Annotated in this window: 49 protein-coding genes and 1 CRISPR repeat array (1 of these 50 running past the window's edge); of the genes, 25 read left to right on the top strand and 24 right to left on the bottom strand. The window is 71.3% G+C overall.

Annotation, left to right across the window (positions count from 1 at the left end; all coding sequences use genetic code 11):
• Window positions 1-360, top strand: the end of a protein-coding gene (locus ACGFNN_RS34160) for an MFS transporter (RefSeq protein WP_393561825.1). It extends 1257 nt beyond the left edge of the window; the window shows 360 of its 1617 coding nt (coding positions 1258-1617); the start codon falls outside the window, past its left edge; the stop codon is at window positions 358-360.
• 145 nt (window positions 361-505) lie between these two features.
• On the opposite strand, the gene ACGFNN_RS34155 is transcribed toward ACGFNN_RS34160, so the two are convergent.
• Together ACGFNN_RS34155 and ACGFNN_RS34150 are read right to left on the bottom strand one after the other, a co-directional pair.
• Complete coding sequence (locus tag ACGFNN_RS34155; RefSeq protein WP_393561824.1) at window positions 506-1774, bottom strand: hypothetical protein; 1269 nt, start codon at window positions 1772-1774, stop codon at window positions 506-508.
• Window positions 1775-1804: 30 nt separating this feature from the next.
• The gene (locus ACGFNN_RS34150; protein WP_393561823.1) at window positions 1805-3067 is read right to left on the bottom strand and encodes a hypothetical protein; all 1263 of its coding nucleotides are present in this window, start codon (window positions 3065-3067) and stop codon (window positions 1805-1807) included.
• A 231-nt stretch (window positions 3068-3298) separates the two neighbouring features.
• Here ACGFNN_RS34150 and ACGFNN_RS34145 point away from each other — a divergent pair, with 231 nt between their 5' ends.
• Together ACGFNN_RS34145 and ACGFNN_RS34140 are read left to right on the top strand one after the other, a co-directional pair.
• Window positions 3299-4099: a peptidoglycan DD-metalloendopeptidase family protein gene (locus tag ACGFNN_RS34145; RefSeq protein WP_393561822.1), complete on the top strand. Its 801-nt coding sequence runs from the start codon at window positions 3299-3301 to the stop codon at window positions 4097-4099.
• 189 nt (window positions 4100-4288) lie between these two features.
• Window positions 4289-5320, top strand: coding sequence for an ArsR/SmtB family transcription factor (locus ACGFNN_RS34140; RefSeq protein ID WP_393561821.1), 1032 nt, complete (start codon window positions 4289-4291; stop codon window positions 5318-5320).
• On the opposite strand, the gene ACGFNN_RS34135 is transcribed toward ACGFNN_RS34140, so the two are convergent.
• Window positions 5317-5844, bottom strand: a complete 528-nt coding sequence (locus tag ACGFNN_RS34135) for an NUDIX hydrolase family protein (RefSeq protein ID WP_362675201.1) — start codon at window positions 5842-5844, stop codon at window positions 5317-5319. The genes ACGFNN_RS34140 and ACGFNN_RS34135 overlap by 4 nt on opposite strands.
• A gap of 34 nt (window positions 5845-5878) precedes the next feature.
• A complete protein-coding gene (locus ACGFNN_RS34130) occupies window positions 5879-7261 on the bottom strand; it encodes a M48 family metallopeptidase (protein ID WP_393561820.1) in 1383 nt (460 codons plus the stop codon).
• Between the two features lie 282 nt (window positions 7262-7543).
• Between ACGFNN_RS34130 and ACGFNN_RS34125 the strand changes: the two genes are divergently transcribed.
• The 3 genes from ACGFNN_RS34125 to ACGFNN_RS34115 all read left to right on the top strand — a co-directional run bounded on the left by ACGFNN_RS34125 (window position 7544) and on the right by ACGFNN_RS34115 (window position 9055).
• Window positions 7544-7747 carry a cold-shock protein gene (locus ACGFNN_RS34125; RefSeq protein ID WP_018552900.1) on the top strand — a complete coding sequence of 68 codons (204 nt, stop codon included), beginning with the start codon at window positions 7544-7546 and terminating at the stop codon, window positions 7745-7747.
• Between the two features lie 108 nt (window positions 7748-7855).
• Window positions 7856-8515, top strand: coding sequence for a dihydrofolate reductase family protein (locus ACGFNN_RS34120; RefSeq protein WP_393561819.1), 660 nt, complete (start codon window positions 7856-7858; stop codon window positions 8513-8515).
• Between the two features lie 72 nt (window positions 8516-8587).
• Window positions 8588-9055 carry an ATP-binding protein gene (locus tag ACGFNN_RS34115; RefSeq protein ID WP_393561836.1) on the top strand — a complete coding sequence of 156 codons (468 nt, stop codon included), beginning with the start codon at window positions 8588-8590 and terminating at the stop codon, window positions 9053-9055.
• Window positions 9056-9154: 99 nt separating this feature from the next.
• Here the strand turns inward: ACGFNN_RS34115 and ACGFNN_RS34110 are convergent, their stop codons facing one another.
• Entirely contained in the window at window positions 9155-9715 is a 561-nt protein-coding gene (locus ACGFNN_RS34110) for an SUKH-4 family immunity protein (protein WP_393561818.1), read from the bottom strand.
• Window positions 9716-10365: 650 nt separating this feature from the next.
• Between ACGFNN_RS34110 and ACGFNN_RS34105 the strand changes: the two genes are divergently transcribed.
• Window positions 10366-11112: an SAM-dependent methyltransferase gene (locus ACGFNN_RS34105; RefSeq protein ID WP_393561817.1), complete on the top strand. Its 747-nt coding sequence runs from the start codon at window positions 10366-10368 to the stop codon at window positions 11110-11112.
• A gap of 75 nt (window positions 11113-11187) precedes the next feature.
• On the opposite strand, the gene ACGFNN_RS34100 is transcribed toward ACGFNN_RS34105, so the two are convergent.
• Both ACGFNN_RS34100 and ACGFNN_RS34095 read right to left on the bottom strand, forming a co-directional pair.
• Entirely contained in the window at window positions 11188-12378 is a 1191-nt protein-coding gene (locus ACGFNN_RS34100) for an MFS transporter (protein WP_393561816.1), read from the bottom strand.
• Complete coding sequence (locus ACGFNN_RS34095) at window positions 12375-12965, bottom strand: helix-turn-helix domain-containing protein (protein WP_393561815.1); 591 nt, start codon at window positions 12963-12965, stop codon at window positions 12375-12377. Before ACGFNN_RS34095 ends, ACGFNN_RS34100 begins: the two co-directional genes overlap by 4 nt.
• Here ACGFNN_RS34095 and ACGFNN_RS34090 point away from each other — a divergent pair.
• On the top strand, window positions 12964-13485 hold the full coding sequence (locus ACGFNN_RS34090; RefSeq protein WP_365098454.1) for an N-acetyltransferase family protein: 522 nt from the start codon (window positions 12964-12966) through the stop codon (window positions 13483-13485). The two genes, ACGFNN_RS34095 and ACGFNN_RS34090, sit on opposite strands and share 2 nt — an antisense overlap.
• A gap of 132 nt (window positions 13486-13617) precedes the next feature.
• Here the strand turns inward: ACGFNN_RS34090 and ACGFNN_RS34085 are convergent, their stop codons facing one another.
• The 5 genes from ACGFNN_RS34085 to ACGFNN_RS34065 all read right to left on the bottom strand — a co-directional run bounded on the left by ACGFNN_RS34085 (window position 13618) and on the right by ACGFNN_RS34065 (window position 19647).
• Window positions 13618-14475, bottom strand: coding sequence for a geranyl diphosphate 2-C-methyltransferase (locus ACGFNN_RS34085; protein WP_362674117.1), 858 nt, complete (start codon window positions 14473-14475; stop codon window positions 13618-13620).
• Between the two features lie 40 nt (window positions 14476-14515).
• Complete coding sequence (locus ACGFNN_RS34080) at window positions 14516-15589, bottom strand: family 2 encapsulin nanocompartment cargo protein terpene cyclase (protein ID WP_393561814.1); 1074 nt, start codon at window positions 15587-15589, stop codon at window positions 14516-14518.
• A gap of 329 nt (window positions 15590-15918) precedes the next feature.
• Window positions 15919-17331: a family 2B encapsulin nanocompartment shell protein gene (locus ACGFNN_RS34075; protein ID WP_393561813.1), complete on the bottom strand. Its 1413-nt coding sequence runs from the start codon at window positions 17329-17331 to the stop codon at window positions 15919-15921.
• 220 nt (window positions 17332-17551) lie between these two features.
• The gene (locus ACGFNN_RS34070; RefSeq protein ID WP_393561812.1) at window positions 17552-18202 is read right to left on the bottom strand and encodes a lysophospholipid acyltransferase family protein; all 651 of its coding nucleotides are present in this window, start codon (window positions 18200-18202) and stop codon (window positions 17552-17554) included.
• A 164-nt stretch (window positions 18203-18366) separates the two neighbouring features.
• Window positions 18367-19647, bottom strand: coding sequence for a ricin-type beta-trefoil lectin domain protein (locus ACGFNN_RS34065; protein WP_393561811.1), 1281 nt, complete (start codon window positions 19645-19647; stop codon window positions 18367-18369).
• A 338-nt stretch (window positions 19648-19985) separates the two neighbouring features.
• Here ACGFNN_RS34065 and ACGFNN_RS34060 point away from each other — a divergent pair, with 338 nt between their 5' ends.
• The 3 genes from ACGFNN_RS34060 (at window position 19986) to ACGFNN_RS34050 (ending at window position 22867) form a co-directional block, all read left to right on the top strand.
• Window positions 19986-20393: a VOC family protein gene (locus ACGFNN_RS34060; RefSeq protein ID WP_393561810.1), complete on the top strand. Its 408-nt coding sequence runs from the start codon at window positions 19986-19988 to the stop codon at window positions 20391-20393.
• Between the two features lie 547 nt (window positions 20394-20940).
• Window positions 20941-22233 carry a YeeE/YedE family protein gene (locus ACGFNN_RS34055; protein WP_393561809.1) on the top strand — a complete coding sequence of 431 codons (1293 nt, stop codon included), beginning with the start codon at window positions 20941-20943 and terminating at the stop codon, window positions 22231-22233.
• A gap of 223 nt (window positions 22234-22456) precedes the next feature.
• Window positions 22457-22867 carry a hypothetical protein gene (locus tag ACGFNN_RS34050; protein WP_393561808.1) on the top strand — a complete coding sequence of 137 codons (411 nt, stop codon included), beginning with the start codon at window positions 22457-22459 and terminating at the stop codon, window positions 22865-22867.
• A 161-nt stretch (window positions 22868-23028) separates the two neighbouring features.
• Here ACGFNN_RS34050 and ACGFNN_RS34045 read toward each other — a convergent pair whose 3' ends face one another.
• Window positions 23029-24252 (bottom strand): PP2C family protein-serine/threonine phosphatase, encoded by a 1224-nt coding sequence (locus ACGFNN_RS34045; protein ID WP_393561807.1) that lies wholly within the window; start codon window positions 24250-24252, stop codon window positions 23029-23031.
• A gap of 143 nt (window positions 24253-24395) precedes the next feature.
• Here ACGFNN_RS34045 and ACGFNN_RS34040 point away from each other — a divergent pair, with 143 nt between their 5' ends.
• From ACGFNN_RS34040 to ACGFNN_RS34010, 7 genes are all read left to right on the top strand, one after another.
• A complete protein-coding gene (locus ACGFNN_RS34040) occupies window positions 24396-26744 on the top strand; it encodes a GH92 family glycosyl hydrolase (protein ID WP_393561806.1) in 2349 nt (782 codons plus the stop codon).
• 284 nt (window positions 26745-27028) lie between these two features.
• Window positions 27029-28567: a glycoside hydrolase family 43 protein gene (locus ACGFNN_RS34035; RefSeq protein WP_393561805.1), complete on the top strand. Its 1539-nt coding sequence runs from the start codon at window positions 27029-27031 to the stop codon at window positions 28565-28567.
• A gap of 197 nt (window positions 28568-28764) precedes the next feature.
• Window positions 28765-31779 (top strand): hypothetical protein, encoded by a 3015-nt coding sequence (locus tag ACGFNN_RS34030; RefSeq protein ID WP_393561835.1) that lies wholly within the window; start codon window positions 28765-28767, stop codon window positions 31777-31779.
• A gap of 240 nt (window positions 31780-32019) precedes the next feature.
• Window positions 32020-33174: a polyprenyl synthetase family protein gene (locus ACGFNN_RS34025; protein ID WP_393561804.1), complete on the top strand. Its 1155-nt coding sequence runs from the start codon at window positions 32020-32022 to the stop codon at window positions 33172-33174.
• Entirely contained in the window at window positions 33171-34703 is a 1533-nt protein-coding gene (crtI, locus tag ACGFNN_RS34020) for a phytoene desaturase family protein (protein ID WP_393561803.1), read from the top strand. Before ACGFNN_RS34025 ends, crtI begins: the two co-directional genes overlap by 4 nt.
• Complete coding sequence (locus ACGFNN_RS34015; RefSeq protein WP_393561802.1) at window positions 34700-35686, top strand: phytoene/squalene synthase family protein; 987 nt, start codon at window positions 34700-34702, stop codon at window positions 35684-35686. The genes crtI and ACGFNN_RS34015 overlap by 4 nt, the downstream gene beginning before the upstream one ends.
• Window positions 35683-36684, top strand: coding sequence for a DUF5914 domain-containing protein (locus ACGFNN_RS34010; RefSeq protein ID WP_365098487.1), 1002 nt, complete (start codon window positions 35683-35685; stop codon window positions 36682-36684). The genes ACGFNN_RS34015 and ACGFNN_RS34010 overlap by 4 nt, the downstream gene beginning before the upstream one ends.
• Before the next feature lie 2 nt (window positions 36685-36686).
• Here the strand turns inward: ACGFNN_RS34010 and ACGFNN_RS34005 are convergent, their stop codons facing one another.
• The 6 genes from ACGFNN_RS34005 to ACGFNN_RS33980 form a co-directional block, all read right to left on the bottom strand.
• Complete coding sequence (locus ACGFNN_RS34005) at window positions 36687-38237, bottom strand: FAD-dependent oxidoreductase (RefSeq protein ID WP_393561801.1); 1551 nt, start codon at window positions 38235-38237, stop codon at window positions 36687-36689.
• Window positions 38234-38968 carry a class I SAM-dependent methyltransferase gene (locus ACGFNN_RS34000; RefSeq protein WP_365098491.1) on the bottom strand — a complete coding sequence of 245 codons (735 nt, stop codon included), beginning with the start codon at window positions 38966-38968 and terminating at the stop codon, window positions 38234-38236. Before ACGFNN_RS34000 ends, ACGFNN_RS34005 begins: the two co-directional genes overlap by 4 nt.
• Window positions 38968-40173 (bottom strand): lycopene cyclase family protein, encoded by a 1206-nt coding sequence (locus ACGFNN_RS33995; RefSeq protein WP_393561800.1) that lies wholly within the window; start codon window positions 40171-40173, stop codon window positions 38968-38970. The genes ACGFNN_RS34000 and ACGFNN_RS33995 overlap by 1 nt, the downstream gene beginning before the upstream one ends.
• Complete coding sequence (locus tag ACGFNN_RS33990; RefSeq protein WP_393561799.1) at window positions 40170-41435, bottom strand: NAD(P)/FAD-dependent oxidoreductase; 1266 nt, start codon at window positions 41433-41435, stop codon at window positions 40170-40172. The genes ACGFNN_RS33995 and ACGFNN_RS33990 overlap by 4 nt, the downstream gene beginning before the upstream one ends.
• A gap of 169 nt (window positions 41436-41604) precedes the next feature.
• Window positions 41605-41835: a DUF2945 domain-containing protein gene (locus ACGFNN_RS33985; RefSeq protein ID WP_393561798.1), complete on the bottom strand. Its 231-nt coding sequence runs from the start codon at window positions 41833-41835 to the stop codon at window positions 41605-41607.
• A gap of 98 nt (window positions 41836-41933) precedes the next feature.
• Window positions 41934-43454, bottom strand: a complete 1521-nt coding sequence (locus ACGFNN_RS33980) for an alpha/beta hydrolase (protein WP_393561797.1) — start codon at window positions 43452-43454, stop codon at window positions 41934-41936.
• Between the two features lie 95 nt (window positions 43455-43549).
• Here ACGFNN_RS33980 and ACGFNN_RS33975 point away from each other — a divergent pair, with 95 nt between their 5' ends.
• On the top strand, window positions 43550-44503 hold the full coding sequence (locus tag ACGFNN_RS33975; RefSeq protein ID WP_393561834.1) for a MerR family transcriptional regulator: 954 nt from the start codon (window positions 43550-43552) through the stop codon (window positions 44501-44503).
• Between the two features lie 75 nt (window positions 44504-44578).
• On the opposite strand, the gene ACGFNN_RS33970 is transcribed toward ACGFNN_RS33975, so the two are convergent.
• Both ACGFNN_RS33970 and ACGFNN_RS33965 read right to left on the bottom strand, forming a co-directional pair.
• Window positions 44579-45010: a hypothetical protein gene (locus ACGFNN_RS33970; protein WP_362672839.1), complete on the bottom strand. Its 432-nt coding sequence runs from the start codon at window positions 45008-45010 to the stop codon at window positions 44579-44581.
• 125 nt (window positions 45011-45135) lie between these two features.
• Window positions 45136-46347, bottom strand: coding sequence for a phosphatidylserine/phosphatidylglycerophosphate/cardiolipin synthase family protein (locus tag ACGFNN_RS33965; RefSeq protein ID WP_393561796.1), 1212 nt, complete (start codon window positions 46345-46347; stop codon window positions 45136-45138).
• Window positions 46348-46773: 426 nt separating this feature from the next.
• On the opposite strand from ACGFNN_RS33965, the gene ACGFNN_RS33960 reads away from it, so the two are divergent.
• The 3 genes from ACGFNN_RS33960 (at window position 46774) to ACGFNN_RS33950 (ending at window position 49969) form a co-directional block, all read left to right on the top strand.
• The gene (locus ACGFNN_RS33960) at window positions 46774-48207 is read left to right on the top strand and encodes a PepSY-associated TM helix domain-containing protein (protein WP_393561795.1); all 1434 of its coding nucleotides are present in this window, start codon (window positions 46774-46776) and stop codon (window positions 48205-48207) included.
• Window positions 48208-48409: 202 nt separating this feature from the next.
• Entirely contained in the window at window positions 48410-49144 is a 735-nt protein-coding gene (locus ACGFNN_RS33955) for a hypothetical protein (RefSeq protein WP_393561794.1), read from the top strand.
• Between the two features lie 153 nt (window positions 49145-49297).
• Window positions 49298-49969 carry a sigma-70 family RNA polymerase sigma factor gene (locus ACGFNN_RS33950; RefSeq protein WP_393561793.1) on the top strand — a complete coding sequence of 224 codons (672 nt, stop codon included), beginning with the start codon at window positions 49298-49300 and terminating at the stop codon, window positions 49967-49969.
• Between the two features lie 170 nt (window positions 49970-50139).
• On the opposite strand, the gene ACGFNN_RS33945 is transcribed toward ACGFNN_RS33950, so the two are convergent.
• Together ACGFNN_RS33945 and ACGFNN_RS33940 are read right to left on the bottom strand one after the other, a co-directional pair.
• The gene (locus ACGFNN_RS33945) at window positions 50140-50385 is read right to left on the bottom strand and encodes a hypothetical protein (RefSeq protein ID WP_393561792.1); all 246 of its coding nucleotides are present in this window, start codon (window positions 50383-50385) and stop codon (window positions 50140-50142) included.
• A gap of 330 nt (window positions 50386-50715) precedes the next feature.
• Window positions 50716-51087, bottom strand: coding sequence for a VOC family protein (locus ACGFNN_RS33940; protein ID WP_393561791.1), 372 nt, complete (start codon window positions 51085-51087; stop codon window positions 50716-50718).
• 180 nt (window positions 51088-51267) lie between these two features.
• On the opposite strand from ACGFNN_RS33940, the gene ACGFNN_RS33935 reads away from it, so the two are divergent.
• Together ACGFNN_RS33935 and ACGFNN_RS33930 are read left to right on the top strand one after the other, a co-directional pair.
• Window positions 51268-52131 (top strand): metallophosphoesterase family protein, encoded by an 864-nt coding sequence (locus tag ACGFNN_RS33935; RefSeq protein ID WP_393561790.1) that lies wholly within the window; start codon window positions 51268-51270, stop codon window positions 52129-52131.
• Window positions 52128-52805, top strand: coding sequence for a 4'-phosphopantetheinyl transferase (locus ACGFNN_RS33930; protein WP_393561789.1), 678 nt, complete (start codon window positions 52128-52130; stop codon window positions 52803-52805). Before ACGFNN_RS33935 ends, ACGFNN_RS33930 begins: the two co-directional genes overlap by 4 nt.
• Window positions 52806-53147: 342 nt before the next feature.
• Here ACGFNN_RS33930 and ACGFNN_RS33925 read toward each other — a convergent pair whose 3' ends face one another.
• Window positions 53148-53525: a tetratricopeptide repeat protein gene (locus ACGFNN_RS33925; protein ID WP_393561788.1), complete on the bottom strand. Its 378-nt coding sequence runs from the start codon at window positions 53523-53525 to the stop codon at window positions 53148-53150.
• A 121-nt stretch (window positions 53526-53646) separates the two neighbouring features.
• Here ACGFNN_RS33925 and ACGFNN_RS33920 point away from each other — a divergent pair, with 121 nt between their 5' ends.
• Complete coding sequence (locus ACGFNN_RS33920; protein ID WP_393561787.1) at window positions 53647-54612, top strand: pirin family protein; 966 nt, start codon at window positions 53647-53649, stop codon at window positions 54610-54612.
• Between the two features lie 487 nt (window positions 54613-55099).
• Window positions 55100-55980: a CRISPR direct-repeat array (repeat unit 29 nt; unit sequence CGGAACACCCCCGCGTCGGCGGGGAAGAC).
• Window positions 55981-56078: the final 98 nt, after the last annotated feature.

Genomic DNA, 56078 nt, shown 5'->3' with positions numbered 1-56078 from the left:
CTGGGAACCGCCCTGGGTGTCGCGATGCTCGGCGCGCTCGTCGCCAACGGCTACCGCGGTGCCATCGACGGCAGGCTCGACGGTGTTCCCGCCGGAGCCGCGGACACCGCGCGTGAAGGCGTCGCCAACGCCCTCGAGGCCGCGCCCCGCGCAGGTGTCCATGCCCAGGACGTGATCCACGCGGCCCAGCAGTCCTTCGTCGACGGCTGGCAGCAGGCCATGTGGGTCGGTGCCGGGGTCATGGCCGTCCTGCTCGTCCACGTCGCCCTGCGCGGGCCGCAGCGGACCGACCCCGCCGTCGTCGACGCCGAGGCAACTGAGCCGCAGGAGGGCACGGCCGGGAACGTGGCGGCCCGCTGACCGGACGGAATTGCCGGGGTGGACGGCGGACGACGGCCGTCCACCCGACGGGAGGGGACAGAGGGCCCGCACCCGTGCTCCTGGCACGCCCTTCGGCGGGAGGTTGGCACCTCCCGCCGAAGGGCGCCGCTGCGACCCGCGAGGATCAGCAGTTCGGCACGCCGGGCAACCAGCTGTCGGCCACGTCGATGAAGATGTTCGAGATGTAGCCGCCGTAGTCCGGAAGGTAGGACCAGGCGTCGTTGCTGTGGCCGTCGGCCTCGACGAGCTGGCCGTGCACCTGGCACTGCACACGCACCGTCGTGGGACCGGGGAGCTGCGCGACGCGGGTGGACGCGCTGGTGGGCTGCTGGCGTATGTTCACCGCGGTTCCCCAGGTCGGGAACGACGTCGTCGGTGCTCCCGTACCGGTCCACAGATAGGTGACGGTCACCCAGCCGTTGTTGTTCAGGCCGACGTTGTAGAACGTACCGTCGGCCAGGTCTATGCCCGCCGGGTTGAGCACGCGGCGGCCGGAGCCGTCCAGCCCGCCGTTGTAGCCGTTCTGGTAGGCGGCCTGTGCCTCGGGCCTGCCCTGGGGGAGATCCTTGAACGTCTCGCGCACCGAGGAAGGGTTCCAGTAGTCGTCACGGGTGTTCCACGGGCCGACGTCCCACACCGGGGCCGTCTCGCAGCGCGCAGGGCCGCAGACGCGTACCGAGTACTGACCGCTGCCCTTCGGGGACAGTCCACGGCGGGAGGGCAGGGCGACGAAGTGGTCGTTCGGGACGATCACATGCCCGTTCGCGGTGGTCCCGCCGACCAGACCCTCCCGAGTCGCGTACACACTCGCCGTCAGTGCTTCGGCGGCGAGCGACTTCTCCGGATCGGCTTCCAGCACGGCGCTCAGACGCAGGCTGCCGACAGCGGGCGCGGCGTCGGCGGTCCCCGAGACCAGCGTGATCCGTGTCTGCACCAGGGTGACGGCACGGGGCAGCAGGGCGGGGGAGTCCTTGCGCGCCTCGCGCCACTCCGTCCACCGGCCCAGCCCGTCCCGGCCGCGTACGTCCACCACGACCTGGGCGCCGGTGGGGACGGTGGCGTCGAGATCGGGGGTGATCACGTCGACCGCCCGGTCGAGGGCGTGCGGAGGCAGCAGAACCGTGGCCTGGCCTCGCCCGGAGCGGGAGGACGCAGGCGCAAGCCCGGAGTTCTGGAGGCGTATCCCCGACCCGGTGCGGCTGACATCGCCTGCCTCCGTCGCGGACGCCGAGAGGTCCGCCTCCCAGCTGATGCCATCGAGCCGGGTGTCGTCGCGGGCCGCGGCAGGTCCGGAGGCAAGCGTGAGGGCGACGAGAGCGGAAAGCGAGACGGCGGCAGCCTGTCCTCTGCGGACACGCGTGACAGGGGAGTCGGGTCTCCGTGTGCGGCGCACGATGCGCCTCCTTCGCGGTGGGGGGAAGGTTCAGGAACAACCCGGCACACCCGGGAGGGTGTTGTCCGGGGAGGTGACGTAGATATTGGTGATCCATCCGTCGTACTGCGGCAGATGGGCCCACCAGTCGTTGACGTAGGGCGGCACGGACACCCGCTCGCCCCGTTCCTGGCAGTCGACGAGCACGTCCACCCCGGCCGGGAGGATGGTGAGCGCCGTGGAAGCGGTCGAGGCGCCCGAGCGGACGCGGACGCCGCTGCCCCACGTGGTGAAGCGGATACCGGCGGGGCGGTCCGCCCCAGGGGCGTTCAGGGCGGCGACGAGGGCGGTGACCTTGTTGTAGGCCCTTCCGTACGGTGTGCCGTCGGGGTGCAGGGTGAGTACGGCGATGATCGTGCGGTCGTCCGGGCCCACCGTGCCGGTGGTGTGCAGCGCGTCGGACGTCAGATCCAGCGCGGGCGCCGAGGCGCGGCCGGGAGGCGGTTCGCCGGCGCCCCCCGCAGCGGGTTTCGGCCCGGGCCCGGGCGACTCGTCCGCCGGTGCGGAGAGGTCCGCAGCCGCCTCGTCGGGGGAACTTCCCCGGCTCCGGGCGGTCACGCCGCAGCCACCTGAACTGAAGCCCGACCAGCCCTGTTTGACGGCCACGGGCCCGTCGAAGGCGGACGGCAGTCCGAAACCCTGGTCGAAGCCGTCCGTGGCGCAGCGAGTGGACCGGTGCAGCGCTCCCATGACGAAGTCCCTCACGGGGGCAGGTGCTTCGTCGAGGAGATAACGGTAGACGCGTACGGTGTCCGCTGCGGTGGTGGCCGTGTAACCCCAGAAGCCGGGGTAGCCGGACGGTGGCGGGGCCGTCCCGGTGAGTCCCAGGCGGGCCACCATCCGGGAGATCACCGCACTCCCGCCGCCGGCGGCCCAGTAGTGACTCGCGGCGGCGTCGTCGCTGCTGCTCAGCATCGCGCCGATCCGGTCCCGGTCCGCCTGCGGGAGGTCGTGGACGGGGTCACGGGTCCACAGATGGTCCAGAGCGAGCAGCAGCTTGACCACCGACGCGGAACGGAAGGCCAGGTCCGCCTGGAAGGACTCGGTGAAACGGCCGGTGAGCCGGTCGAAGACCGCCACACCCGCGGTGACGTCCGGGGGTATGTCCACGACGGTTCGGCTCCCGCTTCCAGGCGCCGGCCTCCCGGCGGCGGACGCGGCCGAGGCCGGACCGGTCGACGCCAACAGCATGACGAAGGCCGCGAGAGGGGCCAGGAGCGACCATCGCGGGCGGGCGGTGCGGAGCGAAGGCATGAGGATGAGCGCTCCTTCGGGGCACGGACACGCCCGGCCGCAGCCCGGGGGCCGCTGTGGCGCGTTGGCGTCACGGTGGCGGTGAGCCGGGCGGAGGCGCAAGGAATTCGTTCCTGGTCGAAGAGGCCTGCGCGTGCTTGTCAGCTCCGAGCGCCACCGCTACGTTCTCGACGGTCTCACCGTGCACCGGCCCCGCCACGCCGGGTCCGCATCCCCCACCTAGGAGCATCCGTGAGGTTCCTCAGACGTCTTCCCGCCCTTTTCGTCGCCGCCCTGATGGCCGTGGCGGGACTGAGCGCCCTTCCCGCGCAGGCACATGAGGCAGGTGCGGCGGCCGCCCCGGTCTTCAAGGCCCCCTATCCCTGCGGCCAGCGCTGGACGTACAGCCACCACTCGGCCGAGGTGCGCCGGGCGCTCGACTTCGTGCGCTCCGACGGCGGCGCCACGGCGGGCACCCCGGTGCTCGCCTCCGCAGCCGGCACGGCCACCCGGTACTCGCAGCCCAGCGGAGCCGGCAACTACATCGCGATCGATCACGGCGGTGGCTGGACGACCTACTACTTCCACCTCTCGGCCTACTCCGTGGCCAGCGGTGCCTACGTCGCGCAGGGGCAGCAGATCGGTGTCACCGGCAGCACGGGCAACTCCTCGGGTGCGCACATCCACTACGAGCAGCTGCTCAACGGGGTCGGCCAGAACATCGTCATCAACGGTGCGGGCCTCTCCTACCCCGGCAGCTACAACCAGGCGTACCTGACGAGCGACAACGGGTGCGGCGGCGCTGGTGTCCCGTTCAGCACCTGGGGCAGCGGCGTGAACGTCCGCGCGGATGCCCGGATCAGCGCGCCGGTCGTCACCACCCTCGGTGGCCCGACGGCGGTGCGCGTCCTGTGCCAGAAGCAGGGGGACACAGTCAACGCCGAGGGATACAGCAACAACTGGTGGAGCAAGCTGCGTGACCAGAACGGCTTCATCAGCAACATCTACATCGATCACCCCGACGCGAAGCTGCCCGGCGTGCCGCTCTGCTGACGTGTGACGGTGGCTCATGGTGGCCCGGCCAGGGCTGAATCCGGTCGGGCCACCGCGAGATCCGGTCGAATCGGCCGTCGGCCGCGCCAGATGTCTGGCATGCATGCGTCACGGCCGTGATGCGCGTAGAGTTCCGGAGCCCGGGCGTCGTGGAGAGCCCGTGACCGCCGGGGGTGCGCTGTGATTCGGGTGGAGTTCACGAGCGAGGAGCTGGCCCGTCTCCGCGTCGCGTCAGACGTGGACCCGCTCTGGGAGACGGCGCTGAGTCTGCACCTCCTGCAGAACCGCCAGGTGCCACTCGTCTTCGGGCCCTGGCGCCGTGAGGTGAGCGCTTCCCTGCGGCGATCGGGTCTCGCACCCGCCGCGCAGGCCCTGATGAGGCTCTGTCCCGACGGCGCGTACTTCCCCGACTTCCTGACGCCGGGACGCGGGGGCGCCGATCTGGAAGACGGGCTCGACCGGCTGCTCTCCACGCCGCGGCAACGGCTGCGCGCCGAGATCGCCCGGTTGCACGCACTCAGCCGAGGCCCCGTACCCACCGGGCTGCGCACCCTCGCAGACGGATGCCCCGAGGCACTGCGTCGTCTGGGAGCGGCTCTCCGCGCCTATCACCGGCTGGCTGTCGCGCCCTACCTCCCGGCCATGCGCGCGCATGCCGCGGCCGACCGGACCGTACGTGCCCACGCCGCTCTCGCCCATGGAGCGGAGGGGCTGCTCACCGGATACGACCAACTGCCCGGATGGCGCTACCGGAATCAGACGCTGCGTGCCCCGTATCCGGTCGAGCGCCAACTCGCGCTTCGGGGCAGGGCCCTGACGCTTGTTCCGGCCTTCTTCTGTGTACGTGCTCCGCTGGCCCTGGTGGACGATTCGCTGCCGCCGGTGCTCGTCCACCCTCTCGCGCCGCCGCCCGGCTGGCTGGAACGCGGCAGCGTGCACGGTGGGGCCGCCCCGGTGGCGCAGCTCATCGGTGTCTCACGCGCCGAACTCCTACGGCTGCTGGACCGCCCGATGACCACCATGGACCTCGCCGCCGCCCTGCGCCTCGCCCCGTCGACGGCCAGCAGGCACGCCACCGTGCTGCGCGAGGCGGGTCTCCTGCTCTCCCGGCGCCAGGGTGTGCGCGTCCTCCACCACCGGACGGCACTCGGCCGTGCGGTGCTGGAGGGAGCGGTGGAACGGCCTCGCGGCAGCGGGGCCGGTGACCCCGGCGATTCCTAGTAGACGTGTCCGACGTGGGCGAGGGCCTGCTTCAGAAGCACTCCATGCCCCCCCGGCATCTCGTTCTGCACCGCCGGTGAGGCCGCCTCCTGAGGGCTGAACCAGACCAGGTCCAGCGCGTCCTGACGCGGACGGCAGTCCCCTGTAACCGGTACGACGTAGGCGAGGGACACCGCGTGCTGACGCGGGTCGTGGAAGGGCGTGACGCCCGCCGTGGGGAAGTACTCGGCGACGGTGAACGGCTGCAGGGACGAGGGGACCCGGGGGAGGGCCACCGACCCGAGGTCCTTCTCCAGGTGACGCAGCAACGCGTCACGGACCCGCTCGTGGTGCAGCACACGCCCGGACACGAGCGCGCGGCTGATGGTCCCGTCGGCACCGATCCGCAGGAGCAGCCCGATGCTGGTGACTTCGCCGCTCTCGTCCACCCTCACGGGCACGGCCTCGACATACAGGACGGGCATCCGGGACCGGGCCATGTCCAGTTCGTCGGTGCTGAGCCAACCGGGCGTGGTTTCCGTCATGTCAGACATCGCTTGATCATACTTCCCGGCTGGTTCAGGTCGAGTCTCCGGCACAGGATCCCTTTCGTGGTGGAACGGGCGTTCGCGAGCGCGAGGTGCCCACGTGGTGGGGTGGTGCCGCGTCAGTCGGCGTAGCCGTCCCGGATGATCTCCGCGGCCAGCAGGCGTCGGGCGTCGGCGAGTTCTCGGGACGCGCGTTCCTCCCGCGCATGGTCGGCCACCACCGCCGCGGTGAGGGGTCACCCGACAGGAGGCGCCGTCGGCGCAGGTGCGTGGGCGGGTGACTGTCGTCGGCGCGGTGCTTCCGGGCGGCGCCTAGCCGCCGCCTGCGCTCGTACTCGTGTTCAGGGATGGTCCGTGCCTCGTCGGCGAGGATCTCCCACAGCCGGCTCGCGTCCTGCCCCGTCTCCCCCTTCCGTCCGGGACGACGCAGCTCACGTTCCAGCCGCTGTGCCTCGCGCCGCACGATCGTCGACACCGGTTCGTCGAGCAGGATCCGGTCCATCAGCCGCACCGCCGCCTCCGTCGACCCCGCGCGGCTCGCGAAGACGTCCGCCTCGTACTCGGCATGCCTTCCGGCGTTCGCCGTGAGCCTGTCGAGCAGCAGCAGGACTCCCCGCACCAGCGCGCGGGGGCCCAGGTAGAGGAGGTTGACGAGCATCTCCACGGGAGCCGGGTCCGGTGTGGGTGCCAGGAAGTACCGCCAGTGGTGCAGCGAACGCAGTGCGGTCCCCAGCACGATCCCCCGGCGGGTGTCACCGTTGCCGTAGTGGCCGAGCTCGTGCCCCAGAAGGGCGATCCGCTCCTGAGGCCCGAGCACTTCCCACAGGGGGAGACCGAGCGTCAGTACCCGTCGTCCGCGCACGCCGCAGGTCTGCACACCGGCGTTGAAGTCCGTGTCCACCACGATGACGTCCACACCACGCGTACCTGCCACCTCCGCGACCTCGTCGATCAGGCCGTACAGCGCCGGCGCCTCATCGCGGACGATCACCTGCCCGTCCCGCGGCGGGCGGCCCAGGCGTGGCCTCACGGTCCAGGCGAGAAACATCAGGACGACGCCCAGCGGTGCCCCGAGGCCACCCCAGCCGCGTACGACACACCAGACGGCGCTCGCCGCCAGAACCACTGTCACGCCGTGGACGGCCATCGCGACGGCATAGGCGGTGGTCAGGGACAGGCGTGACAAGGTGTGGGCCGATCCCTCGTCGTGCTGCGGTCCCGGAGAGCTGTCATCGCCTCGAGGCGCCCGGGCCGTGAGCGGGTGCCTGGCCACCTGGCCGGACGCCTCCTCCGGGGCCAGCGGATCGACGTTCCAGTCGCATTCCCCGCACCAGGAGGTGAAGCGTGGGTCGCTCCACAGCGTCGCCCCGCAGCGTGGACACGGGCGCGAAACGTCCGTGACGACAGCGCTCATCGCAGCGCTCCCCTTCCCCCTCGGCCTCTCCCCAGAGGCCGTCCGAACCGGCATGGCGAACTTGATCACGAAGTCGGCCGGCCGTAAAGAGCGGCTGGAACGGCAGATGTTCAGATGTGGCTCTCTGGTGGCGGACGGCTTCGCCATGTAGCGTTCCTGCCAGCTGTCGTGGTTCGCCGTTCCTGCCCGCGCTCCGGTGCGGGCGTCTTGCTGTGCGGTGCGACCACGACGCCCCGGAGTTCGCGCAGTGCGGGTCCGGATATCGAAGCGAAGGGCACCAGCATGGCCAGCGGCACCGTTAAGTGGTTCAACGCCGAGAAGGGTTTCGGCTTCATCCAGCAGGACGGCGGCGGGCCGGACGTCTTCGCTCACTACTCGAACATCAACGCCACCGGCTTCCGGGAGCTCCAGGAAGGCCAGGCCGTCACCTTCGACATCACCCAGGGCCAGAAGGGCCCCCAGGCGGAGAACATCACCGCCGCCTGATTCCGCTGACGCGGGTATCACCGATCAGGTCCTCGAGGCACCGCTTCGAGGACCTGATCGCGTTCCGGGTTCCGATGAATCCTGGCGGTGGACGGAGTCTGCCCTTGTATGACCCGGATCATCGCCGACATCTCGGTTTCCCTGGACGGCTTCGTCACCGGTCCCGACCCGGGACCGCACAACGGCCTCGGTACGGATGGCGAGGCACTGCACACCTGGGCGTTCTCGGAGGATCCCGACGACCGCAGGATCCTGCGGGAGGCCACCGCCCGTTCCGGCGCCGTGGTCCTGGGCCGGCGGCTCTTCGACATCGTCGACGGACCGGAGGGATGGGACGACACCACGGGGTACGGCGCCGATGAGGCGGCCAGGCCCGCCTTCGTCGTCGTCACCTCGGTGCCGCCGCGGTCGGTGAGGCTGGCCGATCTCGACTGGACCTTCGTCACCACGGGTCTCCCCGACGCCGTCACGGCCGCACGCGATCGAGCCGAAGCGGCCTCCTCGGCGACCGGTGACACCCTCGACGTCGTCCTCATGGGTGGGGGAGCGACCATCGGCTCCGCGCTGGCGGCCGGGCTCGTGGACGCTCTGAACCTGCATCTCGCACCCGTGGTCCTCGGGGGCGGCACACCCCTGTTCACTGCTGGGATGCGGGGCACCCTGGTGCAGCGCGGTGGGATCTCGACCTCGACCGCCACCCACCTCGCCTACGACGTCGTGCAGCCGGGCCGGGCGCGCTCGGAAGTTTCCACGGATTCCCTGGCCTGACCCCGGTGATCCGGGGTACACGGCGGATCGGGACGAAGAGATACACGAGATCGGGCGGACTGCATGGACCGGATGGTGGCGCAGAACTGTGAGCAGCGGTCGTCGGTCGGCGAGGTCCCTCGGGCATCCGCCGCCTTCGAGGGCGACGAGGACATCGCGCAGGCCCGTGGCCTGGCCCGCTCGTTCCTCGGCGACGTCCGGACGGTTCACGGGCACCCCGTCTCCGGCCGGGTGCTGGGGACGGTCCAGCTCGTGGTCAGCGAGCTGGTGACCAACGCCCGGAAGTACGCTCCGGGCCCCTGCCTGCTGACCCTGAAGGTCGAGGACGGCGCGGTCGAGGTGAGCGTGTGGGACAGCGGGACGGCCATGCCCTCGGTCCAGGCCCCGGACGCGACCCGGATCGGTCAGCACGGTCTGGAGATCGTGATGGCCGTGTCGCGCAGCTTCTCCGTGCACCGGGAGCCGGTCGGGAAGAGGATCACCGCCGCGGTCGCCCTGGCCGAGGATCCGGTGGGTGACATCGTGGGGCGCCGGGGATGACGCGTACTCCGTGAGGACGCGCCGAGGCTGCACCCCGGGTTGCCCGCCGTGGACGCCCGTGTGGCTCAGGCCGATGGACCCTGGCCCGATCGGCCGGGATCAGTAGAGCCAGCGATCCAGGAGCCCCGGCCAGAGATACCCTTCGTACCCTTCGAAGGCCGTCGGGTCGGTCCGCTCCAACTCCGCGGCGAGCCGGTTCAGTTCGCCGAAGGCGCGCTCCTCGTCCTCTTCCGGCAGGTACTCCTCGGGGCCGTCGGGCCCACCGAGGAGCTCCGAGGATGTGATGCGGCTGCCGTACCGGTCGAGGACGTCGAGCCATGCGCCGACACCTGAGTTGGCGAACCACGCCTCCCCGTTCGGCGTCACGAAGTAGACCGCCCCGGTCTCGGGCTCGACGCCGAAGGACGACCGCTCGTCCTGATCATCGGGGTCGGACTGTTCGGTGAGGCGATACAGCGGGCCTCGGGACGCGAACAGGGCCGGCTCGGTCTCGCTCTGCATGACGACTCGCTCGATGAGGCATGGGGCCACAGGGATGCCCACCTCGATGAGCTGCGCCCTCGCCCGGCCCGGAATCCGCCAGGCGGCCACGACGTCCGGTGAGGCTCTTGTGACACGCCCCGGACCGGCCCACTCGGTCAACTGGTCGAACGTCGCCATCATGTGAACCTTTCCCTCGGCAGTGCTCCTGACCGCCGTTTCCCGTCTTCACGCTCCACCGGTGTTGCCGGTCCTCGTCGCACCGTGCCGCGAGCCGGCCTTGAAGCCGGTCGAAGGCCCAGCGCCAACTCGCCTGCCGATGGCAGGAGATCAGCCGCAGGTTCTGGCGGAACTCGGGACCCTGGCGGAATTCTGGACGGGTGTTATGATCGCGCGGCGAAACAGGTACGCAAGGAGATCCTAGGAGGCGAGTCGCATGGTCGTTGTGGAGAACACCGTTCTGCACGGTACCCGGACCGTCCTCACCTCTTCGGCCTCGTTCTGACCTTCGTCCGCCCTTCTCCTTTGACCGGGTAGAGCGGTACGTCCGGCGAGGCCCTGTCCAAGGGTCTCCACTCTGTTTCGACATCTCAGATCGCACTCTCCCGTGCCTTCTCCGCGTCCGTACGGCAGACGCCGCGCCGCCCGTGACCGAGCGGCTGCCGGAGCGATCCCTCTGCCTGGTCGCGCTGCCGGACCGACGCACGCCGAGGACGGCGGCACCTGCCCGGCCACGCCCGGGCGGCGGCGCACGAAGAAGCACGGCGAGCGCCGTCGGCGCGCCCTGAACCAGTCCCCGCACTCCAGAACATCATGGAAGGAACAAGGTCTTGGACCTGCCCCGCATCTTCACCATCCGTGAGGGCGACCACCGGATCCACAACCCGATGACCGCGCACAAGTTCGCCGTCCTCGGCGAGGCGCTGCGCCTCGCCCCGGGCTCACGCATGCTCGACCTGGCCAGCGGCTCGGGCGAGATGCTCTGCACCTGGGCCCGTGACCACGGGATCACGGGCACCGGCGTGGACATCAGCACCGTGTTCACCGAGCAGGCGCGGGCCCGCGCCACCGAACTCGGAGTCTCCGACTCGGTCGAGTTCGTCCACGGCGATGCCGTCGGCCATGTCGCGGACCGGCCGGTCGACATCGCCGCCTGCATCGGTGCCACATGGATCGGCAACGGCGTGGCCGGGACGGTCGAACTTCTCGACCGCAGTCTCCGCCCCGGAGGACTCATGCTGATCGGGGAACCGTACTGGCGGCGGACCCCTCCGGACGAGCAGACCGCCAGGGACAGCCACGCGACGGCCATCTCGGATTTCGCGCCGCTCCCGGAACTCATCGGCCGGTTCCAGCAACTCGGCTACGACGTCGTGGAGATGGTACTGGCCGACCAGGACAGCTGGGACCGGTACGCCGCGGCGCAGTGGCTCAGCATGCGCCGCTGGCTCGACCGGAACCCGGACGACGAACTCGCCCCCCAGGTACGCGAGGAGCTCACCACGGAGCCTGCCCGCTACGCGGCCTCCACGCGTGAGTATCTCGGATGGGGGGTCTTCGCTCTCATGAAGCGCTGATGCCCGTCCTGTGCGGGGCCCGGACGGCGCTCCGGGCCCCGCGCGGCGCACGGAACGCCAGGGCGCCGACGCGCGTCACCGGGTCCGCTGAATCCGGTCGCCCACGGGTCCGGGAGTCGCCCGCCCGACGGGGATCGCGACGAGGAGCGCGGTGAGTGCGGTCAGGGTGATCCCCGGCCATCCGGCCGCGTCGAGCAGTGGTGCGGCCAGGGACGTCCCGAGGGCTCCGACGGTGAAGTAGAGGACGAGGTAGACACTGCTCAGGCCGCCGGACCGTTCCGGATCCAGGGCGATGATGCGGCTCTGATTGGCGGCCTGGGCGGCGAAGCAGCCCGCGTCGAAGAGGGCCAGTCCGGCGGCGGTCACCGGTGGGGTGCCCAGTCCCGATGCCAGCAGCGCGGCTCCCGCCGCGGCTGCCAGGATGCCGCCCGTGATCAGGGTCTGCGGGGCGTGACGGTCCACGAGCCGCCCGGTGAGCGGGAGCACGGCGAACCCCAGGAGGCCGGCGAGGCTGTACAGGCCGATGGCGGCCGGGCCGAGCCCGTACGGCTGTTGGGCCAGGGCCAGGGCGAGGGAGACCCAGACGAGGTTGAAGGCGAAGTACCAGAGCCCTCCGGTGGCCACCGCCCGGCGCAGCGCCGGGTGCTGCCGGAGCAGGGGAGGCAGGGAGGCGAGGGTTGCGAGATAGCCGCGACGGGACTGCGGCCGCTGCCGGGGGAGCAGGCGAGCCGCCGCGCATGCCCCGAGCAGGGCGAGGGCGGCGAAGACGAGAAGCATCCGGCGCCACCCGAGCAGATCGGTGAGAGCCCCTCCCACCATCCGGCTGAGGAGGATGCCGGCCGACATGCCCGCCGCCACGGTGGCGACACCGGTGCCCCGCCGCCCTTGCGGTGCGTTGCGCCCCGCGATGTTCCCGGCCTGCGCCGCGACACCCGCGGCGGCGCCGATGAAGAGGTAGGCGGTCAGCAGCACAGCGGCGCCCGGTGCTCCCGCGGCCAGTATGAGGGCCACCGCGAGGGCGATGAGCTGGGCCGACACCAGGCGGTGCGGCGCGAGACGGTCGGTGAGCGGCAGCAGGAACGCGAAGCCGAGCACACAGCCGCCGAGAGCCGCGGCCGGTACGAGGCCGATCACGGAGAGCGGCGCGCCGAGATCGGAGGCGACCGTCGTGAGCGCGGGCTGGAGCGCGTAGTTGTTCGCGATCGCCGTTCCGGCGATCGCGGCGAGGAGGAGTGTTCCGCCCCGTGAGAGGGAGGTGGCGGTCACGGCTGCGTACCCCGGGCGAGGACGACGACGTAACGGCATTCCTCGTCAGTGGTGTTGGCGAAGACCCGAGAGGTGGGCCCGCCGAGTTCGATGGTGTCACCCTCGCCGAGTTCGTGGACGGTGTCCCCCTCGTGGAAGGTGAGCTGTCCGTCGATGACCCAGACGACCTGCCGTACGAAGGCGAAGGCCGCGGCCGGGTAGGGGACGCGAGCCCCGGGAGGTAGACGGATCTCCGCGATCTCGGCGGGGAAGTGCGGGCCGGTGATCTGGCGGCGCCGGTACCCGGTCTCGGGGTCACGCCACCCCTCCGTGTCGGCCCCACGACGCACTCCGGGGGTCGGGGAGGCGGCGTCCGGCGTGCCCTCCGCGAGGGCGAGCAGTGAGGAGATGCTGAGCTGGAAGGCGACCGACAGCTTGCCGAGGACGACCGCTGTCGGGCTGCTCTCGCCGCGCTCGATGCGGCTGATCATGGCCTGGGAGACTCCGGAGACCTCCGCGAGCTGGGCCAGTGTCCACCTGCGGCGTTCCCGTTCGGTACGGACGCGCGCCGCGATCTGGAGAACCAGAGGCTCTACTATGTTGGACATGAATCCAATATACGGGAGCGCCCGGCCGGTGACCGTACGCCCGGCAGGGCCGGAGGACTCCGAGGTCATCCGCGAGATCCGCAATCACGCGGTGGAGCACTCGACCGCCCTGTGGACGACACGGACACTGCAGTCACCCGAGGAGGGCGCGGCCTGGCTCGCGCCGCACCTGGAGCGCGGGTCCGCGTTCGTGGCCGTGGCCGAGGGAGAGGTCACCGGGTTCGCCGTCTACGGCCCGTGGAAGGACTTCGACGGCTTCCGCGACACCATGGAGAACTCGGTCTACGTCCGCGAGGGCCGGTACGGACTCGGGATCGGTTCGGCGCTGCTCGACGCCCTGGTCACCTCGGCCCGCGACTCCGGTCACCACAGCCTGATCGCCGGTATCGAGGCGGAGAACGCCGCGTCGGTCCGTCTGCACGAGCGATTCGGCTTCCGCCACGTCGGCACGGTGCCCGAAGCGGGTACCAAGTTCGGCAGGTGGCTGGACCTGACCCTGATGCAGCTGCGCCTGAACTGACACGGGCGGCTTGCCCGTGGTGCCGGCCGGTCCAGGCCGACCGGCACCGTCGAGCACGTGAAGCCCCACCGGGCGGTGGTACGGCGGCCGTCCGGTGCGCGAGCCGGCCGGACCGTCACCCGGTCAGCACCGTCAGACCTTGTCCGCCGCGATCAGCAGGTACTGGAAGCTGCCGTCCTTGTAGGCGTCCAGGAAGGCCTTCTCGATGCCGGTGGCCAGGGGCGACGTCGCACGCAGCTCCCAGTACGGGATCGTGGCGGCGGTGAGGTCGACGACGCTGACCGGCACCAGACGGTTGGCGGCCATCTCCCGGAAGTACGTGCTGCGCGGGTGGATGTTGCAGATGTAGTGGGCGTTGATCTCGCTCACCGCCCTGGACGGCAGCCCGTAGGCGTCGTTGTAGCACCCTGTGATGGTGACGTAACGGCCACCGTGCTTGAGCAGCCTGGCATACTCGGGGAACAGCAGCGAGAGATCGACGTACATGGTGCTCTCGTTGTTCCAGATGGCCTGGAAGCTGTCGCTCTCGAAGCCCGTGTGGAGCATGTTCTTGAGGTGGAACCGCACCTTGTCGTCCACCCCCCGCTCCTTGGCCTGGCCGTTGGCGAACGCCACCTGGGTCTCGGAGATGGAGACGCCGTCGACACGGCAGCCGAAGCGGCTGTTGGCGACGAAGCTGCTGCCCCCGCGCCCCGAACCCGAGTCCATCAACCGGTCCTCGGGAAGGATGTCGCCCAGATGACTCATCAACAGGTCGGCCTGTGCGCACTCCAGTCGGTGGAGCTCGGCCGTCAGCCGTTCCTGGCGTGACGCGTCGGGGCCTTCCAGCGCGGAACGGTCCACATCACCGATGCCGTAGTGGTGGTGGTACACACCGGAGACCTCGCCCAGACGGAGGTTGACCGGGTTCCTCTCCTGGTTCCAGTAGTTGGCGACGGACTTCTGGTAGAGGCTGCGCAGGGGGTGGGCGGCGGTGTCCTGAACGGTCATGGAATTCTCCTTGGATACGGGATTCACGGTTTCCGCTACTTCAGTTCGTCTGCTGGTAACGGGCACTTGTGGCGTGCCACTCCTTGCTGCCGCCCATCCACGCCCACAGCCCGGCCAGATAGCGGCGCAGCTGGGGTGAGCCCGCCGCCGCCAGAACGGCGCAGTCGGCCTCGACGGTGTGCATGAGCTCGTCGTGGATGGCGGCCGTGCGGTCGACGGCCTCCTGGAGGGAGCAGTTCTCCTCCGCGGCGATCAGGTTGGGCAGATTGGTGTCTCCGGGATCCTCCTTGGCCATCGAATAGACGTCGTTGAGCAGGACGTTGGCCATGCCCGCGTAGAGATAGGTCCGGCGCACGGTGGGATCGGCGAACTCGTGGGCGGGGAGCTCGTAGCCCCCGACCGGGTCGATCAGCACCATGCAGGGGTAGAAGGCGTTCTCGTACCGGTGCAGGAGGTACTCCCATACCGCCGGCGTCCGTCCGCTGCTGCGCCACTGGGCCTCCTGCCCGTACGCGACGAACATGACGGCCAGCTCATGGCGCAGCCGCGCCACCTGGGTGGTGCTCGCGATGCCGGAGAGGTGGGCGAGGCTCGACCGGAAGGCGCGCAGGACGGGCTGCCGCTGGACGAGCTCCTCGAACTGCGCCAGATAGCGTGCCGGAAGGCGCACGGGGTCGATCACCGCGTGGGCCATGGCCAGCCGGGCGCCGAGGAGTTCCGGCTCGGTGTCCTCCCCCTCGTCGACCCAGTGGTCGTCGACGGACCATTCCGCGAGCCCGCAGCGGGCCGCGGCCAGCAGACGGTCCGGGTCGTCGCAGTCCGGGTGGGCGAGCATGAAGAGGCGTCCGAACTGGTGTGAGCGCAGGCGCTCCAGACGCCCTGTGAAAATGCCCGTCTCGGCAGCCCATTCGACCAGACGCTCGTTGACCTCCTCTCCGAGCGCAGGGTCGTCACGTACCGCGTCCGGGCAGTACAGCGGCGGAATGCGGACCGAACTCGCCGGACCGGACGCGCCCCCGTCCGAGGGCAGGCCGGAACATCCGTCCTCCGTCCCGCCCTCTGCTCGAGAGGCGGGAGCCGGGGAGTGGAACAACCGCGCCGCTGAGGTACCCATGCCTGCCGGACCGGACAGCAGGCGCTCCAGCAGTGCGGCAGGAGAGGAGGGTTGCGGGATGTGTGGGTCGGTCCGGGGGCCCGAGGCCGCCGGGAGCGTGCCCGGGGAGCCGATCCGCGTCCACGGAGGGCCACCGGCACCACTGATCGGAGTCATGCGAAGAGAGCCTTTCGGCCGGGGGCGGGTCTGGCACACCGGCTGCGTCTGGGCATGCCGGAGGCGGGTGTCGTTGCGTCCGCCGCCCGGGGGCGCGAGCTCGCCCGGACAGAGGCGGCGGCAACGTTGTCCGCGTCACGCGGGGAGTGTCCGTGGCCTGTGCCGGACGACGGTCAGCGCCAGCGGCTCACTTCGACGTTCTCCAGGACTCCGAGAGCATCGGGGACGAGGATCGCCGCGGAGTAGTAGGCGGTGACGAGATAGGAGATGATCGCCTGCTCGTCGATGCCCATGAAGCGCACCGACAGGCTCGGCTCGATCTCGTCGGGGATGCCCGACTGACGCAGACCGACCACACCCTGATCGTCCTCACCCGTACGCATGCACAGGATCGACGTCGTGCGCGCCGGGCTCACGGGGATCTTTCCGCAGGGGTAGATCGGCACACCCCGCCAGGCGGGAATGCGGTGTCCCCCCACGTCCACCGGGTCCAGGGCCAGTCCGCGCTTGTTGCACTCCCGGCCGAAGGCGGCGATGGCCCGCGGGTGGGCGAGGAAGAACTTGTTGCCCCGCCGCCGGGAAAGCAACTCGTCCATGTCGTCGGGGCCCGGCACCCCGTCGTGGGGCTGGATCCGCTGGGTGTAGTCGCAGTTGCTCAGCAGCCCGAACTCCGGGTTGTTGACCAGCTCGTGCTCCTGGCGCTCACGCAGAGCCTCGAGAGTGAGACGGAGCTGCTGCTCGGTCTGGTTCATCGGGTCGTTGTACAGATCGGCGACCCGGCTGTGGATCTTCAGCACCGTCTGCGCGACGGAGAGCTCGTACTCCCGGGGCGACGGGTCGTAGTCGACGAAGGTGTGAGGGATGCGGGCCTCGCCCACGTGTCCGGCCGAGAGGTCGACCGCCGCCTCGCCGTATGTGTTGGTGCGCTGCCTGGGGAGCGCCGCGAACGCGTCCAGATGGCTCCCCAGGGTCTCGACGCGGTCGGCCAGCCCCGCGACCTCACTCCTGGGCAGCACCAGCACGGTGCAAGGGGTGATCGCACGGAAGGTGCACTCCCAGTCGGCCTCAGGCTCCGTCAGGCAGCCGTCCCCGAAGTAGGCGCCGTCCGCGAGCGTGCCGAGGACCGTCTCCCCGCCGTAGGGGCCGGTCCCGATCCGGTCGATCCGGCCGTGCGCCAGCAGGAAGACACGGTCCTTCGCCTCGCCGACGGAGGCGAGTACGGAGCCGGGCGCGAAATCGGCCTGCTCGCAACGGCCGGCCAGCTCGCCGAGCACCGCCTCGTCGTCGTACCCCCGCAACGCGGGCAGTTCGCCCAGCTCGGCCGGGATCACCGAGACCTGCCCGCCGGTCTGCACGAACGTCACCCGCCCGTCCCCGACGGCGTGACTGAGGCGCCGGTTCACCCGATAGGTTCCGCCTCTGACGTCCACCCAGGGCAGCATCCGCATCAGCCACCGGGAGGACGTCTCCTGGTTCTGCGGGGCGGACTTCGAGGTCGTCGCCAGCTTCCGCGCGGCGGCTGTCGCGAGACTCTGCTGCTCGGTCGGTGACGCCTGTACGGCTTCCCGGTCGGCTTCAACTGTCATGTGTGGTTCTCAGCCCTCCTGTAGGTTCGCCCGCTCAGCCTCCCCCGCCCTCACTTGGCCTGTCATCACACGAAAGAAGGTGAATGTCCGCTTCCTGAATGGGTAGTTGGGCCGCTTTTACGTTTCTTCGCGCAGGCGTCCACAACGATCCGGCTGAGCGGGAACGCGGGCGTGGGAGCCGTTACGGGCCCGGAGGCTTGCGAGGAGCCGGCTCCCGGAGTCACCGGGTCGCCGCGAGCTGAGCCGCGGTGCGCCACGCCGCTGTGACCGCACGGTGTGCGGCCTCGCTTCCGGCGTGGACCTCTGCCGAGAGGTGTACGGGAGCGCCCACGTGAACATGGAGCCGGGGCCGTCTCACCGGAGCCGTGAGAACCCCCGCCACCTGCTTGACCGGGCTGCCCGACGTCAGACGCCGGGAACCCGCCTGGCCGACCGGGATGACGCACGCCCCTGAGAGGGCGGCCAGACGGGCTGGACCGCTGCGGAAGGTCTCGGGGGCGGCTTCGGCGGCGTCCCTCCGTGAAGGGAGGCGCCCCTCGCCGTAGATGAGGACATGGCGCCCCGCGGCGAGCGCGGCCGCGGCGCCCTCCAGGGCGTCGGCCGCGCGTACGGTCCTTCGGTGCACGGGGACATGCCCGCCGCTCTTCAGGAGCTGGGCCAGCAGCGGGATACGCCACAGGCCGGCGGTGGCGAGCACCACCGGGTCGATCCCCATCCGGCGCAGCGCGGCGAGGACGACGCCGGGGTCGGCGAGCGAGGTGTGGTTGGCGACGAGGATGCCGGGAGCGGGGACGGTCTCCTCCGCGAGGTCGGAGGAGACCGTCAGGTGCCCGAGGACAGGGACAACGGCGGCGGCGATGCGACTGAGCACGGGACTCCAGACTGAGCGCGTCGAGTGGAGTCCATCGTCGGGCCGTCCGTGACCCCGGGGCCTGAGTGTTCGTACTCATCTCCCGGTGTGCCGCGCCGGTCTGAGGCTCAGGCGACAGGCGGCCGGCCGTCGTCGCCGGTCAGGGTGCGAAGAGCAGGTCGGTTCTACCGGGTCACCGTCCACTTCTGGTTGGCGGTTCCCGCACAGGTCCAGATCTGCAGACGCGTTCCGTTGGCGGACCCTCCGCCGACGGCGTCCAGGCACTTGTTCGCCTGGGGGTTGACTATGTCCCGTGCCGCGGGGACGGCCCACTGCTGGGCGGCCGTGCCGTTGCAGTCCCACAACTGGACGGGAGTGCCGTCGGCGGTTCCGGCGGACGCGACGTCGAGGCACTTGCCCAGTGCGCGGATGGTGCCGTCACTGCCGACGGTCCACTGCTGCGCCGCGCTGCCGTTGCAGTCGTACAACTGCACGGGCGTCCCGTTCGCGTTGTTGGCGCTGGGCACATCGACGCACTTGCCGCCGACGCCGGTGATGGGACCACCGGACGGTTGTCCGCCGTCGGTGCTGACGCGGACGTAGTCGACCAGGAGTTGCTGGGGGAGGGGCGTGGTGCCGTCGGGGTCGCCGGGCCAGTAGCCTCCCACCGCCAGGTTGAGGATCACGAAGAAGGGCTTGTCGAAGACCCACTGCTTGCCGCCGAGGTCGGCGGGGGTGCGCCGCTGGTAGACGGTGCCGTCCACGGACCAGGTGATCGCGTTGGGGCTCCAGTCGACGGCGAAGGTGTGGAACGCGTCGGCGAAGGCCTGACCGCCGGGAAGGCTGTAGCCGGCGCCTATGCCCCCCGAGCCGGAGTACCCGGGGCCGTGCAGCGTGCCGTGGACCGTGGACGGTTCGAAGCCGACGTTCTCCATGATGTCGATCTCGCCGGAGGCGGGCCATCCGACCTGGCCGATGTCATTGCCCAGCATCCAGAACGCGGGCCAGATCCCCTGCCCGCGCGGGATCTTCATCCGCGCCTCGACGCGCCCGTACGTGGTGGTGAACTTGCCCGCGGTGTTCAGCCGGGCCGAGGTATACTCGCATCGGCCGTACCAGCACTGGTAGTTGTCCGGATTCTCCTTGCGGGCGGTGATGACCAGGTGCCCCTGCCCGTCCAGGGTGGCGTTGCGGTTCCCGGCGGTGTAGTACTGCCGCTCGTGGTTGCTCACGTTGTCGCCGGTCTCGATCTGCCACTTCGAGCCGTTCACCGCTGATCCGGCGGGGCCGTCGAACTCGTCGGAGAAGGTGACGGCCGCCGCCGACGCCGCGGCCGTGGTGCGTGCCGGCACTTCGTCGGCGGGGATGAGGGTGCCGCCCTGGGCGAGGCCGGTCGACAGGGATGCCAGTGTCAGTGCCGAGGCGATCAGGAACAGCAGGCGTCTGGGCAGACGGGCGGGGTCCATGAGTTTCCCTTCATGGAGCGTGGGAGAAGGTGGGGGAGATGGCATGGTCATGACAGCTTGACCGGCGGAACTCGCCAAGTTCCGAGGGTGTCCGGTGGTGACCGAGGGAGGTTAATTCACTACGTGATTTAAGAAGTGAACGTTGGGGGTGTCAAGGGCTTGGTATGGACCAAAACCTTGAACACTGGTTCGCGCCTCGCGGGGCCGCGGCGCCCTGCGACCCTCCGCCTTCGGCGTGCCTCGGCCGGTCGGGCGGCTTCGGGGTGCGGTTCGGCCGGTTTCGCGTGCGTGATGCGTACGCTGACTCCCCTGATGAATCGTCATGAAGGGGAAAAGAAATGACATCTCGCCTCAACCCGTACCTGAGCTTTCCGGGGGACGCGCGTCAGGCTCTGGAGTTCTACAAGAGCGTCCTGGGAGGCGACCTCTCCCTGAACACCTACGGTGAGTTCGGCGGTGGTGGCGGCGCCCACACCGACAAGATCATGCACGGCAGGCTGGAGACGGCGGGCGGGCTCACTCTGATGGGGGCCGACAACCCGCCCGGCACCGAGCACAAGCCGGGAAACAACTTCGCGGTGAGCCTGAGCGGTGACGACCCGGATGAACTGCGCGGCTACTGGGACAAGCTGTCCGAGGGTGCCACGGTGGCCGTTCCGCTGGAGAAGCAGATGTGGGGCGATGTGTTCGGCATGTGCACCGACAAGTTCGGCATCTCCTGGATGGTCAACATCGGCGGGCAGTGACCCCGGTGTGCGCGCGGGGCGTCCGAGGCGGCGGGGTGGTCGTGGTCCCGGGGGCGTCGCGGCGGGCGGTCCGTACGGCTGTCGGTGAGGCCGATGGCCCCGCCTCCGCTTGGTCGCCAACTCCGAGCGCCTCCTCGCCGGTCCGGGAGCGTCGTCGACGGACGCGCAGCGGACGCGGATCGCGCCCTCGCTCCCGGGCCGGGGTCGCAGTGGAATGGTCGGTGGTGCGATCGCCTGGAGCGGTCCGCGCCATCGCCCGGAAGCCTCGGACCGGGGACCGGGTTGGTGCCCGGCGCCGGGGTGCGGGGAGATCCCACAGGGCGTCTCAAGCGGATCCGCATGGTGAGACCGGCGTACATCCGGAGCAGCGCCTTCCGTATATTCGTACGCATGTCTGCATCGGCCCCGCTACTGCGCCTCGCGCTGTTCGCGCACTCGGCCTGGTGTGTCGACGACGGGCTCTGTCTCGGCTGAACGCCGTGTCGGCGCGCTTCAGTCGCCGACCGCCCGAGCCGCCTCCCGTCGAACACACCTCCGGAGACCCTCCGTGACCACCGCGCCACCTGCCGGGCCGGCCGCGTCGCCGCGTGCCCTGCCCACCCTGTTCGTCCCTTCCCCCACCTCGGTCCCGCGACCGGACGCGCCGTCCCTGCCGCCGGTACGCCGGACACCGCTCGCCGTGTCAGGGCTGATATCCGTCGCACTGACCGCGTACGTCTGGCTCCAGCACGGCGCCGAGCCGGGCGTGCTCCTCCTGCTCGGCCTCGGTCTGGGCGTCGCCCTGTTCCACTCCCGCTTCGGATTCACGTCCGCCTGGCGACAGCTCATCGCCGTCGGCAACGGCACCGGGCTGCGCGCCCACACGCTGCTGCTCGGAACCACGGCGACGCTCTTCGCCCTCGTCATCGGTACGGGCACAGGCCTGTTCGGCTCGCAGCCCGCTCCGTCGGCGGGACCCCTCGGAGTCGGCCTGGCCGTCGGATCGCTGCTCTTCGCCATCGGCATGCAGCTCGGAGGAGCCTGTGCCTCCGGCACCCTCTTCGCCGTCGGCTCCGGGCAGACGCCCGTGGTGCTCACGCTCGGCGGGTTCATCGCCGGTGCCACTCTGGCGGCCTGGCAGTTCGACCTCTGGAAGGACCTTCCCGCCTGGGAGCCGGTGGTCCTCTCCGACCACATCGGCTGGTTCGGCTCCTGGGCGGTGACCATCGGCGCGCTGCTCCTGGTCGTCCTCGTCACGCGGCGTGTCCAGGCCCGGCGCAACCCGCCGCCCCTCGGCCCGGTGCCCTCGGCTCGCACCGCCGTCGTCCGGGCGGTGCGGGGTTCGTGGCCGCTGGCCGCCGGTGCCCTGGTGCTGGCGGTACTCGGTGCCGGCGTCCTGCTGGTGTCCGGGGGAGCCTGGGGCGTCACCAGCGCCTTCAGCCTCTGGGGCTCGGAGCTGGTGGGTGCGCTCGGCGGGCACCCGGAGAACTGGACCTGGTGGCAGCAGCCCGGCAACTCCGAGATGCTGGCGGGCCCTGTCCTCGCCGACAAGACCAGCCTCACCGACATCGGCATCATGGCCGGCGCGGCCGTTGCCGCCGCCCTGGGCGGCACATGGGCCCTGCACAGCGGTGTGCCGTGGCGAACCGCCGTCGCGTCGGTGCTCGGCGGCGTACTCATGGGCGTCGGCGCCCGCCTGGCGGGAGGCTGCAACATCGGCGCCTACCTGGCCGGGATCGCCTCGGGCAGCCTCAGCGGCTGGATCTGGGGCGCTGTCGCCCTGGCCGGCACCTGGATCGGCCTCCGGCTGCGACCCGTCTTCGGTCTCGGCAATCCCAAGCCGGGCGACGGCGTCTGCTGATCCCCTCCCGTGCCCGACCGGGCCGGATTCCCGCCGCGGAGAGGCGCCTCGCCCCTCCGCCGCGACGGGAATCCGGCCCGGCTTCGTGTCCGGGCGGTCCGGGTGCGGCCCGGAAGGAGTGATGACACACCCATCATGACAGGTCAGCGGGCGTTTTCGTAGGACGAACAGCACGCTTTCCAGGCCTTGTTCGGGGTCCGCCCCGGGTCCCAGAATCACCGGCATGAATCACAGGGAGAGCGTCGATCATCACGCCGTTCTGCGGGCACGGACTCTGCTGCTCGGATCCGGCACCACCAACATCCACGAGACCGTCGACGCCTACCGAGTGCTCGCGAACGTGAGCCCTGCGGTATATCTGCCGCGCCTGGCCCAGGCGCTCCTCGAGTACGACAAGGTGACCCTGCGGAACGCCGAGACCCGGCTGGCCGTCGTGACCGAGGCCGCCGAGGCGGCCGGCCGCATGGACGAGACCGACAAGAAGAGGGCAGCCCTGCTGCTGGAGGCTCTGGAGGCTCTGGAGGCTCTGGAGGCGCTGAGGGAGGAACTGCTCCTGCTGGGGAGGACCGAGGAGGCCCGATCGGTGGGCCAGGAGCATGCTCGGCCGGCTGCCGAGGGGAAGCGCCCGAGCTGACGCCGAGCCACCCGAGGTGGCCCGAGCTGACGCCGAGCCACCCGAACCGCTGACGCCGGTGCGCCGGTGAGGCCCGGACGGAGGACCCCGCCTCCGTTCGGGCCCGCACTGTCCAGGGCTCACCGGGCGGTGTCATGGCGCTCCGGGCTCACGGGGCGGTGTCACGGCGCTCCGGGCTCCGCCTCCGGGCCGGGCTCGCCGTGGGTGACGGCGACCAGGGCCAGATCGTCGGTCAGCACCCCGGCCGTATGGTCGTGGACCGCCTCGGCGAGCCTCTCCACGACCTCCGGCGGGCCGAGACGCCATGACCGCCGCAGGTCCTCGTCCGGCGTGTAGAAGCGGCCCTCGCCGTCCCGTGCCTCCAACAGGCCGTCCGTACAGAGCAGCAGGAGATGCCCGGGGCCGAACGGCCGTGCCTCGTCGATCCACGGTCCGGTGTCGAACTCTCCCAGCCCCAGCGGCAGCCCGGGGTGCTCCGGCACCCAGGTCAGGAGCGAATCCTCGCTCACCAGGAAGGCCGGGCAGTGGCCCCTGCTGATCAGACGCACCTCGGTGCCCTCGTCCGGGATCTGCGCGATGGCGGCCGTGATGAAGTGCTCGTCGCCCGTGTCGGGGCCGCCGCGCACCGCGTCGGCCTCGCGGGTGTGCCGGTTGACCGCCTCGTCGAGCCGGCGGGCCAGTTCCGCCAGGGTCGGGGTGTGGTGCGCCGCTTCGTGGAAGCTTCCCACCAGCGCCGCGACGCTGGGAATCGCGTTCAGTCCCTTGCCGCGTACGTCACCGATGAGCAGGCGAACTCCGTACCGGGTGCGTTCCACCGCGTAGAGGTCGCCACCCACAGCGGCTGCCGCGGAGGCCGCTTCGTACCGGACCGCGATCCAGGTCTTCCCCTGCCAGGCCCGTACGGGTGGGAGAACGGCGCGCTGGGCGCTCTCCGCCACCCGCTCCGCTCCCTGCAGGCGCCGTCGTAGATACAGCCGAAGCTGGCACAGGGGTACGGAGGCCCAGGCGAGGATCACCATGGCGACGAAGTCCACCACGGCGTGACCGCCGTCGGAGGACCAGTGGTTCGCGAGCAGCAGGACCAGGCCGGCCAGGCTGTTGAGTGCCGCGACCGCCACGACGGTGCGCAGCGTGTAGACGCAGGCAGCCATCATGCTGCTCAGGATCAGGAAGACATCGCCGCTAAAGGCCCCCGGCGTGGGCAGGTCGACGGCCAGGGCGAGCGCCACCAGCGCGAACGGCGCGAGCAGCGCCCACCGGGGCAGCAGGTCACTCTCGTCCTGGGCGTGCGAAACCAGCCCCGTCGTGGTGCGGTGCGGACTCATCGCGGCGACTCCGGATGCGAACAGGCGGTAGGGGGCGCCGTGCGCACTCGGCGTCCTCATCCGACCTTGGCGCGCCGGAGAGCGTCCCGCGAACGGAAGGACGGCAGACGCGTCACCACTCTTGACGAGTACACGCATTCGGGCCAAGAATGATCACGCAGTGCGCATGACAACGTTGTCTAGGCTCGAGAGGCGCTCACCCCATGAGATGGACCCACTGGATTCGCGGTGCGGGGGCGGCGGCCGCCACGGCCGCCCTCCTCGGCGGCGCCGTCGCCGCACCTGCCGTGGCGGAGGGAGGCGGGCACGCGGAGCGTGGTCGTCTCACCGATCTCGTCAACCCGTTCATCGGTACCGAGAACGAGGGCAACACCTATCCGGGTGCCGCGGTGCCCTTCGGCATGGTGCAGTTCTCGCCCGACACCGGGCACAACACGGGGTACGACTACTCGGAGACCCACATCAGGGGCTTCTCCACGGTCCACATCTCCGGCGTCGGCTGCGGCCTCGGCGGTGACCTCCCGGTCCTCCCGACGACCGGTGACATCACGTCGACCGACAACGCCACCTACGCGGCGGAGTTCAGCCACGAGGACGAGAAGGCGAGCCCCGGCACCTACGAGGTCGGTCTCAAGACCGGCATCAAGGCCGAGCTCAGCGCCACCGAGCGGACCGGTGTGCAGCGTTACACCTTCCCCGCCACAGACAAGGCCAACGTCCTCATCAACGCGGGTCAGTCGCTGCACAAGACGTTGAGTACCAAGGTCGAGATCCTCGACAACCGCACCGTGCGCACGGCGATCACCGGCAGCGGCTTCTGTCAGGACACCAAGCCGTACACCGTGTACACCATCACCCGATTCGACCGCCCGTTCCTCAACTCGGGTACCTGGAAGGGGGACACGGTCACTCCGGGGTCCTCCTCGTCGTCCGCCGGCAGTGAGCGGAACGGCGCTTTCCTCCGCTTCGACACCTCCAAGGACCGCACGGTCGAGGCGACCACGGCGATCTCGTACGTCGACGCGAAGGGCGCGGCACTCAACCTCCGTGCCGAGGGCGGTCGTTCGTACGACCGTGTCGCCAAGGCCGCGCAGGCCGCGTGGGAGGACCGCCTCGACGACGTCCGGGCTCAGGGCGGCAGCGAGACGCTGCGGCGGACCTTCTACTCGTCCCTCTACCGCTCCTTCCTCGCGCCGAACGTCGGCAGCGACGTCGACGGCCGCTACACCGGCTGGGACCAGAAGATCCACCGGGCCAAGGGCTTCACGTACTACCAGAACTGGTCGCTGTGGGACACCTACCGCACCCAGGCCCAGTTGCTCTCGCTCCTGGCGCCGAGTGAGTCCCGCGACATGGCGATATCCGTCATCAAGATCGACCAGGACAGCGGCTGGCTGCCCAAGTGGGGCTACGGCACCGTCGAGACGAACATCATGACCGGTGACCCGGTCACCCCCTTCCTCACCAACGCCTACCAGCAGGGCCTCCTCAAGGGTTACGAAGAACAGGCCTACCGGGCGCTGAAGAAGAACGCCGACGGAGTACCTCCGGCCGACTCGGCCCCCGTGGGCCGCGAGGCCAACAAGGAGTACCTCGCCGAGGGATTCGCGCCGTACATCAAGGACCGTGCCCACGTGAAGCCGGGTGACTCCGACTACGACCACGGTGCCTCCGCGACGCTGGAGTACGCGCTCTCCGACGCGATGCTGAGCCAGATGGCGAAGGAGCTGGGGCACAAGGACGACGCCGCGCGGTACGCGAAGCGTGCGCAGAACTACCGCAAGATCTTCGACAGTTCGACCGGCTTCTTCCGCGCGCGGGACGAGAAGGGCGACTTCACCGGACCCGCCGACCCCGCGCAGAGCGAAGGTTTCCACGAGGGGACGTCCTGGCAGTACCAGTGGCTCGTCCCCCAGGACCTGCCCGGCATGGTCTCCCTGATCGGTGGCACCGACGCCGCCAATGAGCGCCTCGACTCGTTCTTCGCCTACGAGCAACTGCTCCAGGACCCGGCGAAGACCGCCCGCGAGGTGTGGGTGAACGGACCGTACGACTACTACAACGCGGACAAGTACAACCCGCAGAACGAGCCCGATCTCATCGCCCCCTACACCTACCTCTCCACGGGGCAGCCCTGGAAGACGACCGACGTGGTCCACGCCGCGCTGACGCTCTTCACCGACACCCCGACCGGCATGACCGGCAACGACGACCTGGGCACCATGTCCGCCTGGAACGTCCTGTCCTCCATCGGGATCTTCCCCGTCCAGCCGGGCACGGACACCTGGGGCCTGTCGACTCCCGTCTTCGAGCGTGTCGACCTGACGCTCGACCGGCGGTACTACCCCAAGGGCCGTCTGACCGTCAGGGCGCCCGGCACCACCGACGCGGCGCGCTACATCCAGTCCGCCCGCACCGACGGGGCCGCCTACGGCAAGACCTACCTCACCACCGAGGACATCCGGGACACGAGCGACCTGACCTTCGAGGTCGGCACCGAACCCTCGGCGTGGGGCACCTCGGCCGAGGCGGCGCCGCCCGCTCTGAAGTGACCGCCTGAGGCACCGCCCGCATCGGACAGCGGACCCGCCCTTCTCCCGGAGGGGCGGGTCCGCTGCCGTGTGTGCGGGCAGGCCGTCATCGAAGCGCTTCGATCCTTGTGCCCCCGAACGAGGCGGCGACGGCCGGGAACCCGAGGTGGGGCGCGACCGCATGCGTACGGGAGTCCGGTCTTGTCCGTACCCGTTGACACCTCGGCAGCCGAGTGCCATCTTCGAAGCGCTTCAACGATCATGGCCGCAGGACCCGGTCCTGGCCCCGACCCGAGGACTGACCGATGACGTTCTTCGACAATCCCGTGATCCCCGGATTCAGTCCTGATCCGAGCATCTGCCGCGTGGGTGAGGACTACTACGTCGCGACCTCCAGCTTCGAGTACGTGCCCGGAGTTCCGCTGTGGCACAGCCGCGACCTGGTGAACTGGCGGCTCCTCGGGCATGCCCTGGACCGGCCGTCGCAGCTGACGCTCCCGGAGGACGCACCGGCTTCCTGCGGCGTGTACGCCCCGACGCTGCGTCACCACGACGGCCGGTTCTGGATGATCACCACGGTGGTCGCCGGACAGGGCAACATCCTGGTGACGGCCGATGACCCCGCCGGCCCGTGGTCGGATCCGGTGCCGGTCGGCATACCCGGCATCGATCCCGACCTCGCCTGGGACGACGACGGCACGTGCTGGTGCGTGTACTCCAACGACGGCATCCGGGGGGTGCGCATCGACCCGGAGAGCGGCGAACTCCTCGGCGAGCCCGTGGCGATGTGGTCGGGAAGTGGTCTGCAGTATCCGGAGGGTCCTCACCTCTACCGGATCGGCGACTGGTGGTACCTGCTCCTCTCGGAGGGCGGGACGGAGCGCGGGCACGCCATGTCGGTGGCCAGGGCCCGCACCCTGCCGGGGCCCTTCGAGCCGCATCCGGCGAATCCGGTGCTCTCCCACCGCAGCACCGGCCACCCGGTGCAGAACACCGGCCACGGAGACCTCGTGCAGGCGCACGACGGCACCTGGTGGATGGTGCTGCTGGGGACCCGGCCTCGCGGCGACACCCCGAAGTTCCACGGCATGGGCCGGGAGACCTTCCTCGCACCGGTGAGCTGGGAGGACGAGTGGCCCCTGCCAGGACCGCTGGAGCTCCGCGCTCCCGCTCCGGAACTGAAGCCGCACCCCTGGCCCGGGGATTCGTCGCGCGACGACTTCGACTCCACCGCTCTCGCCCCGTGCTGGGTCACCCTGAGGCAGCACGATCCGGCGGCCGTACGCCTGGACGAGCGCCCCGGGCATCTGGTGCTGCACGCCCGGGCCGACGGCCTGGAGAAGCCCGGTGCGCTGTTCGTCGGACGCCGCCAGCGCGACCCCGACTGCTGCGCGCGGACCCGGGCGGACGTGGGTGAGGACGGACGAGGCGGCCTGGCGGTGCGCCTCGACGAGGCGCACCACTATCAGGTGGAGAAGGAGGGCGACCTCGTGCGCGCCGTCGCCCGGATCGGCCCGGTGCGGCAGACGGTGGCCGAGCGGGTCGTTCCGCCGGGACCTCTGACGCTGCGGATCGATGTGACGACCACCGACGTGCTGCCGCCCACCGTCACCGTACGACCCCCCGGCGACGGCGCGGACGCTCTGGCCGGCCTCCGCGTGGGAGGCCCCGACACCCTGCGTCTGGGGTACGAGACGGAGGAAGGAGAGTTCGAGGTCCTCGCGGAGCTCGACGGCCGTTACCTGACCACGGAGGTCGCCGGCGGCTTCACCGGCCGCGTCTTCGGCATGTACGCGACCCGGAGCGCTGTCGCGTTCGACTGGTTCGACCTGCGGCGGTCCTGAGCCGCCGCGGCGGACCCTGCCCTGCGAGGCGGACGGGGTTCCGTGCGCCGGGCCCGGCACACCGTGAGGACCGGCGGGCGGTGATCGGAACTGATCGTCACAGGGCTTCTGCGCGGGACCGGTGGTTCCTACGATGGTGCGATGAACTGTGGGGGCGGGTGGGCCGGGTGAGGCCACGGGCGTCAGCCGTGACGACGATGCTCGTGTTCCTGCTGTCCGGCGTGCTGGTGGCGTGGGCGCTCGACGGGGCACTGGGGCTGTCCTTCACGGAGAAGGCCGTGCCCGTGGAACGGGCCCTGCCCGCACCGGCGGAAGCCCCTCGCGCGGCGCCCACGCTGCGCGAGGTGACCGGACTCGCGGGCACCCGGCTGCAACTCGCCGGCCAGGCGGTCGGCGACGCACTCGTCGCCCGTGGCGCTCACGCCCCGGCCCTCCGTTCCGACCGCGAAGTGAAGCCGGGAGGCGGCGAACTGACCGTACGCGTCGGCGCCCTCCCGCAGGGCGGATCCGCCGAGCGGTACCGGCTGACCCGCCGTGGACCGGGCTACGTCCTGGACACCGCCACCGTGGCCGGTGCAGCCGCCGGCCTGTACCGGTTCGCGGACCGGGTGCGCGGCGGCGAGGACGTGATGGCCGACCGGGGACGCGAGGTGGCACCGCGCCTCGGGCTGAGACTGATCGACACAGGCGCGGTCGGTCTGGACGACGATCCGGCCCGGTTCTCCGGTGGCGGCGACTACTCCCTGAACTCCGACGTCGTCGGGACGGCGTTGCTGCCCGAGGCCCCGTGGGTCGACCCCGCAGCGACCGCACGCATCGGTGAGCAGTTCCGCACCCTGGTCCGCCATGCGCTGAGGGACGGCTACAACGCGGTGGTGGTGCCCGGCTTCCTCGAGTACGTCACCTTCTCCGGCGTCGGCGACGGGCGAGCCGTGTACCCGCCGGGCGATGCGCACATCGCCCGGGCGCACGCGATGGCCGAGGCGTTCGCACCGGTGTGGCGCTACGCCCACGAAGCGGGCATGCGGGTCTACTTCCAGACCGACATGCTCGCCCTCTCCCCGCCTCTCCGCCGTCATCTCGAGAGCGAGTTCGGTGGACTGCCCACCGACGACCCGGACCTGTGGTCGGTGTACGCGGCAGGCCTCCGGGAGCTGTACCACGTGATGCCGTTCGCCTCCGGGCTGATGATCCGGACCGGTGAAGGAGGTTCCGCCTACCGCCTGCCCGGGTGGGACTACACCTCGGCGATCGAGGTGACGACGGCCGGCTCGGTCCGTGCCATGCTGCGCTCCTTGCTGGCCGCCACGGCCCGGGAAGGCGGCGACCGGGAGGTGATCTTCCGTACCTGGAGCGTAGGCGTCGGCGCGGTCGGCGATCTGCACACCAATCCCACCTCCTACGAGGCAGTACTCCACGGGATCGACGATCCGCGACTGATCGTGTCGACGAAGTACTCCCAGGGCGACTTCTACTCCCATCTGCCGCTCAATCCGACACTGCTCGGCGGATCCCAGCGGCGGATCGTGGAGTTCCAGGCGCGCCGCGAGTTCGAGGGCCAGGGAGCGCTGCCGGACGATCTGGCGGAGCTGCAGCAGACCGCCCTACTGCGCTTCCTTGCCGCCAACCCTCACGTCGAGGGGGTGTGGACCTGGGCGCAGACGGGCGGGCCGCTGTACGCGGGGCCGCGCTCGCTCTACCTGCGCACCGGCTTCTGGCAGTTGTGGGACGTGAACGTGTACCTGACCGCCCGCCTGGCGCAGGACCCGGACACAGACGTCCCCCGGGCACGGGCCGCCTGGATCCGCAGCACGTTCTCGGACGACCCGGAGACCGTCTCCGCCGTCGAGCGGATCCTGGCGCTCTCCCGCCCGGTGATCACACAGGGGCTGTACATCAGGCCGTACGCCGACACCTCGGCCAGAGCGCTCGGGCTCGAGCCCCCGCCCATGATGTGGATCTTCGAGTGGGACATCGCGACGGGTGACAGCGCCGCCCTGTCCAGCATCTACGCCGCCACCCGGGCCAGGCTGACACAGGCGCTCACCGACGGGCGGCGAGCAGTCGAGCTCTCCCGGCACCAGGAGCGGCTTCTGGCCGGTACCGACGTCGGCGCCTGGCGCGACCCAAGACTTCGCGAACGGTTCACGGCCGCCCTCGCCTACCAGACCGACCTCTTGACGGTGCTCGGCGAATACCGCGGGGCGGTGCTCTGGCACCAGCGATGGCTGGACACCGGATCGGCCGAGGCGGCAACCCGCTGGCATGCGGCCGAGAAGCGGTTCCGTACATCGGCAGAGGAACACCAAAGGCGGTACGGCGCCGATCTCGACCTGCCCGCCTACAACTTCACGGCGGCCGAACTGGGTCTGCGCCGGGCCGACCGGGACCCGGCCATGGCGTGGTGGGCACGCGCTCTCCTGCTCGCCCTGCTGCTCACCGCCGTGGCCGCCGTGACCGCACGCCGGCTGCCGGGCGCCGCCGGCGTGCGCGCGCTGATGACCGCGGCGCTGTGCCCGTGGCGTGTTGGGGCGTGCACCGAGCCGCCGGGCCGGCTGGACCGGGCCGTGGTGTGGCTCCTGCCGGGCCTGGTGATCGTCATGAGCCGCGCTGTCTTCACCTGGATGGCGGCGCCGGTGCACCTGGCGGTGACACTCGGCGCCTGGGCGGTCTTCACGGCCGTGCTGCGCTGCGCCGCCGGCCGCCACGGGTACCGGCTGGCGGCGGCGGTGGGCGGTGTCGCGGTGCTGCGGACGCTGCCCCTGCTGGGCGTCCTGGCCGTGCGTGGGCCCGGCTTCTACTGGTCCGGGTTCTGGACCTCGGCACCGGGCCGGTTCCTCTACGTCACGGTCGCCTGGGCGTTGTTCCTCTGGGTGTTCGCGGCCGCCTGGTGGGCCCTGCGCGACGGCTGCGGCCTGAGCGTCCGCCGGGCGTGGGGGTGGCTGCTGGCCGCCGTGGGCACCGCGGCCACGGTGTGCGGCGCCCTCACCTGGGCGGTGGGGGCCGAGACGTCCCTGAGTACCTGGAACGACCAGATGGCACTGCTCCCGTGGGGCCTGCACCGCATCCTGGGCCTCACCGAGTACTTGGGGATCCCCGTGACGGTGCCGCGTACGGTCACCCTCACCGCCGCCGTCGTGACCGCGGTGGCGGCCCTGCTGATCGCCGCGCGCACCAAGGGCACCCGGGTGAGCGAGGCCGATCGGCCCTAGAGGGCGAGGGGCCGCTCATTCCGCCAGTCATGAATCGCTCCTTCCCGGTCCTGTTCCGCGCCCCCTCCGACGGGAGCTGTGCGTGTGACTCGTCGTCGGCCGCGCCCCGCACCTCCGCCGTCCGGGTGAACTCCGCGACGACCCTGCCGTCCACCGGGCAGGCATAGGCGCATCCGCGGTCCCCTGCACCGGAGGCGCTGTCGGAGGCGGCGGCGGAGAACCGGGCGAAAGGGGCCACGCATGCTCGGTCCACGGGCGACGCGAGCGGGAACCGGCGCAGGTGCCGGCGGTGTGGACGAGGCTCCGGGTACGGCGGCGGAAGCCGTCTCGGCCGTGGAGGCCGTGCTGCGGGAGCACCTCGACGCGAGGCTGAGGGAGGCGGCGCGGACGGACTCCGTCTTCGCGGAGGAGGTGGCGTCCCGAGTCGTCGGCCTCGCCCTGCGCGGGGGCAAGCGGCTGCGCACGGCCTTCGTCCGGTGCGGATGGCTGGCATCCGGAGGGACGGGAGACCACCTGACGCCGCTGCGTCTGGGCGCGGCGCTCGAACTGCTGCAGACCTGTGCGCTGGTGCACGACGACGTCATGGACGAATCGCCGGTACGCCGCGGCGCACCCGCGGTCCACGAGGACTTCGCCCTCATGCACCGGACAGGACGCATGCGAGGTTCCTCCGAGTCCTTCTCGGCCGGCGCGGCCGTGCTCGCCGGAGACCTGGCACTGGCCTGGGCCGACGACCTGCTGACCGACGTCGCGCTGTCCCACCCCTACGGCCCGCGTCTGCACCAGGAGTGGCAGGCGATGCGTTCCGAGATGATCGCCGGTCAGTACCTCGACATGCGGGCCCAGGCGACCGGATCCGCCGACCCGGCCCAGGCGCGGAACGTGGCCGTCCTCAAGAGCGCCCTCTACACGGTGGAGCGTCCGCTGGCCATGGGGGCCGCCCTCGCGGCGGCCGACACCCGCACGACGGATGCGCTCAGATCCGCCGGACGTTGCGCGGGACTCGCCTTCCAGCTCCACGACGACCTGCTGGGCGCGTTCGGCGACCCGGCCGTCACGGGCAAACCCGCCGACGAGGACCTGCGTGCACGCAAGCTCACCTACCTCCTCGCGGTCGCTCTCCGGCTCGCCGACGAGTCGGGTGACACCGAAGCGATGGCCGTACTCGGCCCCGGCACCGTCACACCCGACGAGGACACCGTCGCCCGGATGCGCGCGGCGCTGCAGCGCACTGGCGCGCGGGCCGCGGTGGAGGAGGAGATCGCCGCGCTGTCGGCGTCGAGCCTGGGGCACTTCGCCTCCTCCGGCGCGGATTCCGGAGCCCGCCGGGAGTTCGCCTCACTGCTCGCCCGCGCCGTGGGCACCGCGCCGGCAGGCGAGGAGGAGGACGTATGAGGACGGTTCAGGGCCCGACGGACCATGTGGTGGTCGTCGGTGCGGGCCTGTCCGGCCTCTCCGCCACTCTCCACCTGCTCGGGTCGGGCCGCAGGGTGACGGTGGTGGAGCGCGACGCCGGCCCGGGCGGGCGAGCGGGACGCCGCGAGATCGGCGGCTACCACATCGACACCGGCCCCACCGTGCTGACCATGCCTCACCTGGCCGACGAGGCCTTCGCCGCCGTGGGCGACAGCCTCCACCGGCGGGTCGAGCTGATTCCCCTCGACCCCGCCTACCGGGCGCGATTCGCGGACGGCAGCCAGGTCGACGTCCACACCGACGGCGACGCCATGGAAGCCGAGGTACGCCGTTTCGCCGGAGCGGCCGAGGCCGCCGGGTACCGCAGGCTGCGCACCTGGCTGGAACGCATCTACCGGGCCCAGATGCGCCGCTTCATCGACACCAACTTCGACTCCCCCTTCCAGCTGCTGCACCCGGATCTGGCGCGGCTTGCCGCCCTGGGCGGCTTCGGCCGCCTCGACCCGCAGATCGGCAGGTTCCTCTCGGACCCGCGGCTGCGCCGGGTGTTCTCCTTCCAGTCGCTCTACGCCGGAGTCGCCCCGGCCCGCGCTCTCGCCGCGTACGCGGTCATCGCGTACATGGACACCGTCGCGGGAGTCTGGTTCCCGAAGGGCGGTATGCACGCCCTGCCCCGCGCGATGGCCGACGCGGCGGCCGACGCCGGGGGCGAGTTCCGCTGGTCGGCCGAGGTGAGTGCACTGGAGAGCACCGCTGGGCGCGTACGGGCCGTCCGGCTCGCCTCGGGGGAGAGGATCACCTGCGACGCGGTCGTGCTCACACCCGATCTGCCCGTCGCCCACCGGCTCCTGGGCCGGGTGCCCCGCCGGCCGGGACGCCTTCGTCACGCCCCGTCCGCCGTGGTCCTGCACGCCGGGACCGACCGTACCTGGCCGGAACTCGCGCACCACACGCTGTCGTTCGGCGAGGCCTGGGAAGGGACCTTCGACGAACTCACCCGGACCGGACGGCTGATGAGCGATCCCTCGCTGCTCATCACCAGGCCGACGACGCACGATCCCTCACTCGCGCCCCACGGCCGGCACCTGCACTACGTCCTGGCCCCCTGCCCGAACACCACGACCGGCCCCTCTGCGGTCACCTGGGGCGACCTGGGACCGCGCTACAGGGACAGCCTGCTGTCCGTCCTGGAGAGCAGAGGGTTGCACGGTTTCGAGGCCTCCCTCGAGCGCGAACTCCTCGTTACGCCCGTGGACTGGACCGCCCAGGGGCACGCGGCGGGCACCCCGTTCTCCGTGGCCCACACCTTCGCGCAGACCGGTCCCTTCCGGCCCCGCAACCTCGTACGCGGCCACGACAACGTCGTACTCGCCGGATGCGGGACCACCCCGGGCGTCGGCGTGCCGACCGTGCTCCTGAGCGGGAAGCTCGCGGCATCCCGCATCACCGGCCCGACGCGCACGACCGACCGCCACCGCACCCCCGCCCACGGGAGGCAGAGCCGATGAGCCGACGCGAACTCGACGCCGCCGGGATCACCGAGCCCGCGCTGCGCTCCGCCTACGCCCGGTGCAGGAGTCTCAACGCCCGGCACGGCAGGACGTACTTCCTCGCCACCCGGCTGCTGCCGGTCGAACGACGGCCCGCGGTGCACGCTCTGTACGGCTTCGCCAGGTGGGCCGACGACATCGTGGACGACCTGGACCGCGGGCAGCCTCCCACGGAACGTGACCGGCTGCTGCGACGCCTGGAGAGCGACCTCGCCCACGGACTGCGGACCGGAGGCGGCGACGAACCCGTGGTCCGCGCCGTCGCGGACACCGCCGCACGCTACGAGATCGACCACGGACTCTTCGCCGACTTCCTGGCGTCCATGCGCAGCGACCTCACCGTCACCGACTACCCGTCCTATCCGGACCTGCGGGCCTACATGCACGGATCGGCGGCGGTCATCGGGCTGCAGATGCTGCCGGTGCTCGGCACGGTCGTCGCCCGAGAGCAGGCCGCCCCGCACGCGGCCGCCCTCGGCGAGGCGTTCCAGCTGACCAACTTCCTGCGCGACGTGGGAGAGGACCTGGAACGCGGACGCGTCTACCTCCCGGCCGATCTGCTCGCCTCGCACGGTGTCGACCGGCGCCTGCTGGAGTGGAGCCGGCGGACCGGGCGTCATGACCCGCGCATCCGGAACGCGTTCGCCGACGCCGACGCGATGATCCGTACCGTCTACGCGTTCGCGGAACCGGGGATCGCCATGCTCGAACCGCGGGTACGGCCCTGCATCCGCACGGCGTTCGTCCTCTACCGGGGCATCCTGGACGCGATCGCGGCGGACGACTACCGGGCGCTGCACCGGCGCGCGGTCGTCGCACGGCGGCGGCGCGCCGTGACCGCCGCCGGTGGGCTCGCACGGATCCTCGGCGCCCGGATGCGACCCCGGCATCCGGGCAGAGCGCCGGAACAGGTGGCCAGGACGAAGGGATCCCTGCGATGAACGGCGCCCGGCGACGCTGGTCCCCACCCCTGCGGGTGCGGCGCGCGCCCCGATGGGCCACTCAGCCCGCGACCTGGCGCCGCGCGAGGCCCGCCCTGATCGCGGAAGCGCTGCGCCGTGCCGCGGCGAGACCGTCGGGCAACTGGTACGTCGTCGGGTCCTCCCGGGATCTCGGCGCGAGGCAGCGCCCCTACGGCCGAACCGTCGCCGGGGTGGAGGTCGTCCTCTGGCGGACCCCCGACGGCACCCTGCGGGCCGGGCCGGGGGAGTGCCCGCACCTCGGAGCACCCTTGCGGGACAGCCGGGTCGTCTGCGGAACCCTCATGTGCCACTGGCACGGACTCGCCCTGGACGGCAGCCCGTTCGCCGGCTGGGAGCCCTTCCCGCTGTACGACGACGGGGTGCTGGTCTGGGTGAGGCTCGACCGGGCCGGTGGCGAAGAGCCGCTGGAGCGCCCGGTCGTACCCGTGAGACCGACGCCGGACGGCGCGGTGGACGCGGTCTTCACCACGGCCGGCCGGTGCGAACCCGAGGACGTGGTCGCCAACCGCCTCGACCCCTGGCACGGATCCTGGTTCCATCCCTACGCGTTCGTCGGTCTGAAGGTGGTGGAGACGCCCGAGGAAGGGGAGGACGACTCGTTCGCCGTCGATGTCTCGTTCAAGGTCGCAGGCCGGCTCGTCGTGCCGGTGCGGGCGGTCTTCACGGCTCCCGAACCCCGCACGGTGGTCATGCACATCACGGACGGTGAGGGCACGGGATCCGTGGTGGAGACCCATGCGACCCCCATCACCGCGCCAGGAGCCACCCACCCGCGTACGGCGGTCGTCGAAGCGGTCGTCGCCTCGTCGGACCGGCGCGGCTTCGCCCTGGCCCGCGCTGCCGCGCCCGCCCTGCGACCGCTGATGCGCCGCACGGCGGGCAGGCTCTGGCGCGACGACCTGGCCTACGCCGAACGGCGCTGGTCACTGCGGAGCACGGGGCGCTTCCCCGGCTGACCTCAGCGCCGCCCGGTCTGCCTCGCCAGCGCGCGCAGGGCCCGGGATCGCCCCGCCCCCGGAACGGTCCGCAACACCTCGCCGCGCACTCCCCACCCGGCCAGCAGCGCGTTGCCCGCAAGGAATCCCGAGGTGGCCGCGCGCTCCATCAGCGCGACCGGGAGATCCGTGCGCACCAGATCACCCGCCAGCATCACGCGGGGATCGGGCGTGCGGACACCCGGCCGGCGGCGGTACCCGCCCACCGGGAAGACCGGGCAGTCGGCGCGCCACTCGTGGCGGGCGTCCACGACCCGGGCGTCCACGGTCTCCGGGTAGACCTCGTGCATCCGGTCCAGCATCCTGCGCTGGACCTCCTTACGCTCCTCCCGCTCGTCCACCGCGTACGCGTGGAGCTCGACCACGGATCCCCCGGTACGGGCGGCCCAACGGGCGGACTCGCCCTCCCAGCGGTCCAGGACGCTGATGTTGTCGAGGCCGTCGTACCCACTGGTCCCGAGGAACCCGGCACGCCTCACGTCCACCGGGCGGTCCAGCCACAGCCGGGAGACGAGGAACGGCGGGGCGGTGCGCAGCGCGTCCACATCCTCACGCCAAGACGCGTCCCCCAACTCCGGTGAACCGCGCACGACATGGCGCAGGCCGTCGGTGTCCAGCGCCAGGACCACACCCTGGTACCGGCCGGTCCCGTCCCCGGTCTCCACGATGAGGTCGCCGCCGCCGTCCGAGTGGACTCGGCTGACCGGGCACGCGGTGCGCACCTGTGTGCCGAGTCCGCGCAGGTAGCCCTCGAGCGGCTCCCACAACGCCTGAGGGAACGGTTCACGCGGCACGTCGAAGAGGAGCCCTTCCGACGATCCCAGGAAGTAGATGTGGAACATCAGCAGGAGTTCGGCGGCCGACAGCTCCCGCGGGTCGGCGAAGAAGCTGCGCGAGAACACCTCGAACGCCAGATGCCGGGCCGCCTCCGGGAAGTTGATCCGGCGCAGGAACTCCTCGGCGCTCACCCCGTCGAACCGCTCGTACACCTCGGGAACCCGTACGTCGAGCAGCGGCAGGGCCTTGCGCGGATTCATCGCGGCCAGGTCGCGCCAGCCGAACGACGGGCTGAGCGCGACGAATCCGAGCGCGCTCCACGGTGGAGTCCTCGGCACACGGGCGAAGCCGTCCGTCAGGCCGTCGCGGTGCCGCAGAGGGTAATCCGGCAGCGGGACCAGCGCCGACAGCCCGGGATCCGTACGGCGCAACAGCGCTCGCAGGTTGTAGTACTGCCGGAAGAAGGCGTGGAAACCCCGGCTCATCGTCACCGCCGACCCGTCGGCAAGCGAGACCGGCCACCCGGCGAGGCGGCCGCCCAGGCTCTCCCCGCGTTCGTAGAGGGTGACGCGCACACCGCGTTCGGCCAGGCAGGTGGCCGCGGCGATCCCGGCGATGCCGCCGCCGATCACCGCGACCGAGGGAGCCTCCCCGGAGAAGCGCGCCCGTCCTGGTTCCGGCAGGAGCACCTCCGCCCGGCCGTCCCGGCCGTGCACGCCGAGCCCGCGGGCCCTCATGCGGCACCGGGACCGACGTGCCCCGCACCCTTGCGGGCCAGGAAGACATGGACGATGCCCGTCTGCCAGCCGCCGACCGGAACGGTCCGCACGAAGGGGAAGCCCGCCCGCGCGATCCGCTCCGCGAAGACGGGCGCGGTGTCGAACGCCAGGACGCTGCGCCACAGATGGTGATACAGCTCGCGGTCGCCGGTCAGGGTCCCCGCCGGCACGATGACGCCCGCGCACACCGCGTTCCACACGGCCCGGTGCACGGGCGAGCCGCTCAGACTGTACTCGTGGACCAGCAGACGGCCCCCCGGACGCAGAAGGGTCCGCACCGATCCGAGCACCTCACCCGGTTCGGCGACGTTGCGGAAGAGATAGGCGGCGAACACCGCGTCGAACGAACCGTCGTCGTCGGTGGTGGACAATTCCTCGGCCGACCGGTGCAGGAACCGGACGTTCGGAGGCCAGCGCTTGGCCCGCGCCCGGTCCAGCATCCCGGCGGAGGCGTCCACCGCCGTGATCCTCGCGTACGGCGCCGCGCGCAGCAGCGCCCGCGTCGAGGCGCCCGTACCGCACCCGAGGTCCAGCACCCGCAGACCCCGCCCGCCCCGCGGAAGACGCAGTCGGTGGGCCGAGCGGAACAGATCCGAGCGGTATCCGGGGTTCAGCGCCGTGAGGCGGTCGTAGGTGAGCGAGGCATGATCGAAGGCCCGCGCCAGATCGCGGTCCCGCAGCAGGGTCATCAGGTGCGCTCCTCGGATCGGGCGGTGAGCCGCCGGGTCAGGAAGGGGAGTTCGGCCGCAGTACGGAGCATCGGGCCCACCGGGGTCCGCAGCCCGATGCCGAACTCCTCCCACGGTGTGCTCCCGCCGTCCAGGAACCTCAGCAGACGCTCCATGGGGACCCGGCGGAACAGATCGGTGAAGAACCGCGGGCCGTCCACGCGCCCGGTGTCCAGAGCCCTGAGCAGAACCGCGTCCATGGCGAGCGCACGGCGGCCGTGCGGCGGGGGAACGCCCGGGCGGCCACGTTCCAGCGCCGCCGCGACGGCGAGGCTCTGGCGCTGAACCGCGGCGAAGGTGTAACCCGTCGCCGGACGCGTCGCCCCGCCCGCGGCCCCGATACGGAAGACCGCGCGGCCGACGCGGCGCGGGAACCGGGCGTCGGTCATGGGGATGACGCCCTGTTCGGCGGAGTCTACGGTGAACCGGCCCAGCCGCAGGACGCTTCCGGTGTAGTGCCGCAGCGCGTCGTCGTAAGCGGTGGCGGTGAGGGGTGTCCGGGAGAACTCGGTGTACTCGACCAGAGCGCGGTCCGGCGCGAGCGGCAGCACATAGCCGAACGCGAGCCCGTGCCGCGGCTGAGGCACCCGGAAGTCCATGAGATCGGCGACCTTTGGCTCGAAGCGGGGTTCTGACGTACGGACGAACCAGCCCCGGAAGTGCTGCAGCAGCAGTGTCCGGTGCGGCGGCATCTGCCGCACCGGACGGGAGTCGAAGACCAGGGCCGCGCGCAGGGTGAGCGCCTCCCCGTCCGCGGTCGTGCAGCGCACCTCCGCGCCCCGGTGCGTGTCCCTCACCGCGTGGGCCGTGGCACGCAGGACCCGGGAGGTCCCGGACTCCGCCAGACGTGCGTGAACCAGCTGCTCGAAGAGGCCGGATCGCACCATGCGGTAGCGCAGGGGGACTGGCTCCGACTCGATCACGTGGCCCTCAGGACCCCGCACCCGCAGCCGTCCCCAAGAGGCGGTGACGGCCTCCTCGAACGCTCCAGGGCCGGCTTCCCAGTAGCACCAGGTGCGTTCCGGTGGCCGCAGCGGCCCGTCGGGTGCCTCGACCACGGTCACCGCTCTCCCGGCGGCGGTGAGACCGTGCGCCAGGCAGAGCCCTGCCGCGCCACCGCCCACGACGACGACATCGTCCGCCGTCCGCCGGCCTCCAACCGTCACGGTCCGGAGGTACGCGCGGAGGCGAGGTCGGCCAGCACCTCGCGGGCGGCCCTGCTGCCGGAGGCCAGTGCCCCCTGTACCGAACCGGTCGCCCGGTGGTCCCCGCAGACGTAGCGGCCCCGCGCGAAGCGGGTCGTACGGCTCAGCGGCCATGGCGGGCGCATCGCCGGGAGGGCGCCCTCGACCGTGCGTTCGGCGACCGTCTCCCAGGTGCTGGTGTCCGTGTCGTACAGCTCGGCCAGCCGTGCGCGGACCGTCGGCTCCCCGCCCGCCGGGCCCGAGCCGAGGACCGACGTCGACACCAGGGAGGTGCCCGGTGGCGCGTAGGTGGGGGCGACCTCGGTCAGGACACAGCTGTTCAGAACGGCGAGGCCGCTGTCCACGACCAGGGTCGGCTCCGTCAGCGGTGAGTGGGTGGCGGCGTGGTAGTACGTCGTGACCGTCCGGCTGCCGGGCACCGGCAGCCCGGGCAGCAGCCGCGTGGCCACGGAGGCGTCCGTGGCCACGACCACCACACCGGCCGGGCGTTCGTCCCCGTCGGCCAGGAGGACCCCGTCGTCGGTCACCTCGGCCACGGCCGAGCCGAGCTTGATGATCCCTTCCGGAAGCCCCGCGGCGAGCTGTTCGGGCACGGCCCCGATGCCACGTGCGGGCAGACAGAGAGTTCCCCGCACCATGCTCCGCAGGACCAGGTGCATGAACCGCGACGAGGTCTCCAGCCCCTCCTCCAGGAACACCCCGGAGAGGAAGGGCCGGAGGAAGTCCTCGACCGCTCGCGGGGACAACCCGGCGCGGACGAGTGCCTGCGACGCCGAACGGTCGGTCCCGCCCGCCACGAGCCTGGCGGGCAGCAGGGCGTCACGGGCGGCGAGCGCGGCGAGGGCCGCGAGATCCCGCCCGGGCAGGACGAGCCCCGGAAGCAGCTGGGCCGCGTCCCGGGGGCGCCGGGTCGGGTCCGTGACACGGACCCGTCCCGAGGGCGTCCGTGCCACGAGCCCCGGAGTGAAGGGCCGCAGTCGCAGGGCGCGCAGATCGACACGCCTCTTCACCTGCGGGTACGAGGTGTTGAAGACCTGGAAACCCCGGTCGAGCAGGAAGCCGTCCTGACGGTCGGTGCGCATCCGGCCACCGACCCCGTCGGACGCCTCCAGCACCTCAACGCGCAGCCCGGCCTCACTGAGGTCGCGTGCGCAGGAGAGTCCTGCCAGGCCGGCGCCCACGACGACGGCATCAGGAGGCGGGGGGTGCTGTCGGTTCGTCATCCGTGCCCCTCGGTTCGGTCCCGTACAGCTGACGGGCTGTCAACCCGATCACGTTCAGGGCGCCGAAGCCAGCAGCCGCCACGGGGATGGTCTCTTCGAGTGACGCGGTCAGCCCGAGAGGGACGACGTCCGGGGCCGGCCGGGAGCCGGTTCCTCCCAGGTGTGGCGCTCACGAACCGTCGCTCTCCTTCCGCAGTGCGTCCGGCCTGTGTACGGCGGAGCGGCCGCTCCTGTCACTCTCGACCTCGTACTGGGGGTCCTCGTCCGAGGCGTCGACGGTCCGGCCGGCCGCGCGCGTCCGGTCCGTGTGCTTCTCGGTGACCTCGCCCTCCACCTTCCTGCCGTGGCTCTTCCAGGAAACCTTGTCGCCCTTGCGTAGATCGTCGTCCTTGCTCGCCATGGCGACCTCCTCGCGTGCGTGTACGGCCGATGTCGCTGCTTTCCCAGCGTCATGCAGATCTCCACCGTGCGCACCCGCGGGGCCGGAGACAGCGCTGATCAGGCCGTCAGGTGGTCCAGCACGGTGCGCAACGCCCTGCGAACCGCCTCGCGCGACTCGTCCGTGCGGTCGATGGCGTCGAAGGTGTGGTGACCGTTCGGCACGTCGATCAGGTCCAGGGCGGCACCACAGGCGAGCGCCGCGTGCACGAACTCCTCCACGGTGGTCGCGATCTCGGTGTTCTCCAGGCCCACGCGCACCAGCACCAGCGGCAGGGAACCCGCGTGCGCGACGGCCTCCGCGGGCCTGAACCGGACGCCGATCCGGCCCCAGTTGGGAAGCGCCGCCATGATCGGGTAGTTGGCCGCCAGGCACCTCAGCCACGCGGGCGGCTTCGCCATCCAGTCGGCCGTGAGCGGACCGCTGCCGGAGAAGAACCACAGGGCGACCCGATCCGCGTCCACCCGGGGATCGGCCCTGACCCGCTCCACCGCGTCGGCCAGATCGGCGGCCGCCCGCTCGTAGTCGTTCACCGTGTGCAGGCCGTGGTCCAGGATCGCGCCCACCATTCCGCGGCCGGCCACGCTGTGGGCGTATCCCTGGAGGACGGGCCAGTCGCGGGGAGTCGGCCGGGCTTCGGCGGGCACCGGGCCGCCGTGGACGAAGACCACGGCGGGGAGCGGGCCCCGGGCAGCGGGCGGTACGTACAGATCGAGGTTGCCGTTGCGCTCACGCGGTACCTCGGGAACGTCGAGGAGGAACGGCCCCAGATGCGCGGGCGGGCTCCCGGCGTCCGGGGCCGTCAGCCGGCTGCCCCGGCCCGCCGCGGCCTGTAGCAGTGTGCCGGCCAGCTCCGCGGGCGTGGAGAGCATCGGCCAGTGGCCCGTGGGCAGTTCGAGGAACGACATCCCGGCATCGACGAGCGGCAGCAGGGTGGGCTCACCCAGATTCACCCGAGCCTGGACCAGGGCGATGCTCGCACCGTTGCCGGTGCACAGCACCCCCGACATGGGCACGGCGGCCACCGCACCGGTCAGGCTCAGCGGCTGCAGCAGCGTACCCAGGGGCTGGGGGCGGGCGAGAGCAGTGAGCCGGTCGAGCTGCGTGTCCGGGACACCCGCGGTGCTTCCCCAGTGCCGCCACTCCTCGCGTGCCGGGGGCGGGAGCACGGCCCCCGGCGCTCCCCCTCCGGCGGCACGGAGCACCTCCTCGCGCAGGCTCTGATCGGCCACCGCGGCGAGTGCGGGCGCACCGTCGCGGGGGAGCCCCGAGTCGAGGTAGACGATCCGGTTGACGGAATCCGCCCGCCGGTCGGCAGCGCCCACGACCGGATGGATGCCGTAGTCGTGGCCGACGAGCACGATCTCGTCCGAGGCCACCCGTAGTGCCCCGTCGATCGCCGCCACGACATCCGCGACATGGGCCTCCAGGTCCACCCCCGCACCGGAGGTTCCGGCGTCGCCGAGCCCCCCGAGGGCAACGGCGTGGACACGCGCTCCCTCCTCCTCCAGCCGTGCTGCCGTGCTCTCCCAGACACGGGGTCCGGTGAACATTCCGGACACCAGGATGAACGTGGTCACTGAGTCTCCTCGGTACGCCGTCGTAGCGGAGCGGCCGGGTCGGCCGCCCGTCGCGGGTACCGTAGGAACTCCCCCTGAGGGAGGTTCAAGTGGCGATGTCCTACGAAGGGCTGTGGGGAATCGGCGAGCTGGCCGAGCGGGCGGGAGTGAGCGTCAAGACGGTCCGCTTCTATTCGGACAGCGGTCTGCTGCCCGAGGCCGGCCGTAGCGCCGGTGGCCACCGCCGCTACAACGCGGGGGCACTCGAGCGGCTGCGGATGATCCGCTCGCTGCGTCGCATGGACCTGCCGCTCCCCGTGGTGCGCCGGGTGCTCGAAGAGGAAAACACCCCTGGGCGCACGGGAGGCGCTCTGGAGGACGCCGTGGCCGGGCAGTTGCGCGCACTCGGCTCGCAGGTCCGGGCGCTGCGCTGGAAGGAGGCGGCTCTCCGGTCGGTGCAGGAGTCCCCACCCGACGAACGCGCGGACCGTCTGCGTCTGATCGCCTCCGTGGCGGTGCCGCCGAGCACGGCGCCCCTGGCCCGGTTCTGGCGCGCCTGGCTGCCGCCGAGGATGCCGGCCCGTTCGGTCACCGCGTTCCTGGACATCGCGGTCCCGCAGCCGCCGGAAGATCCGCAGCCGGAGCAGGTTCTGGCATTCGCCGGGTTGAACGCCCTGGTCACCGGTGACTGCGGTGGGTCGGCACCGACCCAGCCTGCCGCCCACCGGGCCGCCGACGCCCGTGCCTCCACCGTGCTCTACGCCGGCCTCGCCGAGGCGTACGAGCTGGCGGGCACCGAGATGCGCCGGGGGCGGCGGCCGGGCCCGGGCGAGGCGCTGGACGGATTCGTGGACGCCTACGCGAGCGCCCGCATCGCAGCGGACACCCCGGCCTTCCGGCGGGAGCTCCTCCGGCAGCTCGCCGCCGACCCGAGGATCGACCGGTACTGGGAGCTCACGGCCGAGCTGACCGGTGTGCCGGGAGACCCACCCGAACCCACGCCCGGCTCGGCGCACGACTGGCTGGTCGCGGCACTGGACGCCGAGGCCGGCACCGTACAACCGGCTTGACGCGTAAGGCTGTCATGCTCGGCGGGGTGGCCGGCCGGCCTCCGGTTCCTCCCGCGTGCCATGGGCGGGAACCGCCTACTGCGGCCGGCCCAGGGCCCAGCCCGAGACGTCGGCCAGGCGTCCCCGCCAGAGGGGAAGACGCAGCGAGCCCGTACCCCCGAGGACCAGGGTCGCGTCCCGCAGGTGGATCCAGCGCGGCAGAGCACCTCCGCCCTCGTCGTCGGCCACGAGCTCTCTGATCCCCTGGTCCACCGTCTCCGGGAACTCCGCGATCAGGTTCGCGCCCTCACCCTCGACCTGGCGCAGACTCCTCGCCCAGTCCGCCTTCCACGCCTCGTGCCCGATCACGTCCCCGTGGAGGACGCCACCGGCCAGAGCGAGTGTGATCGGCAGACTCGACCGGAGCTCTCTGTCCAGCAACTGGATCAGCAACTGGAGCTGCAGATCGGGTACCGGCTCCGTAATCACCGCGGCCGTCTCCGGCCGTGTCCCGACAGACTCGCTCATGGACCGCTCCCTTCACCTCACCTGACGAACGGCAGGTGACAGCCCGTATGCCCCGGGGAACACACGTCACACCCCTGCTCGGGGAGCCGGCCGCGACGGTCGCCTCCGCGGCCGGGGCCCGCGCGTCAGAGCCAGCGGCGGATCGGGACGACCGACGCCTCACGAAGACGCTGCACGAGCGGGCGGCGCTTCCACCGCGCGCCGTCGATCAGCGTGCTGCGCTCGACGTCCTCGTCGAAGTGACCATCCAGGGTGAGGGTGAACTCCCGGTCCAGCACGGCGAGCATCACCTCCTCGTCGTGGTCCATCGAACGACGGTTGAAGTTCGTCGAACCGATGAGCGAGGCGACACCGTCGACCGTCAGGGCCTTGGTGTGGAGCATGGTGGGCTGGTACTGGTAGATCCGCACACCGCAGGCGTTGAGCGCCTCGTAGTGGTTCTGGCCCGCCAGCATGCACACCCGCTTGTCGGTGTGCGGCCCCGGGAGCAGGATCTCCACGGACACACCCCGCCGGGCGGCGTCGCAGAGCAGGCCGATGAAGTACTCGTCCGGCGCGAAGTAGGCGGTGGTCAGCCGGATCCGCTCCTCGGCGGACTCGATGACGACGCGGAGCAGTGTCTGCATGTCCTGCCAGCCGAAACCGGCCGACCCGCGGACGACCTGGACGACGGACTCGCCGGGGGCGGCGGCGTCGACGAATCTGTCGCGGTCGGTGAAGAGCTCGTCGTGGCACTCCGCCCAGTTCTGTGCGAAGGCCGCGGCCAGTCCGTCCACAGCCGGGCCCCGCACCTTCACATGGGTGTCGCGCCACTCGGTCTCGTCACGAGCGTCCCCGCACCACTCCTCGGCGATCCCGACACCGCCGGTGAACGCCGTCTCCTCGTCGGTGATCAGGACCTTGCGGTGGCAGCGGTGGTTCTGCTTCAGGGGCGAGAGGTACAGCGGCTTACGGAACCAGGCGACCTCCACCCCGGCTTCCTCCATCAGCGTCAGCTGATCCTTCTCGATCAGGCGTGACCCGAACCCGTCGAGCAGCAGGCGGACCCGCACTCCGGAGCGAGCCCGTTCCGACAGCGCCTCGGCGAACTCACGGGCGATGTCCCCGCGCCAGTACACGAACGTCATCATGTCCACGGTGTGTTCGGCGCCACGGATCGATTCCAGCATCGACCCGAAGATCTCGTTGCCGTTCCGGAGCGGGACGAGCTCGTTCCCCTCGGTCGCGGCGATCCCGATCAGACGCTCCAACCGCCGACGGAGGCGCTGTGCCCGCTCCGCGTAGAAGGAGTCGTCGGGTCTGCTGTGCGTGGCCATTGCATCTATGTGGCTGGTCATCTTTCACCTGGTGTTCTAGAGCGCTGAGCAGGGGCGACTGTACTCCCGGGATGTGAAGCCCCGGCGTTGCCGACCGCCGGGCACGCGCGAGGCGCGATGGGCCGCGTCCCACAGGGGGCGGTCCGGCGCCACCCGCGGGCCCGGCGGTGAGGCACCTCGTAGGATGCCCGCGCGCCGGACGCGCACTCCCATCCCGCGCGCGTCGGTCCGACGTCCTCCAGGGCACGGGACGGTCGCTCGGCACCGTCCGCCGCCCGTTCCGCGCGGCGCGCAGGCGTTCGGCGGGGTCAGCACCGCCCGGCACCTCGGACCGGATGGCGTGATGCAGGTCACACGAGATGCCGGGAACCAGCGTCCGTCCCGCCCCGACTACTCGACCGGCCGATCACGGCCCGCTCACCCCTGCCCCGAGTGAGGAGCCCCGCCATGTCGGTCGAACCAGCCGTCCGCCCTCCCGACGAAGCCCCGGACACCGGACGGTCCGAAACGATCCCCGCGCGCGGCGCCTGGTCGTCCCTCCGGCCACTTGTTCTGCGCCTGCACTTCTACGCGGGTGTGCTGGTCGCTCCCTTCCTCCTGGTCGCGGCGGCGACCGGCCTTCTCTACGCCGGTTCCTACCAGGCAGAGCGGCTCGTGTACGCCGACGAACTGCGGGTGCCCGTAGGTGGGGACGAACTGCCGGTGTCGCGGCAGGTGTCGGCGGCTCGTGAGGCGTACCCGCAGGGCACCCTGAGCGCCGTCCGGCCCTCGCCGGAAGCCGGTGCGACGACGCGAGTGCTGCTGGCCGATGTCCCGGGCGTGGAGGCCACCCACACGCTCGCCGTGTTCGTCGACCCGTACACCGGTGAGGTGACCGGAGCACTCGAACAGTACGGCTCCAGCGGGGCCCTGCCCCTGCGTACCTGGATCGACGAGTTCCACCGGGACTTGCATCTGGGCCAGACCGGACGGCTCTACAGCGAACTCGCCGCGAGCTGGCTCTGGGTGATAGCCGCCGGAGGCCTCGTCCTGTGGTTCGGCCGCCGCAGGGCCCGACGGAAGCTGCGGGGCACCACGGGCCGCAGGCGCACGCTGTCCCTGCACGGCACGGTGGGCGTCTGGGCGGCGATCGGACTCTTCTTCCTCTCCGCGACAGGCCTGACCTGGTCGACGTACGCCGGCGGGAGCATCGCCGATCTGCGGGAGGCGGTCGGCCAGACCACGCCGGTCGTCTCCACCGCGGTCGTGCCCGGGGGAGAGCACGCAGCACCGGGAGAGCACGCCGAGCACACGGGCTCCGGTGGACAGGGCGGCACGAAGGGGCCGGACGTAGGGGTGGACGCCGTGCTGGACGCCGCTCGTGCCGAGCGCCTCACCGACCCGGTGGAGATCGTGCCACCGGCCGACCCCTCGTCGGCGTACGTCGTGCGCCAGATCCAGCGGAGCTGGCCGGAGAAGCAGGACGCGGTCGCGGTCGATCCGGCCACCGGCGAGGTGACCGACGTGGTCCGCTTCACCGACTACCCGCTCCTCGCCAAACTCTCCCGCTGGGGGATCGACGCGCACACGGGCGCACTGTTCGGCCTCGCCAACCAGATCGTGCTCGCCGCCCTCACGGCAGCGCTGATCGTGATGATCCTGCTCGGCTACCGCATGTGGTGGCAGCGCGGTCGCGGCTCCGCCTTCGGCCGTCCGACGCCGCGCGGGGCATGGGCGAAGGTGCCGCCGTACGTCCTCGTACCGCTGATGGCGGGCGTCGCGGTCGTGGGCTACTTCGTACCGCTGCTCGGGGTCCCGCTGGCTTTGTTCCTCGCGGTGGACGTGGCGCTGGGCGAGGTCGCGTACCGCCGGGGCAGGCGTACCTACGACTCCGCCGGCTGAGGGGCCTGAGCGGCACCGGCGTGCAGGAGGCAGCCGTGTGGTGGGGTGCGCCCGGCACCGGGGTGTGCCCACGGCGGCGTGCGGTCGGGCGTACCCGCTTCGCATCGGCGGTGCTGCGCCGGGGTGGCCGTCGGTGCGAGGATGGGCCGTCATGAATCCGGGCCGGTGTTCCCGAGCGGTGCGCGCAGCGACTTTCGCTGTCGTGTGCGTGCTGCTAGCGGCGACGGGGCACGTCCTGATGTCGGGCGTTCCGGTACCGGGACGGACGATATCCGTCGCCCTCCTCGGCACGGCGGTCGCCGCCTGGGCGCTGGCGGGCCGCGAGCGTGGACCGGCCGCTGTCACGACGGCCGCCGTCGGCGCGCAGGCCGCGCTGCACACGGTCTTCGCCCTGGCCCAGTCCGTGGCCCGCGCGCCCTCACCGCCCGTCTCCTATGCCCATCGGTGGGCGGAGAAACTGCTCTGCGGGGACGCAGCGGCCGGCCTGACCGACCGTGAGGCGGCCCGTGTGGTCGAGCGGGCCGGGCTGGGCAGCCTGATCCACCGTCCCCCTCCCGGCACTTCCGGGACCTCCGTGGCCGACACCGGGGCTCACGCGACGCACGCCATGGGCGCGGGAGTGACCGGAGGCATGGAACCGGCCCTGCACCACGGCATGGCGGAGATGTCCTCAGTGGGGATGCTCGCCGCGCACCTGCTGGCCGCCGTGGTGTGCGGGCTGTGGCTCGCACACGGCGAGCGCGCCCTCTTCCGTCTGCTGCGCGCCTTCGCGGCACGACTCTGGACGCCGCTCGGCCTCCTGCTCCGCCTCGTCGCCCCCGTCCGGCGCCCGAAGCCTCGCGTACGGCGCCGGCGCGCCTACCGCGCTCTCGCGCAGCTCCTGCTCGTCCACAGCATCACCTCGCGCGGGCCTCCCGGAGGAGTGGCTGCCGCGTAGTCCCGCAACAGGCGTGGTACCGGCGGCAGCGGCCCCCGAGCGCTGCGGAGCCCCGCACGCCTCGGGCATCGGCATGCCCCCGGGCATGCCGTTCCTCCGTACCGGCACGCCCAGGCGTCGCCGGACCCCCACGCGCCCGTAAGGACTCTGGCGATGCCCCATGCCCCACACCCACCCGCCGGTGACGTACCGGAACAGAAGCGACGTACACCGGCGTCCGACGAGACCGTGACACGGATCGCGTTGGCGGCACGGGACGGTGACCCCGTGAAGGCGGACCGCTTCGTACGGGAGCTCCACCACGACGTCCGGCGGTACGTCGCCTTCCTCAGCGCGGACCCGCAGGCCGCCGACGACCTCACCCAGGAGGTCTTCCTCCGCGCGCTCACCGCCCTGACCGGATTCGAAGGCCGCTCCTCCGCGCGTACCTGGCTCCTGTCCATCGCCCGCCGCACCGTGGCGGACAGCCTCCGGCGAGCGGCGTCGCGGCCCCGGCTCTCGGACCGGGGCGACTGGCAGCGCGCAGCGGAGCAGACCCGGATTCACCATGTGCCGGGCTTCGAGGAGGGAGTCGCGCTCGCCGAGCTGCTGTCGACGATTCCGGTGGCCCGCCGGGAGGCCTTCGTACTCACCCAACTCCTGGGCTATCCCTACGCCGAGGCAGCCATGATCCTCGGCTGCCCGGTCGGAACCGTACGCTCACGTGTCGCGAGAGCGCGCCACACGCTGATGGACCTGCTCAGCGACGTGGACGGGCAACCCCTGGCAGCGCACCGGGCCGGTCATGCCCGACCGTGCGTCGGACTTCCGCTCGTGCCGGCGTGAGCCGGTGAGGCGAGCCTGGGCGGTCCGGGACCGTGTCCCGGACCGCCCAGGCTGTCGTGACGGCCGGAGCCGTCACCCTCGGACCGGTTGTGACCGCACGTCTTTCCTGATCATCTCCCGAGGATGACTGGCGGTCAGAGAAGGTCTGCCGCACGAGAGGTGTTCGTGCATCAGGCCCCGGCGGCCACGCTCACGCCCGAGACCACCGGGTCCAGGTTGCCTGCCTTGGCCTCCTCGATGAGTGAGCCGAACTGGTCGGCGCTCATCTGCACCCGCTGACCGAAGTCGTCCGTGATCACGATCCTGCGATCCGGGGAAGCGGCCTCGTCCACGAACAGTTGGGGGCAACCGCAGTCGCACTTACCGCAGAACGTCGCAACGAGTGCCGGCCCACCGGGTTCCATGGGATCCGCCATGATGTCCGCCCTTCCTTCTGCCCCCGAAGCGGCCTCCAGGAGCGGGTGGGAGAGGCATGCCCCACTGCCGGACCTCCATGCGGGAGGCGCCGGCCCACCGGGAGCACGCCCCTCGGCGAACGCGCTCCCCGTGCTCCCGGCAGCGCGGCATCCGTGGAAACCGGATGGGCTCGTCGTACGACTACCTGGGGGGATCGGTTCCCGCGTCGGGCCGGGCCGGGCCGTCCCATGTCGGGGCGTGGCCGAGATCCTTCCGGCCGGGGCTACCGGGCGGGTCACGGCGTTCCGCGACCCGACCGGCTCGTCCCGAAGGCCCGCCCCGCCCCGGGCTCACTCCCAGCAGAGGCAGAAGGGGTGACCTGCCGGATCCGCGTACACACGGAACCGGCGCTCACCGCCCTGGTCGTCGAGGTCGAGCGGCGTCGCGCCGAGCGCCAGGACCTGTTCCTCCGCGCGGCCGATGTCCGTCACGTCGAAGTCCAGGTGCTCCTGCTGTGAATTGCGGTCCCCCCGGGGCCACTCCGGCGGCCGGTGGTCCTCCGCCCGCTGGAAGGCGATGCGCGCGTTGCCGGGCAGGTGGAGCACGTACCAGTCCTCGCTGGAATTCTTGATCTCCCCACCCAGAATGCCCTGGTAGAACACGGCCAGAGAGGGCGGGTCCGGGCAGTCGAGGGCGACGAGGTCGTAGGTGGCGATGGGCATGCGGGTCCTTCCGTCCGTGCCGTGCGCGATCCGGTGCGCACGCTTGGTCGTACCACCGGCCACGGCGGCGCTGTCGCGTATTCCCGCCGACGCGCTGAGCCAATCATCGTGGGGGAGTGGGAGGCAGACATGCCGGGGGACGCGATGCCCAAGGTGCCGGCAAGGCGATAAATTCGAACAATGAGTTCCCTTCTCGCGGTCAGTGATCTTCACGTCGGGATCGCCGACAACCGTCCCCTCGCGGACCGGCTCCGCCCCTCGTCCGAAGAGGACTGGCTCATCGTCGCGGGTGACGTGGCGGAGCAGGCGGAGGAGGTCGAAAGCGCGCTGGAGCTGTTGGCGGGACGATTCGCCCACGTCGTGTGGACCCCCGGCAACCATGAACTGTGGACGGTCGACAAGGACCCGGTGCGCCTGCGCGGCCAGGCGAGGTACGACCACCTCGTGCGGGTGTGCCGCGAACTCGGAGTGACCACACCGGAGGACCCCTATCCCCGGTGGCAGGGCGAGGGCGGCCCGGTGGCCGTCGCCCCCGTCTTCCTGCTCTACGACTACACCTTCCGGGCGCCCGGCACGGCGACCAAGGAGGAGTCACTGGCCCGGGCCCACGAGGCGGGTGTCGTCTGCACCGACGAGTACCTGCTGCACCCCGACCCCTATCCGGCCCGCGACGACTGGTGCCGGGCCCGAGTCGCCTACACCGAACAGCGACTGACCGAGCACGACCCGGCGGTGCCCCTCGTGATCGCGGGGCACTGGCCGCTGCTGCGCGAACCCACCTCGGTCATGTGGTATCCGGAGTTCGCCCAGTGGTGCGGCACCGAGCTCACCGCCGACTGGCACCGCCGGTTCAACGTCGCCGCCGTCGTCTACGGCCACCTCCACATCCCACGTACGACCTGGCACGACGGTGTCCGTTTCGAGGAGGTGTCCATCGGCTACCCCCGCGAATGGCGCAAGCGTGGTCATCCGCGCGGGCTGTTGAGGCAGATCCTCCCGTACGAGGGCGTCCCGCCCGAGAGTCCGAAGGCGGACCCCTCGTGATCGAGCGGCTTCTCCCCGCGTACGTCGCGTGCGCGGACACCTACGAGAAGGACGCCCCGCCGGGAAGTCTGTACCCGGAGGAGGCACGCCTGGTCGAGGCCAGCGTCGACCGCCGCAGACACGAGTTCGCAGCCGTGCGCGCCTGCGCTCGCAGGGCGATGGCCACGCTGGGCCTCCCTCCCGCACCCGTACTTTCGGGACGTCGCGGCATGCCTCTCTGGCCGGAGGGGACGGTCGGCAGCATGACGCACTGCGACGGATTCCGCGCGGCAGCGCTGGCCTGGGCGTCCGACGCGCGGGCGGTCGGCATCGACGCCGAACCCAACGAACCGCTGCCGCCCGGGGTGTGGGAGATGATCTCGCTGCCCTCGGAGCGGGCCAGGCTGCCCAGGGAGGTGGAGGATCCTCTGATCCACTGGGACCGGCTGCTCTTCAGTGCGAAGGAGAGCGTCTTCAAGACGTGGTATCCGCTCACCCGGATCGAACTCGACTTCGACGAGGCCGACATCACCTTCCGGCGGGGCCCCGCGACCCCCACCGAGGGCACCTTCACCGCGGAGCTCTCACAGACCGCGCCGGGGATGCCCAGGAGCTACGAAGGGAAGTGGCTGATCGGGGACGGGTTCGCCGTCACAGCGATCGTGCTCCCCGCGCTCCCCGGCGCCGCCGTCTGACGCGTCGGGACCTGCTCGCAGTCACAGGGATCGTGCTCCCCGCGCCCCCGGCGCCGCCGTCTGACGCGGGGGAGCCGGCCGCTTCCTGGCGGCGACGTCGTCGACGTGAGCAACCTGCCCGCGAGGCGGTGCGGGCGGGAGACCTCGTCCCAGCCGGCCCCGATGGGCGAGTGGCCCGGGCGGGTCTCGGACGCGCTGCAGCTGCCTCCCCGGGCGCGGTACGCGGTGGCCGTCCTGGCCGAGTGCGCGCCGAGGTGACAGCGCCGGAGGAAGGGGTCACCCTCCGGCGCTGTGGCGCCGCCCGAGGCGCGCTCGGCGCGCCGTTGCCGACGCCCTGCTTCGTCAGGCCGGGTTCTGCCGCTCCCCGGCAGCAGGTCCATCTCCCAGGTCCCCCGCCATCGCATGCGCGAGTCGCAGATGGGGCGCCGCCTCCGCGTCCCGGCCCTGGCGCTCCAGGGTGCGTCCGAGCATCAGCCGCGCGTAGTCCTCGACGGGATCGCGCTTGAGCACCTCGAGCAGCTCGGTCTCGGCCTTGGTGAGCCGGGCGGAGTGGTAGTAGGCGCGCGCCAGCAGCAGCCTCGGAGCCACCTGCTCGGGCATCTCCTCGACCAAGCCCCCCAGGATCCGGGCAGCCGTCACGTACTCCTTCGCCTCGAAGAACAGCTGCGCCCGGTCCCAGCGGTCGGCCGGAGTACCGAACTCGTAGTAGGTCTCTTCCACTTCTCCTCCTCGGCCGGAGTACCTTCCAGCCTCGTCAACGCGAGGGTGTAGTTAAACATTCCACTAAATATTCGGAGTGGAAACCGGCGTGCGACGCCCCGCCGGGAATAGGTTGGGCGGCATGAGCAATCTCGATCGACAGGCCTCGCTCTCGGTGTGCGGCGGGCGCGGCTTCGTCGTCGCCGAACCCGTACGTGAGCTACTCACCCCGCGCCGTGTCCGCCTCGGGGAGTCCACCGAGGTGCGCAGACTTCTTCCCAACCTGGGGCGCCGCATGGTCGGCGCCTGGGCCTTCGTGGATCACTACGGCCCCGACGACATCGCCGACGAGCCCGGGATGCAGGTGCCGCCACACCCGCACATGGGCCTGCAGACGGTCAGCTGGCTCCACGACGGAGAGGTGCTGCACCGCGACAGCCTGGGCAGCCTCCAGCGCATCGGCCCGCGCGAACTGGGTCTGATGACCTCGGGCCGGGCCATCAGTCACTCGGAGGAAAGTCCCAAGCCCCATGCCAGGTACCTGCACGGAGCTCAGCTCTGGGTCGCCCTGCCCGACACCCACCGGCACGTCGAGCCACGGTTCGAGCATCACCCCGACCTCCCCGTCGTCACGGCGCCTGGTCTCACCGCGACCGTGATCCTCGGGGCGCTCGACGGTGCGGCCTCACCGGGCACGACCTACACCCCGATCGTGGGTGCGGACATCGCCCTGGGTGAAGGAGCGGAAGCCAGGCTGCCCCTCGACCCGGACTTCGAATACGCCGTGCTCGCGATGTCCGGCGCAGCGGAGGTGGACGGCGTCCCGGTGCTGCCCGGCTCGATGCTCTACCTCGGCTGCGGCCGCAGCGAACTGCCGCTGCGCGCCTCTTCGGACGCGGCGCTGATGCTGCTGGGCGGCGAGCCGTTCGAGGAGGAGATCGTCATGTGGTGGAACTTCATCGCTGGTTCGCACGACGATATCAGTCGCGCACGCGAGGACTGGATGAAGGGGGTCAGGTTTGGGGACGTGAACGGGTATGAAGGGGGGCGCCTGTCCGCTCCTGAACTGCCGCCCGGATCCTTGAAACCGCGGGGTCGTACGCGCTGAGCAGGAGATCTTGCGCACGCAGAGGGCGGGGGTGGTGTGCGTGTGACCTGGACCTGCACGTTGTAGGTGATTCGCATTTGCACGTTTGCAATGAGGGGCGCTTGCGTCCTGCCGGCAAGTGCAGGTGTCGCCAGGTGTGGCCAGGTCTAGCCGGACCAATGCTGACCCAATGCTGACTTTTCTGATGGATCATCAGTTTCTGGACTCCTGGACTTGATGTGTGTCCGGGCTCATGTCGACGGGTGTCCTGGAGCCTGGATGAGGCTGGTGTCCGGCAGTCGGCGGTTTGCGGGCGCGAAAGCTCTGCGGCGGGACCGCTCGCCATGCAGGTGGTGCTACGGCTTTGGAGGGATTCCACAACGGGGCCTCGGTGGCTGTGAGTGCGCTTGCGCGGACAGGACCCGGGGCGGGCAACTCTTACTCGGTGTCATACACCTCTTCCTGCGCGGAGAGGACGGCCGCTGCTCCCCACGGACAGGTTCATGAGAGCCGGACCTCCGCGTCGGCGGGGAAGACGACTCGACACCTCCGCGAAAATGTCCGTGGTCGGACCCCCCGTCGGCGGGGAAGACGCGGCGAGGAGTTCGACCTCCGCGACCACTACCGGAACACCCCCCCCGCGTCGGCGGGGAAGACAGCACCAACGAGGACCGTGCACCCGTCGCGAACGGAACACCCCCGCGTCGGCGGGGAAGACACGACCTCCAGGTCGCCGTCCTCATAGGCGGACGGAACACCCCCGCGTCGGCGGGGAAGACCCGATGCCGGCCTTCTCCATCTCGGAGTCGGCCGGAACACCCCCGCGTCGGCGGGGAAGACGTCCGGGGTCAGTCCTCGGGGTGGCGGACGCGCGGAACACCCCCGCGTCGGCGGGGAAGACTTCACGCCGGCAAGCGCCGCAAGGACACGCAACGGAACACCCCCGCGTCGGCGGGGAAGACGGGTCGAGGCCCGCCAGTACCACGACGCCGGGCGGAACACCCCCGCGTCGGCGGGGAAGACAGCTGGAGGGACTCCTTCGTGAACTCGATGAACGGAACACCCCCGCGTCGGCGGGGAAGACGGGTTGGTGGGGATCCAGGTGTAGTCGTAGTCCGGAACACCCCCGCGTCGGCGGGGAAGACGGGGACCCGGCGGCGCAGGGAGCTCTGCAGAGCGGAACACCCCCGCGTCGGCGGGGAAGACGTGTGGGCGGCCGTCGATGGGGCGAGACGGTGCGGAACACCCCCGCGTCGGCGGGGAAGACCGCTTGATCGCATCGGCGAGACTGACGACCTTCGGAACACCCCCGCGTCGGCGGGGAAGACCGCCGCATCCGCGGCGGGGCCGGTGGCGTTCGCGGAACACCCCCGCGTCGGCGGGGAAGACTTCGGGGGGGTGCCTCTATGTCTTTCGTCAAGGCACCCCTGTCGGGTTTGGGGTGGTTCAGGGTTACTGGGTTATGCGGCGAGCTCGACGTCCTTTGG

This window comes from Streptomyces sp. NPDC048590, assembly GCF_043199535.1.
In the GTDB taxonomy this organism is placed as follows: Bacteria; Actinomycetota; Actinomycetes; order Streptomycetales; family Streptomycetaceae; genus Streptomyces.
Note: the sequence above shows the minus strand (reverse complement) of the source record. Positions and strands in the feature narration are given on the sequence as shown.

What these genes read in the sequence shown, in the direction of transcription:
- crtI (WP_393561803.1), top strand. Translation starts at nt 33,171, where the DNA reads ATGAGGACGGTTCAGGGCCCGACGGACCATGTGGTGGTCGTCGGTGCG.
- ACGFNN_RS34130 (WP_393561820.1), bottom strand. Translation starts at nt 7,261, where the DNA reads ATGAGCGCTGTCGTCACGGACGTTTCGCGCCCGTGTCCACGCTGCGGG.
- ACGFNN_RS34015 (WP_393561802.1), top strand. Translation starts at nt 34,700, where the DNA reads ATGAGCCGACGCGAACTCGACGCCGCCGGGATCACCGAGCCCGCGCTG.
- ACGFNN_RS34010 (WP_365098487.1), top strand. Translation starts at nt 35,683, where the DNA reads ATGAACGGCGCCCGGCGACGCTGGTCCCCACCCCTGCGGGTGCGGCGC.
- ACGFNN_RS34030 (WP_393561835.1), top strand. Translation starts at nt 28,765, where the DNA reads ATGCTCGTGTTCCTGCTGTCCGGCGTGCTGGTGGCGTGGGCGCTCGAC.
- ACGFNN_RS34125 (WP_018552900.1), top strand. Translation starts at nt 7,544, where the DNA reads ATGGCCAGCGGCACCGTTAAGTGGTTCAACGCCGAGAAGGGTTTCGGC.
- ACGFNN_RS34120 (WP_393561819.1), top strand. Translation starts at nt 7,856, where the DNA reads ATGACCCGGATCATCGCCGACATCTCGGTTTCCCTGGACGGCTTCGTC.
- ACGFNN_RS34035 (WP_393561805.1), top strand. Translation starts at nt 27,029, where the DNA reads ATGACGTTCTTCGACAATCCCGTGATCCCCGGATTCAGTCCTGATCCG.
- ACGFNN_RS34045 (WP_393561807.1), bottom strand. Translation starts at nt 24,252, where the DNA reads ATGAGGACGCCGAGTGCGCACGGCGCCCCCTACCGCCTGTTCGCATCC.
- ACGFNN_RS34075 (WP_393561813.1), bottom strand. Translation starts at nt 17,331, where the DNA reads ATGACAGTTGAAGCCGACCGGGAAGCCGTACAGGCGTCACCGACCGAG.
- ACGFNN_RS34115 (WP_393561836.1), top strand. Translation starts at nt 8,588, where the DNA reads ATGGTGGCGCAGAACTGTGAGCAGCGGTCGTCGGTCGGCGAGGTCCCT.
- ACGFNN_RS33985 (WP_393561798.1), bottom strand. Translation starts at nt 41,835, where the DNA reads ATGGCGAGCAAGGACGACGATCTACGCAAGGGCGACAAGGTTTCCTGG.
- ACGFNN_RS34050 (WP_393561808.1), top strand. Translation starts at nt 22,457, where the DNA reads ATGAATCACAGGGAGAGCGTCGATCATCACGCCGTTCTGCGGGCACGG.
- ACGFNN_RS33920 (WP_393561787.1), top strand. Translation starts at nt 53,647, where the DNA reads ATGAGCAATCTCGATCGACAGGCCTCGCTCTCGGTGTGCGGCGGGCGC.
- ACGFNN_RS33990 (WP_393561799.1), bottom strand. Translation starts at nt 41,435, where the DNA reads ATGACGAACCGACAGCACCCCCCGCCTCCTGATGCCGTCGTCGTGGGC.
- ACGFNN_RS33975 (WP_393561834.1), top strand. Translation starts at nt 43,550, where the DNA reads ATGTCCTACGAAGGGCTGTGGGGAATCGGCGAGCTGGCCGAGCGGGCG.
- ACGFNN_RS34005 (WP_393561801.1), bottom strand. Translation starts at nt 38,237, where the DNA reads ATGAGGGCCCGCGGGCTCGGCGTGCACGGCCGGGACGGCCGGGCGGAG.
- ACGFNN_RS34110 (WP_393561818.1), bottom strand. Translation starts at nt 9,715, where the DNA reads ATGGCGACGTTCGACCAGTTGACCGAGTGGGCCGGTCCGGGGCGTGTC.
- ACGFNN_RS33950 (WP_393561793.1), top strand. Translation starts at nt 49,298, where the DNA reads ATGCCCCATGCCCCACACCCACCCGCCGGTGACGTACCGGAACAGAAG.
- ACGFNN_RS34025 (WP_393561804.1), top strand. Translation starts at nt 32,020, where the DNA reads ATGCTCGGTCCACGGGCGACGCGAGCGGGAACCGGCGCAGGTGCCGGC.
- ACGFNN_RS33960 (WP_393561795.1), top strand. Translation starts at nt 46,774, where the DNA reads ATGTCGGTCGAACCAGCCGTCCGCCCTCCCGACGAAGCCCCGGACACC.
- ACGFNN_RS34135 (WP_362675201.1), bottom strand. Translation starts at nt 5,844, where the DNA reads ATGACGGAAACCACGCCCGGTTGGCTCAGCACCGACGAACTGGACATG.
- ACGFNN_RS34040 (WP_393561806.1), top strand. Translation starts at nt 24,396, where the DNA reads ATGAGATGGACCCACTGGATTCGCGGTGCGGGGGCGGCGGCCGCCACG.
- ACGFNN_RS34150 (WP_393561823.1), bottom strand. Translation starts at nt 3,067, where the DNA reads ATGCCTTCGCTCCGCACCGCCCGCCCGCGATGGTCGCTCCTGGCCCCT.
- ACGFNN_RS33935 (WP_393561790.1), top strand. Translation starts at nt 51,268, where the DNA reads ATGAGTTCCCTTCTCGCGGTCAGTGATCTTCACGTCGGGATCGCCGAC.
- ACGFNN_RS33940 (WP_393561791.1), bottom strand. Translation starts at nt 51,087, where the DNA reads ATGCCCATCGCCACCTACGACCTCGTCGCCCTCGACTGCCCGGACCCG.
- ACGFNN_RS34090 (WP_365098454.1), top strand. Translation starts at nt 12,964, where the DNA reads ATGAATCCAATATACGGGAGCGCCCGGCCGGTGACCGTACGCCCGGCA.
- ACGFNN_RS34060 (WP_393561810.1), top strand. Translation starts at nt 19,986, where the DNA reads ATGACATCTCGCCTCAACCCGTACCTGAGCTTTCCGGGGGACGCGCGT.
- ACGFNN_RS33945 (WP_393561792.1), bottom strand. Translation starts at nt 50,385, where the DNA reads ATGGCGGATCCCATGGAACCCGGTGGGCCGGCACTCGTTGCGACGTTC.
- ACGFNN_RS33970 (WP_362672839.1), bottom strand. Translation starts at nt 45,010, where the DNA reads ATGAGCGAGTCTGTCGGGACACGGCCGGAGACGGCCGCGGTGATTACG.
- ACGFNN_RS34065 (WP_393561811.1), bottom strand. Translation starts at nt 19,647, where the DNA reads ATGGACCCCGCCCGTCTGCCCAGACGCCTGCTGTTCCTGATCGCCTCG.
- ACGFNN_RS34095 (WP_393561815.1), bottom strand. Translation starts at nt 12,965, where the DNA reads ATGTCCAACATAGTAGAGCCTCTGGTTCTCCAGATCGCGGCGCGCGTC.
- ACGFNN_RS34085 (WP_362674117.1), bottom strand. Translation starts at nt 14,475, where the DNA reads ATGACCGTTCAGGACACCGCCGCCCACCCCCTGCGCAGCCTCTACCAG.
- ACGFNN_RS33965 (WP_393561796.1), bottom strand. Translation starts at nt 46,347, where the DNA reads ATGACCAGCCACATAGATGCAATGGCCACGCACAGCAGACCCGACGAC.
- ACGFNN_RS34080 (WP_393561814.1), bottom strand. Translation starts at nt 15,589, where the DNA reads ATGGGTACCTCAGCGGCGCGGTTGTTCCACTCCCCGGCTCCCGCCTCT.
- ACGFNN_RS34000 (WP_365098491.1), bottom strand. Translation starts at nt 38,968, where the DNA reads ATGACCCTGCTGCGGGACCGCGATCTGGCGCGGGCCTTCGATCATGCC.